59 protein-coding genes, 1 tRNA gene and 1 riboswitch (2 of these 61 only partly in view) are annotated in these 54,436 nt (G+C 71.5%); of the genes, 32 read left to right on the top strand and 28 right to left on the bottom strand.

Going from position 1 to position 54,436, the window contains the following annotated elements:
- Nucleotides 1–30 carry the 5' end (the start) of an ATP-binding protein gene (locus tag QSK26_RS24335; RefSeq protein WP_285777555.1) on the bottom strand. The gene continues 441 nt to the left of window position 1, outside the view, so only the first 30 of its 471 coding nucleotides appear in the window; it begins with the start codon at nucleotides 28–30; the stop codon falls past the left edge of the window.
- Nucleotides 31–165: 135 nt separating this feature from the next.
- Nucleotides 166–2,049, bottom strand: coding sequence for a PAS domain S-box protein (locus QSK26_RS24330; protein WP_285777554.1), 1,884 nt, complete (start codon nucleotides 2,047–2,049; stop codon nucleotides 166–168).
- A 176-nt stretch (nucleotides 2,050–2,225) separates the two neighbouring features.
- Here QSK26_RS24330 and QSK26_RS24325 point away from each other — a divergent pair, with 176 nt between their 5' ends.
- Nucleotides 2,226–2,783: a methylated-DNA--[protein]-cysteine S-methyltransferase gene (locus tag QSK26_RS24325; protein WP_285777553.1), complete on the top strand. Its 558-nt coding sequence runs from the start codon at nucleotides 2,226–2,228 to the stop codon at nucleotides 2,781–2,783.
- Here the strand turns inward: QSK26_RS24325 and QSK26_RS24320 are convergent.
- The gene (locus QSK26_RS24320) at nucleotides 2,780–4,141 is read right to left on the bottom strand and encodes a purine-cytosine permease family protein (RefSeq protein WP_285777552.1); all 1,362 of its coding nucleotides are present in this window, start codon (nucleotides 4,139–4,141) and stop codon (nucleotides 2,780–2,782) included. The two genes, QSK26_RS24325 and QSK26_RS24320, sit on opposite strands and share 4 nt — an antisense overlap.
- Nucleotides 4,134–4,246, bottom strand: a riboswitch (TPP riboswitch). (Overlaps the previous gene by 8 nt.)
- Nucleotides 4,247–4,365: 119 nt before the next feature.
- Entirely contained in the window at nucleotides 4,366–4,689 is a 324-nt protein-coding gene (locus tag QSK26_RS24315; protein ID WP_285777551.1) for a rhodanese-like domain-containing protein, read from the bottom strand.
- A 96-nt stretch (nucleotides 4,690–4,785) separates the two neighbouring features.
- Between QSK26_RS24315 and QSK26_RS24310 the strand changes: the two genes are divergently transcribed.
- From QSK26_RS24310 to QSK26_RS24280, 7 genes are all read left to right on the top strand, one after another.
- Nucleotides 4,786–5,343, top strand: coding sequence for a winged helix-turn-helix domain-containing protein (locus QSK26_RS24310; RefSeq protein WP_285777550.1), 558 nt, complete (start codon nucleotides 4,786–4,788; stop codon nucleotides 5,341–5,343).
- Nucleotides 5,336–6,175, top strand: a complete 840-nt coding sequence (locus QSK26_RS24305) for an SRPBCC family protein (RefSeq protein WP_285777549.1) — start codon at nucleotides 5,336–5,338, stop codon at nucleotides 6,173–6,175. The genes QSK26_RS24310 and QSK26_RS24305 overlap by 8 nt, the downstream gene beginning before the upstream one ends.
- A gap of 91 nt (nucleotides 6,176–6,266) precedes the next feature.
- Nucleotides 6,267–7,172 (top strand): ABC transporter ATP-binding protein, encoded by a 906-nt coding sequence (locus tag QSK26_RS24300; protein ID WP_285777548.1) that lies wholly within the window; start codon nucleotides 6,267–6,269, stop codon nucleotides 7,170–7,172.
- Nucleotide 7,173: 1 nt separating this feature from the next.
- Nucleotides 7,174–7,914 carry an ABC transporter permease gene (locus QSK26_RS24295; RefSeq protein ID WP_285777547.1) on the top strand — a complete coding sequence of 247 codons (741 nt, stop codon included), beginning with the start codon at nucleotides 7,174–7,176 and terminating at the stop codon, nucleotides 7,912–7,914.
- A gap of 20 nt (nucleotides 7,915–7,934) precedes the next feature.
- Complete coding sequence (locus QSK26_RS24290) at nucleotides 7,935–9,221, top strand: sensor histidine kinase (RefSeq protein WP_285777546.1); 1,287 nt, start codon at nucleotides 7,935–7,937, stop codon at nucleotides 9,219–9,221.
- Nucleotides 9,214–9,846 carry a response regulator gene (locus QSK26_RS24285; protein WP_285777545.1) on the top strand — a complete coding sequence of 211 codons (633 nt, stop codon included), beginning with the start codon at nucleotides 9,214–9,216 and terminating at the stop codon, nucleotides 9,844–9,846. Before QSK26_RS24290 ends, QSK26_RS24285 begins: the two co-directional genes overlap by 8 nt.
- A 32-nt stretch (nucleotides 9,847–9,878) precedes the next feature.
- Complete coding sequence (locus tag QSK26_RS24280; protein WP_285777544.1) at nucleotides 9,879–10,352, top strand: TIGR00725 family protein; 474 nt, start codon at nucleotides 9,879–9,881, stop codon at nucleotides 10,350–10,352.
- A 39-nt stretch (nucleotides 10,353–10,391) separates the two neighbouring features.
- On the opposite strand, the gene QSK26_RS24275 is transcribed toward QSK26_RS24280, so the two are convergent.
- From QSK26_RS24275 to QSK26_RS24255, 5 genes are read right to left on the bottom strand one after another with little or no spacing between them, the layout of a single operon-like run.
- Nucleotides 10,392–11,348 (bottom strand): RNA polymerase subunit sigma-70, encoded by a 957-nt coding sequence (locus QSK26_RS24275; protein WP_285777543.1) that lies wholly within the window; start codon nucleotides 11,346–11,348, stop codon nucleotides 10,392–10,394.
- Between the two features lie 43 nt (nucleotides 11,349–11,391).
- The gene (locus tag QSK26_RS24270; RefSeq protein WP_285777542.1) at nucleotides 11,392–12,135 is read right to left on the bottom strand and encodes an SDR family NAD(P)-dependent oxidoreductase; all 744 of its coding nucleotides are present in this window, start codon (nucleotides 12,133–12,135) and stop codon (nucleotides 11,392–11,394) included.
- A gap of 59 nt (nucleotides 12,136–12,194) precedes the next feature.
- Complete coding sequence (locus QSK26_RS24265; RefSeq protein WP_285777541.1) at nucleotides 12,195–13,073, bottom strand: Fpg/Nei family DNA glycosylase; 879 nt, start codon at nucleotides 13,071–13,073, stop codon at nucleotides 12,195–12,197.
- 40 nt (nucleotides 13,074–13,113) lie between these two features.
- The gene (locus QSK26_RS24260; protein ID WP_285777540.1) at nucleotides 13,114–13,719 is read right to left on the bottom strand and encodes a TenA family protein; all 606 of its coding nucleotides are present in this window, start codon (nucleotides 13,717–13,719) and stop codon (nucleotides 13,114–13,116) included.
- 24 nt (nucleotides 13,720–13,743) lie between these two features.
- The gene (locus QSK26_RS24255; protein ID WP_285777539.1) at nucleotides 13,744–14,289 is read right to left on the bottom strand and encodes a DM13 domain-containing protein; all 546 of its coding nucleotides are present in this window, start codon (nucleotides 14,287–14,289) and stop codon (nucleotides 13,744–13,746) included.
- A gap of 120 nt (nucleotides 14,290–14,409) precedes the next feature.
- On the opposite strand from QSK26_RS24255, the gene QSK26_RS24250 reads away from it, so the two are divergent.
- Nucleotides 14,410–15,057 (top strand): GOLPH3/VPS74 family protein, encoded by a 648-nt coding sequence (locus tag QSK26_RS24250; RefSeq protein ID WP_285777538.1) that lies wholly within the window; start codon nucleotides 14,410–14,412, stop codon nucleotides 15,055–15,057.
- 46 nt (nucleotides 15,058–15,103) lie between these two features.
- Here the strand turns inward: QSK26_RS24250 and QSK26_RS24245 are convergent, their stop codons facing one another.
- Nucleotides 15,104–16,390 (bottom strand): LCP family protein, encoded by a 1,287-nt coding sequence (locus QSK26_RS24245; RefSeq protein WP_285777537.1) that lies wholly within the window; start codon nucleotides 16,388–16,390, stop codon nucleotides 15,104–15,106.
- A 345-nt stretch (nucleotides 16,391–16,735) separates the two neighbouring features.
- Between QSK26_RS24245 and QSK26_RS24240 the strand changes: the two genes are divergently transcribed.
- Together QSK26_RS24240 and QSK26_RS24235 are read left to right on the top strand one after the other, a co-directional pair.
- Nucleotides 16,736–18,088: a hemolysin family protein gene (locus tag QSK26_RS24240; RefSeq protein ID WP_285777536.1), complete on the top strand. Its 1,353-nt coding sequence runs from the start codon at nucleotides 16,736–16,738 to the stop codon at nucleotides 18,086–18,088.
- Nucleotides 18,085–19,119 carry a hemolysin family protein gene (locus QSK26_RS24235; RefSeq protein WP_285777535.1) on the top strand — a complete coding sequence of 345 codons (1,035 nt, stop codon included), beginning with the start codon at nucleotides 18,085–18,087 and terminating at the stop codon, nucleotides 19,117–19,119. The genes QSK26_RS24240 and QSK26_RS24235 overlap by 4 nt, the downstream gene beginning before the upstream one ends.
- 497 nt (nucleotides 19,120–19,616) lie before the next feature.
- On the opposite strand, the gene QSK26_RS24230 is transcribed toward QSK26_RS24235, so the two are convergent.
- A tRNA-Leu gene (locus QSK26_RS24230) sits at nucleotides 19,617–19,699 on the bottom strand.
- Nucleotides 19,700–19,790: 91 nt separating this feature from the next.
- On the opposite strand from QSK26_RS24230, the gene QSK26_RS24225 reads away from it, so the two are divergent.
- From QSK26_RS24225 to pknB, 7 genes are all read left to right on the top strand, one after another.
- Nucleotides 19,791–20,531, top strand: a complete 741-nt coding sequence (locus QSK26_RS24225) for an FHA domain-containing protein (RefSeq protein ID WP_285777534.1) — start codon at nucleotides 19,791–19,793, stop codon at nucleotides 20,529–20,531.
- Nucleotides 20,532–20,548: 17 nt separating this feature from the next.
- Nucleotides 20,549–21,013 carry an FHA domain-containing protein FhaB/FipA gene (locus QSK26_RS24220; protein ID WP_285777533.1) on the top strand — a complete coding sequence of 155 codons (465 nt, stop codon included), beginning with the start codon at nucleotides 20,549–20,551 and terminating at the stop codon, nucleotides 21,011–21,013.
- On the top strand, nucleotides 21,010–22,356 hold the full coding sequence (locus QSK26_RS24215) for a Stp1/IreP family PP2C-type Ser/Thr phosphatase (protein ID WP_285777532.1): 1,347 nt from the start codon (nucleotides 21,010–21,012) through the stop codon (nucleotides 22,354–22,356). The genes QSK26_RS24220 and QSK26_RS24215 overlap by 4 nt, the downstream gene beginning before the upstream one ends.
- A gap of 20 nt (nucleotides 22,357–22,376) precedes the next feature.
- Entirely contained in the window at nucleotides 22,377–23,756 is a 1,380-nt protein-coding gene (locus tag QSK26_RS24210; protein WP_285777531.1) for an FtsW/RodA/SpoVE family cell cycle protein, read from the top strand.
- On the top strand, nucleotides 23,753–25,210 hold the full coding sequence (locus QSK26_RS24205; protein WP_285777530.1) for a peptidoglycan D,D-transpeptidase FtsI family protein: 1,458 nt from the start codon (nucleotides 23,753–23,755) through the stop codon (nucleotides 25,208–25,210). The genes QSK26_RS24210 and QSK26_RS24205 overlap by 4 nt, the downstream gene beginning before the upstream one ends.
- Entirely contained in the window at nucleotides 25,207–26,793 is a 1,587-nt protein-coding gene (locus tag QSK26_RS24200) for a serine/threonine-protein kinase (RefSeq protein ID WP_285777529.1), read from the top strand. The genes QSK26_RS24205 and QSK26_RS24200 overlap by 4 nt, the downstream gene beginning before the upstream one ends.
- An 82-nt stretch (nucleotides 26,794–26,875) precedes the next feature.
- Entirely contained in the window at nucleotides 26,876–28,789 is a 1,914-nt protein-coding gene (gene pknB / locus QSK26_RS24195) for a Stk1 family PASTA domain-containing Ser/Thr kinase (protein ID WP_285777528.1), read from the top strand.
- Between the two features lie 216 nt (nucleotides 28,790–29,005).
- Here pknB and QSK26_RS24190 read toward each other — a convergent pair whose 3' ends face one another.
- A complete protein-coding gene (locus tag QSK26_RS24190; protein ID WP_285777527.1) occupies nucleotides 29,006–29,578 on the bottom strand; it encodes an anthranilate synthase component II in 573 nt (190 codons plus the stop codon).
- 218 nt (nucleotides 29,579–29,796) lie between these two features.
- Here QSK26_RS24190 and QSK26_RS24185 point away from each other — a divergent pair, with 218 nt between their 5' ends.
- A complete protein-coding gene (locus QSK26_RS24185; RefSeq protein ID WP_285777526.1) occupies nucleotides 29,797–30,042 on the top strand; it encodes a cell division protein CrgA in 246 nt (81 codons plus the stop codon).
- Between the two features lie 53 nt (nucleotides 30,043–30,095).
- On the opposite strand, the gene QSK26_RS24180 is transcribed toward QSK26_RS24185, so the two are convergent.
- Both QSK26_RS24180 and QSK26_RS24175 read right to left on the bottom strand, forming a co-directional pair.
- On the bottom strand, nucleotides 30,096–30,989 hold the full coding sequence (locus QSK26_RS24180) for a rhomboid family intramembrane serine protease (protein ID WP_285777525.1): 894 nt from the start codon (nucleotides 30,987–30,989) through the stop codon (nucleotides 30,096–30,098).
- A gap of 295 nt (nucleotides 30,990–31,284) precedes the next feature.
- Nucleotides 31,285–31,821: a peptidylprolyl isomerase gene (locus QSK26_RS24175; RefSeq protein ID WP_285777524.1), complete on the bottom strand. Its 537-nt coding sequence runs from the start codon at nucleotides 31,819–31,821 to the stop codon at nucleotides 31,285–31,287.
- A 232-nt stretch (nucleotides 31,822–32,053) separates the two neighbouring features.
- Between QSK26_RS24175 and QSK26_RS24170 the strand changes: the two genes are divergently transcribed.
- Nucleotides 32,054–32,488: a hypothetical protein gene (locus QSK26_RS24170; protein WP_285777523.1), complete on the top strand. Its 435-nt coding sequence runs from the start codon at nucleotides 32,054–32,056 to the stop codon at nucleotides 32,486–32,488.
- Between the two features lie 96 nt (nucleotides 32,489–32,584).
- Here the strand turns inward: QSK26_RS24170 and QSK26_RS24165 are convergent, their stop codons facing one another.
- Nucleotides 32,585–33,532 (bottom strand): CU044_5270 family protein, encoded by a 948-nt coding sequence (locus QSK26_RS24165; protein ID WP_285777522.1) that lies wholly within the window; start codon nucleotides 33,530–33,532, stop codon nucleotides 32,585–32,587.
- On the bottom strand, nucleotides 33,529–34,104 hold the full coding sequence (locus tag QSK26_RS24160; RefSeq protein ID WP_285777521.1) for an RNA polymerase sigma factor: 576 nt from the start codon (nucleotides 34,102–34,104) through the stop codon (nucleotides 33,529–33,531). The genes QSK26_RS24165 and QSK26_RS24160 overlap by 4 nt, the downstream gene beginning before the upstream one ends.
- A gap of 449 nt (nucleotides 34,105–34,553) precedes the next feature.
- On the opposite strand from QSK26_RS24160, the gene QSK26_RS24155 reads away from it, so the two are divergent.
- Nucleotides 34,554–34,910 carry a pentapeptide repeat-containing protein gene (locus QSK26_RS24155; RefSeq protein ID WP_285777520.1) on the top strand — a complete coding sequence of 119 codons (357 nt, stop codon included), beginning with the start codon at nucleotides 34,554–34,556 and terminating at the stop codon, nucleotides 34,908–34,910.
- Here the strand turns inward: QSK26_RS24155 and QSK26_RS24150 are convergent.
- Nucleotides 34,907–36,148: a hypothetical protein gene (locus QSK26_RS24150; RefSeq protein ID WP_285777519.1), complete on the bottom strand. Its 1,242-nt coding sequence runs from the start codon at nucleotides 36,146–36,148 to the stop codon at nucleotides 34,907–34,909. The genes QSK26_RS24155 and QSK26_RS24150 overlap by 4 nt on opposite strands.
- Entirely contained in the window at nucleotides 36,145–36,675 is a 531-nt protein-coding gene (locus QSK26_RS24145) for a SigE family RNA polymerase sigma factor (RefSeq protein WP_285777518.1), read from the bottom strand. Before QSK26_RS24145 ends, QSK26_RS24150 begins: the two co-directional genes overlap by 4 nt.
- Nucleotides 36,676–36,804: 129 nt before the next feature.
- On the opposite strand from QSK26_RS24145, the gene QSK26_RS24140 reads away from it, so the two are divergent.
- The 3 genes from QSK26_RS24140 (at nucleotide 36,805) to QSK26_RS24130 (ending at nucleotide 39,331) form a co-directional block, all read left to right on the top strand.
- A complete protein-coding gene (locus QSK26_RS24140) occupies nucleotides 36,805–37,212 on the top strand; it encodes a hypothetical protein (RefSeq protein ID WP_285777517.1) in 408 nt (135 codons plus the stop codon).
- The gene (locus QSK26_RS24135; protein WP_285777516.1) at nucleotides 37,209–37,595 is read left to right on the top strand and encodes a hypothetical protein; all 387 of its coding nucleotides are present in this window, start codon (nucleotides 37,209–37,211) and stop codon (nucleotides 37,593–37,595) included. Before QSK26_RS24140 ends, QSK26_RS24135 begins: the two co-directional genes overlap by 4 nt.
- A 155-nt stretch (nucleotides 37,596–37,750) precedes the next feature.
- Nucleotides 37,751–39,331, top strand: coding sequence for a TIGR03086 family metal-binding protein (locus QSK26_RS24130; protein WP_285777515.1), 1,581 nt, complete (start codon nucleotides 37,751–37,753; stop codon nucleotides 39,329–39,331).
- Between the two features lie 25 nt (nucleotides 39,332–39,356).
- Here the strand turns inward: QSK26_RS24130 and QSK26_RS24125 are convergent, their stop codons facing one another.
- Nucleotides 39,357–40,955: an ATP-binding cassette domain-containing protein gene (locus tag QSK26_RS24125; protein ID WP_285777514.1), complete on the bottom strand. Its 1,599-nt coding sequence runs from the start codon at nucleotides 40,953–40,955 to the stop codon at nucleotides 39,357–39,359.
- Between the two features lie 77 nt (nucleotides 40,956–41,032).
- On the opposite strand from QSK26_RS24125, the gene QSK26_RS24120 reads away from it, so the two are divergent.
- The gene (locus QSK26_RS24120; RefSeq protein ID WP_285777513.1) at nucleotides 41,033–41,701 is read left to right on the top strand and encodes a TetR/AcrR family transcriptional regulator; all 669 of its coding nucleotides are present in this window, start codon (nucleotides 41,033–41,035) and stop codon (nucleotides 41,699–41,701) included.
- Here QSK26_RS24120 and QSK26_RS24115 read toward each other — a convergent pair.
- The 3 genes from QSK26_RS24115 to QSK26_RS42130 all read right to left on the bottom strand — a co-directional run bounded on the left by QSK26_RS24115 (nucleotide 41,662) and on the right by QSK26_RS42130 (nucleotide 43,132).
- On the bottom strand, nucleotides 41,662–42,276 hold the full coding sequence (locus QSK26_RS24115; protein WP_285777512.1) for a hypothetical protein: 615 nt from the start codon (nucleotides 42,274–42,276) through the stop codon (nucleotides 41,662–41,664). The two genes, QSK26_RS24120 and QSK26_RS24115, sit on opposite strands and share 40 nt — an antisense overlap.
- 89 nt (nucleotides 42,277–42,365) lie before the next feature.
- Complete coding sequence (locus tag QSK26_RS24110) at nucleotides 42,366–42,791, bottom strand: hypothetical protein (protein WP_285777511.1); 426 nt, start codon at nucleotides 42,789–42,791, stop codon at nucleotides 42,366–42,368.
- Nucleotides 42,788–43,132 (bottom strand): sigma factor, encoded by a 345-nt coding sequence (locus tag QSK26_RS42130; protein WP_502888740.1) that lies wholly within the window; start codon nucleotides 43,130–43,132, stop codon nucleotides 42,788–42,790. Before QSK26_RS42130 ends, QSK26_RS24110 begins: the two co-directional genes overlap by 4 nt.
- A 149-nt stretch (nucleotides 43,133–43,281) precedes the next feature.
- Here QSK26_RS42130 and QSK26_RS24100 point away from each other — a divergent pair, with 149 nt between their 5' ends.
- Nucleotides 43,282–43,518 (top strand): cell division protein SepF, encoded by a 237-nt coding sequence (locus QSK26_RS24100; protein ID WP_285777510.1) that lies wholly within the window; start codon nucleotides 43,282–43,284, stop codon nucleotides 43,516–43,518.
- Between the two features lie 3 nt (nucleotides 43,519–43,521).
- On the opposite strand, the gene dapA is transcribed toward QSK26_RS24100, so the two are convergent.
- Entirely contained in the window at nucleotides 43,522–44,409 is an 888-nt protein-coding gene (dapA, locus tag QSK26_RS24095; protein WP_285777509.1) for a 4-hydroxy-tetrahydrodipicolinate synthase, read from the bottom strand.
- A 71-nt stretch (nucleotides 44,410–44,480) separates the two neighbouring features.
- Between dapA and QSK26_RS24090 the strand changes: the two genes are divergently transcribed.
- Complete coding sequence (locus QSK26_RS24090) at nucleotides 44,481–45,386, top strand: LysR family transcriptional regulator (protein ID WP_285777508.1); 906 nt, start codon at nucleotides 44,481–44,483, stop codon at nucleotides 45,384–45,386.
- A 9-nt stretch (nucleotides 45,387–45,395) separates the two neighbouring features.
- On the opposite strand, the gene QSK26_RS24085 is transcribed toward QSK26_RS24090, so the two are convergent.
- The 5 genes from QSK26_RS24085 to QSK26_RS24065 form a co-directional block, all read right to left on the bottom strand.
- The gene (locus tag QSK26_RS24085; RefSeq protein WP_285777507.1) at nucleotides 45,396–46,037 is read right to left on the bottom strand and encodes a hypothetical protein; all 642 of its coding nucleotides are present in this window, start codon (nucleotides 46,035–46,037) and stop codon (nucleotides 45,396–45,398) included.
- A gap of 153 nt (nucleotides 46,038–46,190) precedes the next feature.
- Complete coding sequence (locus QSK26_RS24080) at nucleotides 46,191–46,424, bottom strand: hypothetical protein (RefSeq protein ID WP_285777506.1); 234 nt, start codon at nucleotides 46,422–46,424, stop codon at nucleotides 46,191–46,193.
- Nucleotides 46,421–46,624 (bottom strand): hypothetical protein, encoded by a 204-nt coding sequence (locus QSK26_RS24075; RefSeq protein WP_285777505.1) that lies wholly within the window; start codon nucleotides 46,622–46,624, stop codon nucleotides 46,421–46,423. The genes QSK26_RS24080 and QSK26_RS24075 overlap by 4 nt, the downstream gene beginning before the upstream one ends.
- A 510-nt stretch (nucleotides 46,625–47,134) precedes the next feature.
- The gene (locus QSK26_RS24070) at nucleotides 47,135–47,257 is read right to left on the bottom strand and encodes a hypothetical protein (protein WP_285777504.1); all 123 of its coding nucleotides are present in this window, start codon (nucleotides 47,255–47,257) and stop codon (nucleotides 47,135–47,137) included.
- A 160-nt stretch (nucleotides 47,258–47,417) separates the two neighbouring features.
- Nucleotides 47,418–48,803: an MFS transporter gene (locus QSK26_RS24065; RefSeq protein WP_285777503.1), complete on the bottom strand. Its 1,386-nt coding sequence runs from the start codon at nucleotides 48,801–48,803 to the stop codon at nucleotides 47,418–47,420.
- Between the two features lie 98 nt (nucleotides 48,804–48,901).
- Here QSK26_RS24065 and QSK26_RS24060 point away from each other — a divergent pair, with 98 nt between their 5' ends.
- The 5 genes from QSK26_RS24060 to QSK26_RS24040 all read left to right on the top strand — a co-directional run.
- Nucleotides 48,902–49,753, top strand: coding sequence for a helix-turn-helix transcriptional regulator (locus QSK26_RS24060; protein WP_285777502.1), 852 nt, complete (start codon nucleotides 48,902–48,904; stop codon nucleotides 49,751–49,753).
- A gap of 104 nt (nucleotides 49,754–49,857) precedes the next feature.
- On the top strand, nucleotides 49,858–50,394 hold the full coding sequence (locus QSK26_RS24055) for a hypothetical protein (RefSeq protein WP_285777501.1): 537 nt from the start codon (nucleotides 49,858–49,860) through the stop codon (nucleotides 50,392–50,394).
- A gap of 329 nt (nucleotides 50,395–50,723) precedes the next feature.
- On the top strand, nucleotides 50,724–51,206 hold the full coding sequence (locus QSK26_RS24050) for a MarR family winged helix-turn-helix transcriptional regulator (protein WP_285777500.1): 483 nt from the start codon (nucleotides 50,724–50,726) through the stop codon (nucleotides 51,204–51,206).
- A complete protein-coding gene (locus QSK26_RS24045) occupies nucleotides 51,203–53,725 on the top strand; it encodes an MFS transporter (RefSeq protein WP_285777499.1) in 2,523 nt (840 codons plus the stop codon). The genes QSK26_RS24050 and QSK26_RS24045 overlap by 4 nt, the downstream gene beginning before the upstream one ends.
- 95 nt (nucleotides 53,726–53,820) lie before the next feature.
- A protein-coding gene (locus QSK26_RS24040; RefSeq protein ID WP_285777498.1) for a YceI family protein crosses the window boundary here: on the top strand, nucleotides 53,821–54,436 show its 5' portion. Its footprint extends 245 nt past the window's final position; only the first 616 of its 861 coding nucleotides appear in the window; its start codon is at nucleotides 53,821–53,823; the stop codon falls past the right edge of the window.

Raw genomic sequence — 54,436 nt, 5'->3', positions numbered from 1 at the left:
AGGCAGCAGCACGGCGCTCGTCGCACTCACCTCCCCCTAACTCCTGGCCCCCTGAGGAGCAACCCCAGTACGACCGAAATGCCCCGTTCGGCGGTCAAGGAAACCGCGCCACGATTACGGCTTGTGCACATTCGACAATAGATCAGCTTTTCTGTTACTGCTTCGTTACTGCGCCGGTGTGTCGCATCCGGTAGGAGAACACGCCACTCCGAGCACCAGTCGCATCCGCGTCCCGCCGCCCGGACGGGGGTGCGCGCTGACCTCTCCACCCTGTGCCCTGGCCAGGTTCCGCACGATGTAGAGCCCGAGTCCCACACCGCCGAACCGGCGCCGATCGCCGCTGTCCACCTGGATGAACCGCTCGAAGACCCGGTCGCGGTCGGACGCGGCGATGCCCACGCCTTCGTCGTCGACGACCACGACCACCTCGTCGCCTTCTCGCCACACCTCGACCCGGATCAGACCTCCGTCCGGGGAGTACTTGAACGCGTTCTCCAGCAACTGCCCGAGCATGATGTCGGTCGCGAGCGCGTCGCCCATCACCGGGGGCAGGTCGTCGGGCACGAGCACCTCGATGCGGTGCCGGTCGGAGAACACCGGCAGGCCGAGGGTCGCCCCGCGGACGAGGGCCGCGAGGTCGAACGGCTCGGCGCGCACGGGGATCTCCTCCGCCCCCGCCCGCGCGCCGAGCAGCAGGTGGTCCATGAGCGCGCCGAGCGAGCGGGCCCGCTCCGCGATCGTGTGCACGGCAGACCGGCGCTCCACGTCGCTGAGCTTGTCCCACCGCGAGTCCAGCGTGCCGGCGAACCCGCGCACCACCGTGATGGGCGTGCGCAGCTCGTGGCTGGTGGTGGCGAGGAAGAGGTCCTTGGCCTCCTCCAGTTCCTTGGCCCGGGTCACGTCGCGGAAGTCGACCACGATCTCGCCGGTCTCCGGGATCGCCGCGCTGACCACGTCCAGCCAGGCGCCGGAGTCGAGCTGGAAGGTCAGCTTCTCCCCCGGGGCGGGCAGCGGGAACGGCGGCGGCTCGCCGATCACCTCGTCCGCGTGGAATCCGGTCAGCTCCCCCGCCGCCGGGTTCCACTGGATGACCCGGCCCCGCCCGTCGAGCACCGCGATGCCGTCGGCGCTCGCGTCGAAGACCGCCCGCTCGTGCGCCCGCTGCCGCACCGCGTCCTGGTACGCCATGGCGTTGCCGACCGCGATCCCGGCATGCCCGGCGAGCAGTTCCAGCAGCTCCAGCTCCACATGCCCGGCCCGCCGCTTGGCGAAAAGCGCATAAAGCGCCCCGTACGGCCGGCCGCCCGCGGTGGCCAGGCCGAGCGCGATGGAGTGCAGGCCGGGCAGTTCAGACCAGATCAGGTCGTCCAGCTCGCTGGTCTCCAGCATCACGGTCTTGCCGGTGCGCATCAGCTTCCCCACCAGGCTGGTGCGCAGGTCGGCGGTGGCGCCGCGGATCGAGGTGGGCAACTGGTGGGCGCTCACCAGGCGCAGCCGGTCGCCCTCGATGAGCACGAAGCCGCCCGCGTCGGCGCCGGTCAGCTCGGTGAGGCTGGCCGCGATCCGGTCGAGCACGGCGGGCAGCTCCAGCTCGGCGTTGATGTCGCCGACCACGTCGGTGAGCCTGCGGACCAGCCGGGCGCGGTGCTCGCCGCGGTCCCTGGCGTCCTCGTCGTCCTGCGGGAGGTGGTGCACGCAGATGTAGCCGATGACCGCGCCGCCGCCGTCCGTGCCGCAGCGCAGGGCGCTGGTGTCCACCCGGACGTCCACCAGGCTGCCGTCCCTGCGGAACCGCCTGGTCCGCAGCGACACCTGGCCGCCGGTGCGCACCCGCTCCAGCACCGCGTTGTGCTCGGCCGTCAGCTCGTCGGGCACGATCGGGGAACGCCGGCCGACCATCAGCTCCGCCGGCCAGCCGAAGAGCTTCTCGGCCGCGGGGTTCCACATGAGCACGGTCTGGTCGCGGTCCAGGGCGACGATGGCGTTGGGTGAACCGGCCAGCACGGCGAGGGCGATCCCCTCGTCACTCTCGGCCCTCTCGTCACCCACCCTCCCATAGTGCCCGTTTCAACAGCCCGATCTTGGCACTTTCGTCCGCGCTGTAGTCACGCCTTTGCAACCGTGCGGACACGCGCGCCTCGCCGGGGAACGCCGCACCACCGCGATGTTCCGATCCGTCCGATACGCTGCGGTCAGCGCAATCTTGCATGTGAAAGGGTGAGCCCATGTCCGGCGACATCGACGCCCTGCTGAGGGTGACGTCGCCCACCTACCGCGGGGACGGGCCACCGGACATCGCCTTCGGCATCACCGAGAGCCCGATCGGCCCGCTGGTGGTCGCCGTCACCGGCCGCGGGGTGCTGTCGTGCAGCTTCGACGACGAGCACGCCGTCTTCGAGCGGATCTCCCGTAACGTCGGCACCTACATCGGCCCCGACCCGCGCCGGCTCGACCCGGTCCGGCGGGAGATCGACGCGTATTTCGCCGGGCGGCTGCGCGCCTTCACCACGCCGGTGGACCTGCAACTGGCCACCCCGTTCGCGCGCACGGTGCTCCAGATGCTGACCGCCGTGCCGTACCGGACGACCACGACCCATGGCGAGATCGCCGAGCGGATCGGCCGGCCGCGGGCGTTGCGCGCGGTAGGGAACGCGCTGGTGGTCAACCCGGTGTGCGTGATCGTGCCCTGTCACCGGGCGGTCGAGGGGGCGGAGGCACTCGGCGGCTACGCGGGGGGCGTCGCCGCCAAGGAGTACCTGCTGCGGCTGGAGGGCGTCGGCTAGCGGTCCCGCACCGGGCGCCTGAGCCGGCCGAGCAGCAGCGTGACCAGGCCGGACACGAGGAAGGCGCCGAGGGCCGCGCTCATCCACGGGGCCGGGGCGAAGCCGATCGCCTCCCGTGCGCCGTTCCAGATCGCCGCCCACCACGACACGCTGGACGGCGCCGCCAGCAGCCACCAGGCCGCGAAGCCCAGCACCCACGGCAGGATCATCGACCAGCGGGACGGCGCGTCCTGCGCGGTGTTCCACCTGGCCCGGCCGCCGAGCAGGAAGTAGTCCACCACCAGCACGCCGAACATCGGCACGAAGACGGCGCCGATCAGGCCGAGGAACGCGGCGTAGGAGTTCACGTCGATGCCGAGCGCGATCACGATGGTCAGCACGCCGATGCCGGAGGAGATGATCCGGCGGTCCACCCTGGGCATCAGGTTCTGCAGCGACATCGTGGTGGAGTAGACGTTCGCGAACGACTGGTCGGTCTCCCTGATCACCAGGATGCCGAAGAACAGCGCGCCGAGCGGTGCCGCCACGAACGCGCTCCACACCTGGTTCACGTCGTTGCCGACCAGGGAGAGCGCGACGATGCCGAGTCCCAGGCAGGCCACCTGGGCGATCGTGTAACCGCCGACGACGCCGCCGAAGGCCGCCCGGCTGGATCGGGAGTGCCGGGCGAAGTCGGCCGCCATCGGCACCCACGACACCGACAGCGCGATGACGTAGTCCACCGCGGGCGCGAACGCCTGCCACGACCCCTCCGCCAGCGGCGGCCCCATCCGGATCAGCGCCACCGTCAGCCAGATCATGGAGATGACCACGCCGACCGTGACGAAACGGCGGATCACCCGCACCGCGCCGAGCGGCCAGATCGCCAGCACCACCGTGACCAGCCCCGCCGCGACCACCCAGACCGCGTACGGCACGCCGTCGCCGAAGATGGCCTGGGCGCCGGTGGCGATCACCCACAGCTCGAAGGCGCCCCAGCCGAGCATCTGGACGATGTTCAGCACGGTCGGCACGTAGGACAGCCGGGCGCCGAACAGGCCGCGCAGCAGCACCATCGCCGGGGCGCCGGTCTGCGCGCCGGGCACGGCCGCGAGGCCGACCATCGCGGTGCCGATCAGGCTGCCCACGACGGCCGCGGTCAGCGCGGCCACCACGCTGAGCGGCCGGTCGCCGAGCGGGTTGAGCAGGGTGATCGCGCCGGAGAAGCCCAGCAGGCTGACCCCGAGGTTGGCCCAGAACGCCCCCTGGTCGAGCACGCCGAGGGTCTTGGGCGGCGCCTGGTCGAGGGTGAGCGGAGCTTCGCCCGGGGCACCCGGGGAATCGCCGAGGTCTTTCGGGGGGACGATCGCCGACGACATCGCACACGCTCCCTACGCCCGCATTATCGGGACAGGTTCAGGCGGTCGGCAGCGATCGCAGCTGCCCTCTCAGCCCGGTTACTCCGAGCTCCCGCGGGGGTCATTCAGTTGGTGCCCTCATCTTGCCTCATCGAGGGCCGTCTGACCACAGGTGATCCCGATCAATCCGGGCGCCCCCGGCCGCATGACGGGCAGGGGCGGCACGGTGAACGTGTTCGCGACGCTCAGGCGACGAAGGGGTCGCCCGGGCCGTCGCCGACCATGTCCAGCCCGGAGGCGGCCCAGGACTGCATGCCGCCCTCGACGTTGAACGCCTCCCAGCCGACGTGGTTCAGCCACCTCGTGGCCTGCGCGGAACGGCCGCCGGCCCGGCACACCACGTAAACCGGCCCGTCCTTGGGCACCTCGTCCACCCTCTGCTGCAACTGGCCGAGCGGGATGTGCGTCGCACCGGGCGCCCGCCCGGCCTGCCACTCGTCGTCCTCCCGCACGTCCAGCAGAAACGCCCCTTCGGGCACCGCCCGCACGCCAACCTCAGGAATGTTCATCTCCCCATACTCCCAGCCGCCCCGGGCCCCGGCCACCCGATCCCCCGGGACCACCCATTGACAAAATTGCATTTTATGTACACGATTGTTTTTGCTATGAAAGAAGTCCTGTACCTGGAGCAGATCGAGCAGGCCGAGGCACTGCTCAAACCGCAGCGCATAGAGGTGCTGCGGCACCTGGCCGAGCCGCGCACCTGCACCGAGGTGGCGGCACTGCTCGGCCAGACCCCGCAACGTGTCTATTACCACGTCAAACGCCTGGTCGAGGCGGGTTTGGTGCAGCAGGTGTCCGAGCGCAAGGTCCGCGGGATCCACGAGGGGATCTACCAGGCCGGCGCGCGCTCCTACTGGCTCTCGCCCCGGCTGGTCGGCCGCATCGGGCTGCACCGGGCGCAGGACGAGCTGAACCTCGGCTACCTGCTGGACCTGGTCGAAGAGGTCCAGGCCGACATCGCGGCACTCGACAGGACCGCCCCCGAACTGCCCTCGATCGGCGTGTCCGGCGAGATCCACGTCCCGCCGGAGCGGCGCCAGGAGTTCCTGAGCGACCTGCAGACCACGTTGCAGAACCTGTTCACTCGTTACGGCGGCACGGAAGGTGACGCCTTCAAGCTCGCCGTGGCTTGTTACCCCAAGGGAGACGACCGTGACTGAGCCGATGATCCTCCGAGCCAGGGCGCAGGCGCCGCTCAAGGAGGTCCATCACGCTCTGACCGACGCAGAGTCGATGCGCCGGTGGCTGACCGAGCACGCCGAGGTCGACCTGCCGGACCGCTACGCGTTCTGGGGCCGCCACACGCCCGAGGGCGACGCCCCGCACCAGCGCCTGCTGCACGCCGACGACCGCTCGCTGAGCTTCGCCTGGCTGCTGGACGGCGTGGAGACCACCACAGAGATCGGCCTCGACGAGGAAGCCGGGGGCGCCACCGTCATCACGCTCTCCCAGTCGCACTTCGACTACAACGACGTCATCACCGGGGCCAGCATCCGGGGCGTGCTGCAGACCTTCTGGTCGCTGGCCATCGCCAACCTGGTCGACCACCTCGAAGGCCGCGAGCCGACCCCCATGGCCGACTTCACCTCGGGAGAGCTGCGCAACGAGGTGACGATCGAGGCCCCGGCGAGCGAGGTGTTCGACTCGCTGGCCGACGGTGAGAAGGTGAGCCGCTGGTTCGGCTACCCGATCGCGATCGAGCCGCACGTCGGCGGCCGGTACGCCATGGGCGGCCTGGACAACCCCGACCCCGCCAAGATCATCGACATCACGCCGGGCCGCACGATGTCGGTCGACTGGGGATCCTCCGGCGTCACCACCTGGGAGCTGGCCGAGTCCGGCGGCCGGACGCGGCTCGCCTTCTCGCAGAGCGGCTTCGACGGGTCGCGCCCGCCGTACGCGGCCTGGGCGGGGTGGCTGAGCGGCATCGCCGAGCTGCGCAGGTTCCACGAGGTCGCGGACTGGCGGCCGATCTGGGTCGACGCGTCCTAGCGGAACGGACCCGGCATCATCCGATCGGATGATGCCGGGTCGAGCGCGATGGGCGATGCCCGGCCGGGCTCCCGGCGGGGATCCTCGACGTATGCCGATCATCGAAGTCAGCGGACTGCGCAAGTCCTACGGAGGCCGTCCCGTGGTGGACGGGGTCTCCTTCACCGTCGAGGAGGGCGAGATCTTCGGCTTGCTCGGCCCGAACGGCGCCGGCAAGACGACCACGGCCGAGTGCCTCGAAGGGCTGCGCGTCCCGGACGCCGGTGAGGTGCGGGTGGCCGGGCTCGACCCGATCGCCGACCGCGAGGAGGTCACCCGGATCCTCGGCGTCCAGCTCCAGGAGAGCGAGCTCCAGCCCAAGCTGACCGTACGCGAGGCGCTGGAACTGTACAGCGCCTTCTATCCGGCCCCCGCCGGCTGGCGCCCGCTCGCCGCGATGCTCGGCCTGACCGACCGGCTGGACATCCGCTTCGGCAGGCTCTCCGGCGGCCAGAAGCAGCGCCTGTTCATCGCGCTCGCCCTCATCGGCGGCCCCAGGGTCGTCGTGCTCGACGAGCTGACCACCGGGCTCGACCCGCGCGCCCGGCGGGACACCTGGGAGCTCATCGAAGGCGTCCGCGCCACCGGCGTGACCATCCTCCTCGTCACGCACTTCATGGAGGAGGCCCAGCGCCTGTGCGACCGCATCGCCGTGATCGACGCGGGCAGGGTGGTCGCGCTGGACACCCCGGACGGGCTGATCGGCCACACGGCCGGCTCCACGGTCATCACCTTCCTGCCCTCGCACCCGATCGACGCCGCCGACCTGGCCGGGCTGCCCGCGGTCGCCTCGATCACGCACGCGGGCAACGGCGAGACGACGATCGCCGGCACCGACCAGACCGTCGAGGCCCTGGTCTCCCTGCTCGCGCGGCGGCAGATCACCGCGCACCGGCTGCGCGTCACCAGCGGCACCCTGAACGACGCCTTCCTCCGCCTCACCGATCGGGAGTCGTGACATGTCCGCATCGATCGCCGTCCTGCGGGCCGAAGCCCGGCTCCTCACCCGCGAGTCCGGCAGCATCTTCTGGATCGTGGCCTTCCCGACCCTGCTGGTCACGGGGCTCGGCCTGGTCCCGAGCTTCCGGGCGCCGGACCCGGACCTCGGCGGGCTGCGCCTGGTCGACCTCTACGTGCCGGTGGCCGCGCTCCTCGCCGTGATGATGGCCGGCTCGCAGGCCATGCCGCCGGTCCTCGCGAGCTACCGGGAACACGGCATCCTGCGCCGCATGTCCACCACGCCGGTGCGCCCGCTGACCCTGCTGGCGGCGCAGATCCTGCTGCACAGCGCCGCCGCGCTCGGCTCGTCCATCCTGGTGATCGCCGTCGGCCGCCTCTTCTTCGGCGTCTCGCTGCCCGGGCACCTGCCCGGCTACGCGGTGGCCCTGGTCCTCGCGACGCTCGCCGCGATGGCGCTCGGCGCGACCGTCGCCGCGCTCGCCCCGAACACCAAGGTGTGCACCACGGTGGACACGATCATCTTCTTCCCGATGATGATCTCGGCGGGCGTCTGGGGGCCGGTCCAGGTGCTGCCCGAACTGGCCAGGCGGGTCGTCGAGTTCACCCCGTTCGGGGCCGCCGCGCAGGCGCTCGACCAGGCGATGCGCGGCGGCTGGCCGGACTGGTCGCTGCTGGGCGTCACGGTGGCGTGGGCCGCGGTCCTGATCGGCGCCGCCGCCCGCTGGTTCCGCTGGCAGTGACCGAGACGGAGACTGTGCCCATGGCGACGCCCACCACGACGCCCACGGCGACGTCCACGGCGACGTCCACCGCGACGGAGAACCGCCTGGAGCACTTCTACCGCTGGGCCCCCTACGTGCTGCTGGTCCTCGCCTCGCTGATCTCGGCGGTCACCGCCGACCTGCTGCTGATGACCGCGGGCGAACGGCTCGCGGCCACGGCGCTGGCGGCTGCCGCGCTCGCCCTCCAGGTGTGGTGGAGCGGGGCGTCCGCCCACCGGCCCGCACGCGGTACGGCGAGCCAGGCGTTCTACGTCCTCCGTTACGCCCTCGCCTTCGCGCTCACCTGGCTGAACCCGTTCTTCGCCCTGTACGCGCTCACCGGGTACTTCGACGCCGACCGGTGGCTGCCGCGCAGCAGGGTGCGCGCCGGGCTGCTCGCCACGGCCGTGGTCATGGCGGGCTCGGAGGTCGGCGGTTTCCCGCTGAACGATCTGGTGCACTGGCTGGGCTTCGCCACGCTCTTCGGCGTCAACGGCTCGTTCGTCCTGCTCTTCGACCACTTCTCGGCCAAGGAGGCGGAGAACGCCCGGGTCAGGGCGGAGACCATCGCCGAGCTGCGGCGTACCAACGCCCGGCTGGAACAGGCGCTCCAGGAGAACGCCGGACTGCACGCCCAGCTCCTCGTCCAGGCGAGGGAGGCCGGCGTGCACGACGAGCGCCGCCGGCTGGCCGCCGAGATCCACGACACCATCGCCCAGGGGCTCGCCGGCATCGTCACCCAGTTGGCGGCGGCGGCCGACAGCTCGGAGCCGGCCACCGCCCGCGACCACATCGGCCGGGCCGCCGTCCTCGCCCGGCAGAGCCTCGGCGAGGCCCGCCGCTCGGTGCAGGACCTCGGCCCGGGGCCGCTGGAGTACGACGCCCTGCCCAAGGCGCTTGCGAAGATCGCGACGGCGTGGTCGGACTCGACCGGCGTACGGGCCGAGTTCACCGTCACCGGGGTCGTCGAACCGCTGCACGACGAGATCGAGGCCGCCGTGCTCAGGATCGCCCAGGAGGCGCTGGCCAACGCCGGCCGGCACGCCCGCGCGTCCCGGGTCGGCGTCACCCTGTCCTACATGGACGACGAGGTCAGCCTGGACGTGCGCGACGACGGCCGGGGCTTCGACCCGCTCGCCCTGCCGCCGCGCGACCGCACCGGCGGGTTCGGCCTCGACGGCATGCGGGCCCGCGCGGAACGCGTCGCGGGCGTCGTCGACGTCGAGTCGGGACCGGGGCTCGGCACCGCCGTCTCCGCCCGCGTACCGTTGGTGCGCCATGACTGAGACGCCCGTCACCCTCGTGATCGCCGACGATCATCCGGTCGTCCGGCACGGCCTGCACGGCATCTTCGCCTCGGCCCGCGGTTTCACCGTCCTCGGCGAGGCCGCCGACGGGGTGGAGGCGGTCGAGCTGGCCGAGCGGTTCGACCCGGACGTGGTGCTGATGGACCTGCGGATGCCCGGCGGCGGCGGGGTGGAGGCCATCAGGGAGCTGTCCCGCCGCGGCCTGCGCTGCAAGGTGCTCGTGCTCACCACCTACGACACCGACTCCGACACGCTGCCCGCGATCGAGGCGGGCGCCACCGGCTACCTGCTCAAGGACGCCCCGCGGGAGGACCTGTTCACCGCCGTACGCGCCGCCGCCGAGGGCCGGACCGTGCTGTCCCCCGCGATCGCCTCCCGCCTGGTCTCCCGGGTGCGCGGCCCCGGCAACACCGCCCTCAGCGGTCGCGAGCGCGACGTCCTCCGCCTGGTCGCCAAGGGCACCCCGAACCGCGAGATCGCCGCCGTGCTGTTCATCAGCGAGGCGACGGTCAAGAGCCATCTCACCCACATCTACGGCAAACTCGGCGTCAAGGACCGCGCCGCCGCCGTGGCCGTCGCCTACGACCGGGGCATCCTCGGCTGAGCGCACGCGCACCGGGGGAGAGAGGGGCTGCCGTGGCGATCCAGGTGGCGGTCTGCGGGCCACGTGAGTGCACCGGGGCGGACGAGAGCAACGCCCGCGAGGTCGGCAGGCTGCTGGCCGAACGCGGAGCCGTGGTGATCTGCGGCGGCTACACCGGGGTGATGGCCGCCGTCGCGGCCGGGGCCCGCGCCGCCGGCGGCACGGTGGTCGGCATCCTTCCCAGGGCCGACCGGGAGCACGCCAACCCCGACCTCACGATCGTGATCCCGACCGGCGTCGGGGAGGCCCGCAACAGCATCATCGTCAACTCGGGCGACGCCGTGATCGTCGTCGGCGGCTCCTGGGGCACGCTGTCCGAGCTGGCCCTCGCGATGCGCCGCGGCCGCTCCCCCGTCGTCCAGCTCGGCGGCTGGCGGATCCAGGACGCCGACGGCACCCCCCTCCCCGGCGTACGGCACGCCGCCACCCCCGCCGAGGCGCTGTGCCTGACCGGCCTGTGGGACTGACCCGTCACGGCACCGCCCCCGGCGGGGCCACGTCCCCGGTCAGCTCCCCGCGAGCACCTCGGGCATGCCGAAGGCCGCGAAGAACCGGGCGTCGAACGTGGTCACCTCCCGGATCAGGCCGTCGGCCACCCGGATGACGTCGATCTTCGACGCCCGGAACTCCGTGTCCCCGGGGCGGCGCAGATAGCTGAGGGCGGCGGGCCGGCGGTTCGCGCCGGAGGGCAGCAGCCGCCATTCGCCCATCGCGCGTGCCCGCTCCAGGAGCGGCGTTATCGCGCCGCGGCCGTCGTAGCACAGGGGGAGCGGGGGCATGGTGATCCGGATGTCCTCGTGCATGAGGGCGACGGCCGCGGCGAAGTCGCCGCTCTGGTGCGAGTCGATGAACCCGTTGAGCAGCCGGCGCTCCACCTCGGTCGGCTCCCAGGCGGCGCTGGCCTCGTCCCGCCGGGGCGCGTTCTCCTTCAGCGTGGCGCGGGCCCGCTGCAACGCGCTGTTCGCGGAGGCGACGGTCATGCCGAGCTGGTCCGCGACCTGCGCCGCCGGCCAGCCCAGCACGTCACGCAGCAGCAGTACGGCCCGCTGCCGGGGCGGCAGCAACTGGATCACCGCGATGTAGGCCAGCTCGACCGTCTCCCTGGCCACCACGGCCGCGTCGGGCTCGTCCGGGGAGATCTCGCCGAGCAGCCGGTCCGGGTACGGCTGGAGCCAGGGCACCTCCGCGAAGGAGCCGTAGGAGGTGAGACGCCTGGACGAACCGCGCAGCACGTCCAGGCAGGCGTTCGTGGCGATCCGGTAGAGCCAGGCGCGCAGGTTGGCCGAGGGGGCGGCCCGGTCGAAGCCGGCACGGCCCCGCCAGGCGCGCAGCAGCGTCTCCTGGACGAGATCCTCGGCCTCCTCGAAGTTGCCGAGCATCCGGTAGCAGTGGACGTGCAACTCCCTGCGGTGCCGCCCGGCCGCCTCCGCGAAGGCGTCCTCGTCGTCGAAGATCTCGTCCATCTCGTTCGTCCCGTTCCGTTCGTCCCGTTCCGTTCGTCCGTGGTCAGGCGCACACGCCGCTGCTGGCGTTGAAGATCGTGGCCGTCGTGCCGCTCGCCCGGTCGGAGGCGAGGAAGGCGGCGGCGTCGGCTATCTGGTCCAGGGTCGGTCCCCGGCCCAGCAGGGACAGCGGGGCCATCATCTCGGGATAGGGGATCCCGGCGGTCCACAGGCCGAGCACCCGGACGCCGCGCGGCCCGGCCTCGGCCGCCAGGTAGCGCATGAACGACTCGACGGCCGCGTCGGCCGGGCCGGTCCCGCCCATGCGGAAGTCCGGCGACGGCTTGGGCACGGCGCCCGAGCCGCTCGTGAGCATCATGATGACGCCGGACCCCTGGGCCGTCATCCGCCGGGCCGCGGCCCTCGCGGTGATGAAGTTCGCCCGCGCGCCGGTACCGATCGGCGCCATGAAGTCGTCCACCGCCATGTCCAGCAGCGGGACGCCCTGCACGTCGCCGCGGGTGACCAGGTTGATCGACACGTCCACGCCGCCGGCCTGCTCGGCGACCTGCCGGACGTGGTCGCCCACCGCCTGCTCGTCGAGGGCGTCGAGGACGGTCACGTGCGCCGTGCCGCCTTCGGCCTCGACCACCCCGGCGGTCTCCTCCAGGGTCCTACGGGTGCGCCCGGCGAGGAAGAGCGCCGCGCCCTCCCGGGCGAAGGCGCGGGCGATCGCGCCGCCGATCCTGCCGCCGGCGCCGTAGATGATGGCGTTCTTGCCGCTGAGAAGCGTGTTCGTGTTGTTCATGCCCGGTAGAACGAGAGGTGCGCGGGAAACTCATCGGTCCTGCGATGAGTTTCTCCGGCTCACTTGAGCAGGCGGGAGAGCCGGCGGTCGGCCAGCGGTTTGCCGCCGGTCTGACAGGTGGGGCAGTACTGCAGGGAGGAGTCGGCGAAGGACACCTCGCGGATGGTGTCGCCGCACACGTCGCAGGTCTGGCCGGTCCTGCCGTGCACCCGCAGGCCGGACTTCTTCTCGGTCTTGAGGTCCTTGGCGGCCAGGCCGCGGGACCGGTCCACCGCGTCGCGCAGGGTGATGACGATCGCCTCGTGCAGGTCGGCGATCTGCTCGCCGGTGAGGCTCGAAGCGATCTTGAACGGGGACATCCTGGCCGCGTGCAGCACCTCGTCGGAGTAGGCGTTGCCGATGCCGGCGATCACCTTCTGGTCCCGGAGCAGCCCCTTGATCTGGGTACGGCTGCCGCCCACCAGGCGTTTGAGCGACTCGGGGGTGAAGTCGGGCGCGAGCGGATCGGGCCCGAGGCCGGCGATCCCCGGCACTTCGTCCGGATTTTTCACGATATAGACGGCCAAACGTTTCTGGGTGCCCGCCTCGGTCAGCTCGAAGCCCGGCTCCCGGCCGTCCTCATCCGCCGCCAGCCGTACCCGCACCGCTAGCGGCCCCTTGCCCGGCCGCACCGGCTTGGCCCCGGACAGGTCGGCCCGCCAGCGCAGCCAGCCGCCGCGGGCGAGATGGGTGATGAAGTGCACGCCGTCGCAGTCCAGGTCGAGGAACTTGCCGTGCCGGCGCACGCCGGTCACCGTGACCCCGCCGAGCGAACTCACCGGCGGGGCGACGGTCTTCAGGGCCTGGAAGGCGACCACGTCCACCGACGCGACGGTGCGGCCAACGGCGTGCTCGCGTAGGAACTCGGCGAGCGACTCCACTTCCGGCAACTCAGGCATACGACCACAGTAAACGGAGACACCCACCCGCACGCGCAGGTCAGGGCACGTCCCAGAAGGCCAGCTCGTGGGCCATGCCCTCGCGGAACAGCGCCACGGCCCGCTCCCGGTCCGGCGCCGCCTCGTCGATCATCTCCCCGATCCTCCCGGCCAGCGCGGCGAATCCGGGGTCGGCGTAGGTCCGCACCCAGGCGCGGTAGCGGGGCTCATCCGGCGGGCTCTGCTGGAGCAACCCGCCAAGCGTGGAGTACCCCCACATACAGGGATAGAGCGCCGCCAGCCCTTCCCCGTAGCTCGCGGCCGACGCCAGCAGGAAGTCCGTGTACGCCTGGCACGCGGGCCCCTTCTTCGCCCCGGTCAGGTCCGCGCCGAACTCCTCCGACAACGACCGATGCAGATTCAGCTCCTCGTGCCAGGTCGCGTGCGCGAGGTCGACCAGGTCGCCCAGGTGCCCGTCCGGCGCCTGCCAGGCCAGCCGGCTGAAGACCCGCACGTAGTCGAGGAGGAACAGGTAGTCCTGTTCCAGCCAGGAGCGGAACACCTCATCCGGCAGGTCGCCGCGGCCGATGCCGGCGACCGTGGGATGGGCGAGCTGGGCATCGAGCAGCGGGCGGCCGATGGCGTGCAGTTCCTCCGATAGACGCATGGTGCCAAGCGTCCCAGAAGCGGTCTAGGCGAGCGTCGCGGCGCCGAAGGAGACGCTGAACCGGCGGCACCAGATGACCACGCTGGTCAGCGAGTCGAGGTCGGCCGAAGCGGGGATCGCGTAGTTCGCGTTGCCCTTGTTGCCCTTCAGCTCGCCGAGCTCCACCACCTTGCCGTCGTCGAGGTTGAACCACCCGTCGGTGCCCTCCCTGACCGGCTGGTCGCTCAGCCAGACCCGCAGGTCCGGGCCGTCGGAGGTGTGGAAGTCCTCGATCCGCAGCACCCGTTCGCCGCCTTCGAGCTCCAGCACCTTGGCCACGCCCGAGGTCTCGTGCTCGTGCGAGATGAAATCGCCCTCCGCCAGCGTCTTCGGCGCCGCCACGGGCTCCACCGGCTCGGCGGCCTCCCTCGACACCGGCTGACGCGGCGCGGCGGCCCCCGGCACCGCCTCGTTCACCTCGACCGTGGTGAACACCCGCCAGGGCTGGAACAGGTACAGCAGGACCGCGCACACGATGGCACCGAGGGCGACGACGACCCAGGTGGCCGGGTGGCGGAGTAAGGCCCCCATTTTCACGATGTCCTCCAGAAAAAGTGCGTACCCCAAGGACAGCACCCCGGCGGCCCCTCCGCCCGCCGAACGCCGGTTACGTATTCCTTACGACGCCGGCCCTCGGCGTAGAGTCGCGATGTGGATCTCAATATCGCCGAAGAGCTGTTGCTGCTCGCGCACACCGAGTCCGACGGCAGACGACTGATCGACGTCACCCGGCTCGACCTGGCCCTGGGCGGCGCCCTTCTGGCGGAGCTGGCCGTGCGGGGCCGCGTCGAGCTGGCGGGCAAACAGGTGGCCGTCCTGGACCGGTCGCCGCTGGGCGACGAAGAGCTCGACGCCGCGCTGACGATGATCGCCGAGCGGGGCAGGGCCCAGAAGCCCGAATGGTGGGTCAACAAGCTGAAGTCCGCGAAGCTCCGCGAGCGCCTGCTCGGCCGCCTCGCCGCGCAGGGCGTCCTCGGCGAGGAGCACGTCAAGGTCCTCGGCCTCTTCCCCGCCGTCCGCTACCCCGAGCGCGACGGCGGCTACGAGCGGGAGGTCAGGCAGCGCGTGCAGAGTGCGCTGGACGGCTCCGACCCCGACGCCAGGATCTCCGTGCTGATCGCGATCATGCACGCCTGCTCCCTGGACCGCAAGGCGTTCCCCGGCGCAGACAAGAAGCGCGTGAAGGAGATCAGCCAGGGCGAGTGGGCCGGCCAGGCCGTCGCGAAGATCATCTCCGCGGTCAACGCCGCCGTGATCGCCGCCATGGCCGGCGCCGCGGTCGCCGGCGCCTCCGGCTGAGCGCGATCCGGCCGGTGCCCCGCAGGGAGCACCGGCCGGGAGGCGATCACTTCAGGAGGTCCTGGGGGACGGGCTTGTCCTGTGCGAGGGCGCCGAAGAGGCGCAGCGCGTTCGCCCTGTCCCACTGGATCACCGAGCCGACGCCGGGGAGGGTCGGGGTGGAGCCGACGGGGACGCTGGTGGTGACGGGGCCGTCGCTCATGGCCAGGCCGAGGGAGAGCAGGGAGAAGGTGCCGGTGCCGTCGTCCACGCTGACCGAGTCGGTCGCCGCGGAGGCGAGCGGGAGGGACGTGAAGGGGTTGAACAGCACGCCGGGGCTGGCCGCCTTCTTCACCACGGCGCCGAAGAACTGCCGCTGCCGCTCGGTCCGGTCCAGGTCGGGCAGGGCGCCGGTGGCACGGGTGCGCACGTAGCCGAGCGCGGTCCCGCCGTCCATGTCCTGGCAGCCCTTCTTGAGGTTGATGCCGGCCTTGCGGTCCTTGATGTTCTGCTTGACGCAGATGTTGACCCCGCCCACCGCGTCGACGATGCCCACGAAGCCGGCGAAGCCGATCTCCATGTAGTTGTCGATGCGGATGTCCGTGACGGTCTCGACCGTCCGGACGAGGAGCTTGGGGCCGCCGAAGGCGTAGGCGGCGTTGAGCTTGTTGCGCCCCTTGCCGGGGATCGAGACGTAGGAGTCGCGGGGCAGGCTGACCAGGGTGGGCTGGTCGCCGCCGTCGGGGATGTGCAGCAGCATCATGGTGTCGGTGCGCTGGCCCGCGGCGTTGCCGGTGGCGAGCCGCTTGCGCTCGGCGCCGGTCAGGCCCTTGCGGCTGTCGGAGCCGACGAGCAGCCAGTTCTGACCGGGGGTGTCGGCCGGCCTGCCCTCGTAGTCGTCCAACACGCCCGGGATCGTGACCAGCCGCGAGTCGACCCAGAAGTACGTCACGACGACGCCGACGAGCAGCAGCGCCACCAGCGCGGCGACGACCCGCAGGATGATCCGCCCGCGCCCCCGCCTGCCCGGCGCGGGAGCCGACCTGCGGATTCCGCCGCCTCCCCCGCCGTGGCCGCCGCCACCCCGGCCGGGGCCGGGGGGCGCCGGGCGGGCGGCCTCGTTCAGCGGGCGAACCGGGGCCGAGCCCGACCGCGGCTTGCCGTACACCCGGGAGCTCGCCTGGGGGCCGTCGGCGGGCCCGCCACGCGACGGCTGGGCTTGGCGGCGCCCGCCGTCGGCCGGCGCGCCCTGTGCCGGGTAGACCGGCTGACCCCCGCGAGGCTCCGGCGAGCGCAAAACCCTGGTGCGCTCTTCGTCATCGGACCGTCGCCCGGTCCCCGGCCAGTCAGCCACGTCTTTCCTGCCCTGCTCTCTCGTCTGTCGCGGCGATTCCGCTCTTCGAAGCTACGCCGTCGGCAGCCCTGGACGCTCGCCTCTCACCAAGGTTTTCTAGGTAAAAGTACGCAATGGGTCACCATATGGCTGACCGAGAGTCATCGGTCGGTCTGTCGACACGGGAATTTCCCCACGGGTGGGAAACAACCACGGCCTTCACGCTCGTTACCTTTGGCAAGGGAACCGACCCGACGAGACGATCTCAAGTGAAAGGACACTAGTGTCCACTCCGGACCCGTGGAGTATCTGCCCGTGCGTAGGCACGGGACCCACTGAATCCGACCGCCCCGCGAGGCACCACCGGTGACCATCGCGCTCGGCCTGACCGCCCTCATACTGCTCACCGTCGCCACCGGATACTTCGTCGCCCAGGAGTTCGCGTTCGTCGCGGCCGACCGGGGCCTCCTGCGTGAGCAGGCCGAAGCGGGCGACCCCGCCGCCGCCAGAGCCCTGAAGGTCACCGAGAGGCTGTCCTTCATGCTGTCCGGCGCCCAGCTCGGCATCACCGTCACCGCGTTGCTCGTCAGCTTCATCGCCGAGCCCGCGGTGGCCGACGCCGTCCGTCCCGCGCTGGAGGCGTGGGGCCTGCCCGCCACCGCCGTGACCGGCGTGGCCCTGGCCATCGGCATCGTGGTGGCCACCGCCGTTCAGATGGTGCTCGGCGAGCTGGCCCCGAAGAACCTCGGCATCGCCCGGCCTGAGCCGGTGGCGAAGTTCCTGGCCCGTTCCACCATGGTCTACCTCATGGTGGCCGGTCCGGTGATCAAGTTGTTCGACTCCGCGGCGACCCGGCTGCTGCGCCGGGTCGGGGTCGAGCCGGTGGAGGAGGTCGAGCACGGCGCCACCCCGGAGGAGCTCTCCCGGATCATCGCCGACTCCGGCCGCTCCGGCGAGCTGCCGCCGCGGCTGTCCGACCTGCTGGAGCGGGCGCTGGAGTTCGGCGACCTCACCGCCGAGGACGCCATGGTGCCCCGCCCTCGGGTCGTGCTGCTGCGCGCCGACCGGTCGCTGTCCGACCTGCTCGACGCGATGCGCACGGCCGGCCACTCGCGCTACCCGGTGCTCCGCGACGACGACGTGGTGGGCGTGACGGGGGTGCGTGAGTTCGTCGCCGCGTCCGGCGCGACCACGATCGCCGAGATCACCCGCCCGGCGCTGCTCGTCCCCGAGTCGCTGCCGCTGCCCGCGGTGCTCGACCGCATGCGGACGGCGCGCGACGACATGGCGTGCGTGATCGACGAGTACGGCGGGCTGGCCGGCGTGGTCACCGTCGAGGACCTCGCCGAGGAGCTGGTCGGCGAGCTGGTCGACGAGACGGATCCCGAGCCGCTCGGCGTGGTGGTCCAGTCCGACGGTTCCTGGCACGTCCCCGGCACGCTCCGGGTGGACGAGGTGGAGCGGGCGACCGGCCTTTCCCTGCCGGAGAGCGACGACTACGAGACGGTCGCCGGGCTGGTGCTCGCCCTGCTGGGCCGGCTCCCCGAGCCCGGTGACACGCTGGCCGTCACGCTCACGCCCGACTTCGACCCGCTGGAGGACGACGGCGACGGGGAACTGCGGGCCGAACTGACCGTCCTGTCGGTTCAACGCCGCGTCCCCGAGTGGGTGCGGCTGTCGACCGCCGTGCCCGCGAACAGCGTGGGAGGCCGGCGGTGAACGTCCTTCTCGCGAGTCTGATCGGCGTGGCGCTGCTGGTCGGCAACGCGTTCTTCGTGGCCGCGGAGTTCGCCTTCGTCTCGACCCGCAGGCACCGCCTGGAGGAGGTCGCGGGCGGCGGCGGGCGGCTGACCCGCGCGTCGGCCAGGGCGGCCGTGCGCGGCGGCAGGCAGCTCTCGCTCATGCTGGCCGCGGCCCAGCTCGGCATCACGCTGTGCACGCTGGGCCTGGGCATGGTGACCGAGCCGGCGATCGAGCACGCGCTCGAACCGCTCTTCGCCGCCCTCGGCCTGCCCGAGTCGCTGCACCTGCCGATCTCCCTGACGATCGCGCTGGCCCTGGTGACGTTCCTGCACATGGTGGTGGGGGAGATGGCGCCCAAGTCGTGGGCGCTCACCCACCCCGAACAGGCGGTGCTGCTGCTCGCGCTGCCCTTCCGGGCCTTCACGGCGGTCACGGGCCCGCTGATCGGCCTGCTCAACGGCGCCACCAACGCGCTGCTGCGGGCCTTCGGCGTACGGCCGCGCGACGAGCTGGCCACCACCCGCACGCCGCACCAGCTCGCCATGCTGGTGGGCGAGTCGGGCCGGATGGGCCTGCTCGACCGGGACGAGCACGACCTGCTCACCCGTGCCCTCCGCGTCCAGCAGCAGCCGGTCGGCCGGTTGATGCTGCCGATCGGCGAGGCCACCGCGGTGCCCGCGGGGGCGGACGACGCGCAGGTGCGCGAGGTCGCCAGGCGGAGCGGCCACCTGCGGCTGCTGGTGAACACCGGCACCCCGCAGGACGTGCTCGGCGTGCTGCACGTCAGGGACACGCTCACCCAGCCGGACCGCGGCCCGGCGGTCCTGGCCCGGCCGGTCCCCCGGCTGCAGCCGTGGGTCACGGTGCCCGAGGCGGTGACCGCGTTGCAGGACGCCCGCGCCCATGTCGGCCTGGTGACCGACGCCACCGGGGTGGTGGTGGGCATGGTCAGCCTCACCGACCTGCTGGGCGAGCTCCTGGACACCTCTGCCGCCACCGGACATTGACGACAGGATCCTGAAGATCGCCACATCAAGATCATAACGCCTGAGGCGCCCCACGTGCCGCGAAGTGCCTGACAACCGAAGATCGACGACAGTTCACTCTGAGCGTAACGAGGCAGACAGACGGTCCGAATTGCAAGCAAACCGTAAGCCTGCCTCAAGTGATCTCGGTTACACAGGCCATCGAAGGCATGAATCGCGGAACCGGCCCCGGACCTCCAAGGTCCGGGGCCTTCGATCCCAGGAGAACGCCCCCACCTTGATCCGAGTCCAGCCGCCCCGGCTCCCCCGGAAGCCGGCCACCGTCAACCGTCCACAACCGGCCACCCGAAACCGCATATGCCCACAAAACAACAAAACCCCGCAGGGCCGAGTAAGCGGCGCAAGCGGGGTGCGTGGGGGGCGAAGCCCCGCACACCGGGGGTTCCAGGGGGTCGTCCCCCTGGACAGACACAAGGAGACCGGGAAGGAGACAAAGTCTCCGACTACGACTAGTCGAGTGGGCGAGGAGGGATTTGAACCCTCACGTCCTTTCGGACACACGGACCTGAACCGTGCGCGTCTGCCGTTCCGCCACCCGCCCTCTTGGGTGCTGAGAAACAGTAGCACGGAACCGCCTGAGGTGCGGAACCCGGATACGATCCCTCTAGACGATGGAGGAAGGGAGGTACCCGGTGGGAGTCCTTCAGCGCTTCGAGCGCCGACTCGAAGGCTTGGTTGAGGGGGCGTTTGCGCGGGCGTTCAAATCTGACCTTCAGCCGGTCGAGGTAGCCAGCGCGGTTCAGCGGGAGATGGACGAGCGGGCCGCGATCGTCGCACAAGGCCGCACCCTTGTGCCGAACGACTTCGTGGTGGAGCTCTCCACGACCGACAACGAGCGCCTGGAGGTCTATGCGGACAGCATCAGCCACGAGCTGGCCAACCTCGCCAGGGAGTACGCGAAGGAGCAGGGCTACTCCTTCGTGGGTCCGGTCCGGGTGCGATTCGAGAAGGCCGAGGACCTCGCGGTCGGCCTGTTCCGGATCCGGTCCGGGGTCATCCGCGGCGCGACCGTCGAGCAGGACGAGATCCGCCAGCCGGTGAGCGACCTGCCGGCCGCCCGTTCCCACGCCTTCGACGGCCGCCCGCGACTGCTGGTCTCCACCCAGGACGACCCGCAGGGCCAGCGCTCCTTCGAGCTCACCACTCCGGTGACCTTGCTCGGCAGGGGCACCGACTGCGATCTTCGTCTCGTCGATCCGGGAGTCTCGCGGCACCATGCGGAGCTGCGGGTCGAGGGGCAACTGGTCGCCCTCGTCGATCTCGGTTCCACGAACGGCACCTTCGTCAATGGCCAGCCGGTTCGCCGGGTCGAGCTCCAGAACGGCACGCGTGTGACGTTGGGGCGTACGACTCTGGTGTTCCGGCGCGATTAGGGGTAGACAAACGGTCCATGTCCGAGCTCATGCTGCTGCTGATCCGGCTCGCGTTCCTCGCGTTGCTGTGGCTTTTCGTGGTCTTCGCGGTCGGCGTGATCCGGACAGATACGTTCGGACCGCGCACCGCTACCGCTCCGGCGCGCAAAGCGCCCAAACCTGCCAGACCGGCCGCTAAACCCAAGAAGGGGGAGCCACGGCAGATGGTGGTCACCGGTGGCCCCTTGCAGGGCACCACAATCAATCTCACGGAGACGCCCATCACCATCGGCCGGGCGAATGACGCCACGCTGGTCCTCAGCGACGACTACGCTTCCAGCCGGCACGCCCGGCTCTTCCCTCAGGACGGTCAGTGGATCGTGGAAGATCTTGGTTCAACCAACGGCACATACCTCGACCGCTCAAAAGTCACCCGCCCGACCCCGGTGCCACTCGGTGTTCCGATCCGCATCGGCAAGACCGTCATTGAATTGCGCAAATGACCATCGCACTCCGTTACGCCGCCCGCTCCGACGTCGGCCTCCTCCGCGAAGGTAACGAGGACTCGGCGTACGCCAGCGGCCGCCTGCTCGCCGTCGCCGACGGCATGGGCGGGCATGCTCACGGCGAGGTGGCCAGCTCGGTCGCCATCGCCGCAATGGCCTCTCTCGAAGAGGGCACCCACGGGGGTGATCTGCTCAGCGCCATCGAGTCGGCGGTTCGCGACGCCAATCGCAAGCTGCACCAGATGGTCGGGCAGGATCCGAGCCTCAAGGGCATGGGCACCACGCTCACCGCCATGCTCTGGAACGGCACCCAGGTCGCGCTGGTGCACGTCGGCGACTCGCGCGCCTACCTGCTGCGCCGCGGCGAGCTCTACCAGATCACCCACGACCACACACTCGTGCAGTCGCTGGTGGACGACGGCCGGATCACACCGGAGGAGGCGACGACCCATCCCCAGCGGTCGATCCTGCTCCGGGCGCTGGACGGCAGCGGCGAGGTCGATCCCGACCTCACGCTCCGCGAGGCGCAGGTGGACGACCGCTACCTGCTGTGCTCCGACGGCCTGTCCGGGGTGGTGAGCGCCGAGACGCTGCACAACACCCTGACGACGCTGGACGAGCCGGAAGAGGTGGTGAGAGCGCTCATCGACCTGGCCAACCGGGGCGGCGGGCCGGACAACATCACCTGTGTGGTCGCCGACGTCATCGAGGTCGAGGACGGCTCCGCCGTACCGGCCGACGCCGCCGTCGTGGGAGCGGCCGGCAGCAACCGGCTGCGGCCGGCGCCGGACACTCCGGCGGGCCGGGCCACCATCACGGCGCCCCAGCCGATCATCACCGACGAGGGGCGACCGGCTCCGTACGCGGAGGCGGGGGCGGTCAGACGCCGCCGGATGTGGCCGATACTGGCGGTCACGTTCGGGCTCACCGCCGCCGTCGTGGCCGGTGGAGGTTACTTCGCCTACCAGTGGACGCAGGACCAGTTCTTCGTCGGCGCCCGCGGGGACGAGATCGTCGTCTTCCGCGGCGTCGACGCCGAGGTGGGGCCGGTGCGGTTCTTCAAGGTGGAGCGCGGCACCGGCCAGAAGATCTCGGGCCTCAGCGCTCTCCAGCAGGGCCAGATCCGCGACGGGAACATCATGGCGACCAGCCTCGCCGAAGCCCTGAAGAAGATCGAGTCCCTGCGGGGCCCCACCGAGCCGGACGCGACGCCCACCGAAGAGCCTCAGACAGAGACCCAGACAGAGGCCCGGACAGAGACCACTCAAGCGGAGCAGAGCCAGCCGAAGCCGACCAGGCGGTCGAGCACCCCCGATCCGCAGACGACGAGGACCCCCTAGGTGACGTCGGGACACAGAGTATGAGCGCTGTCGAGTCCAGCCCGGTTCAGATGCCGGCCAAACGGCGTATGGCACAACTGGGCATGCTCGCCTTCGCGGTCGTCATCGTCATGGCCGCCTACGCCAACGTCGGGCTGGCCCTGACCAACCAGGTGCCCGCGGGGATGCTCGGCTACGGCCTCGGCCTGGGCGGGCTCATCCTGGCCGCCTACCTCGTGCTCGCGAAGTTCGCCCCCTGGGCCGATCCGCTGATCCTGCCGCTGGTGACGCTGGTCAACGGCATCGGGCTGGTCATGATCTACCGCATCCAGGAGGGCAAGGGCGGCGCCGGAGCGTCGGTCAACACCCAGCTCCTGTGGACCGCGGTCGGGATCGTCATGTTCTCGGTCACGCTGATCGTGCTGCGCGACCATCGCGCGCTGCAGCGGCTGACCTACACCGCCGGTTTCGTGGGCCTGGCCCTGCTGGTCGCCCCGCTCGTCCCCGGTATCGGCGAGGAGATCAACGGCGCCCAGATCTGGATCGACCTCGGCTTCGCCACACTCCAGCCCGCGGAGTTCGTGAAGCTCGCCCTGGTCGTCTTCTTCGCCGGATACCTGGTGGCCAAGAGGGACGTGCTGGCCCTGGCCGGGCGCCGTCTGCTCTTCATCGACCTGCCGCGTGCTCGCGACCTCGGCCCGGTGCTCATCACCTGGGCGGTCAGCCTCGGCGTGCTGGTCCTGCAGAAGGACCTCGGCTCCTCGCTGCTGCTCTTCGGCACATTCATCGCGATGCTCTACATCGCCACGCAGCGCACCTCGTGGGTGCTGATCGGCGTCCTGCTCTTCGTCGGCGGGGCCATCCTCGCCGGCCAGGTCTTCGGCCACGTGCAGGACCGCCTTGAGGTCTACCTCAACCCGCAGGACCCGGCGCTGTTCGACAAGGTGGGCGGCAGCGCCCAGCTCATGCAGGGGCTGTGGGCTCTCGCCTCCGGCGGCATCCTCGGCACCGGCCTCGGCCAGGGCCGCCCTGGGGAGATCCCGCTGTCGTTCTCCGACTTCATCTTTCCGGCCACCGGCGAAGAACTCGGCCTGACCGGCCTGATGGCCCTGCTCATGGTCTACGCGCTGATCGTGCAGCGCGGCCTGCGCACCGCGCTCGCCGCTCGCGACCCGTTCTCCAAGCTACTGGCGGGCGGGCTGTCGTTCATCGTCGCCTGGCAGGTGTTCATCATCGTCGGCGGCGTGACCAACCTGATCCCGCTGACCGGCCTGGTCACGCCGTTCATGTCACAGGGCGGCTCGGCCCTGCTGGCTAACTGGATTCTTATCGCCCTGCTGGTACGCATGTCGGACGCGGCCAGACGGCCGGCCCCCCAGGCCATCCAGGACGAAGGACTCACGCAGGTGTTTCAGCGATGAACAGTCCCATCAAGCGAACCGCCCTCGCCTGCCTGCTGATGTTCGGGCTCCTGATGGTCAACATCAACATCCTGCAGGGCGTCCGGGCCGAGGGCCTGCGTTCGGACGCGCGCAACATCCGCAACTACTACGAGCGCTACGCGATCGACCGAGGCCGGATCACCGCCGGCAACCAGGTGCTCGCCGAGTCGGTGGACACCGGCAGAACCTCGGAGTTCAGGTTCCAGCGCAAATACCCCAAGGGTCCGATCTACGCACCGGTGACCGGTTACTTCTCCCCGGAGAGCGAGTCGGCCATCGAGAGCTCCGAGGACTCGCTGCTCGACGGCAGCAGTCCCTCGCTGCTGCTGCGCCGGGGGATCGACCTGTTCACCAACAAGGCGACCAAGGGCGCCAGCGTCGAGGTGACGATCCTGCCCGAGGCGCAGGAGGCCGCGTACAACGCGCTGCGGTCCAGTGGCAAGCGCGGCGCGGTGGTGGCGCTCGACCCGACGACCGGGGCGATCCTCGCCATGGTGTCGCTGCCGACCTTCGACCCCAACAAGGTGTCCGTGCCGAACAAGGGCGACGCGTTCGGCGAGGCCGCCAAGCTGGAGAAGGACGAGAACCAGCCGCTGCTCAACCGGGCGCTCAACCAGACCTATCCCCCCGGCTCGACCTTCAAGGTCGTCACCGCCGCCGCGTTCCTGGAGGACGACAGCAGCAGGGACGGGCAGACCGTCGTCGACGCACCCCAGCGGCTCGACCTGCCCAACACCACCGACGACCTGCCCAACTCCGGCGGCGCGGCATGCGGCACCGGCCGGGTGCCGCTGGTGTACGCGCTGGAGCGGTCCTGCAACACGCCGTTCGGCAAGATCGGCATGGATCTCGGCTACGACAAGATGCAGGAACAGGCCGCGAAGTTCGGCGTCGGCGGGGATCCGCTCCAGGTGCCGATGAGCGTGGCCCAGAGCAACTTCGGCGAGCAGGAGGACCAGGCGGCCCTCGCCCAGGCGTCGATCGGCCAGCGCAGCAACCGCACCACGCCGCTCCAGATGGCGATGATCGCCGCCGGGATCGCGAACAACGGCGTGGTGATGAAGCCCTACCTGGTCAACAAGATCGTAGACTCTGAGAACGGGCAGATCGAGACCGCCGATCCGGAGGAGCTGTCCGAGGCGATCAGTGAGGACACCTCCCGGAAGCTGCGAGACATGATGGTCAGCGTCGTGCAGAACGGCACCGCCACCGCCGCGCAGATCAGCGGCATCGACGTCGGAGGCAAGACCGGCACCGCCGAGACGGCCGACGGCCGTCCCCCGCACGCGTGGTTCATCTCCTTCGCCCCCGCCGAAGCGCCCAAGATCGCGGTCGCGGTCATCGTCGAGTCCGGCAGCGCGGGCACCGACGCCTCCGGCGGCCACACCGCCGCGCCGATCGCGAAGGCCGTCATGGAGGCGGTGCTGAGATGACCTCCGGTCCCCTGCTCGGCAACCGCTACCACCTGGTCGCGCGCATCGCGACCGGGGGGATGGGCGAGGTCTGGCGAGCCAGGGACGGACTGCTCGGCCGTGAGGTGGCGGTCAAGCTGCTGCGGCAGCACGTGGCCGCCGACCCGGCCTTCCGCGAGCGGTTCAGGACCGAGGCGAGGATCGCGGCCGGCCTGGCCGATCCGGGCATCGCCCAGGTGTACGACTACGGCGAGCACGACAACGTCGCCTATCTCGTCATGGAGCTGGTGCCGGGCGAGCCGCTGTCGGCGATCCTGGCCCGCAATCCGCGGCTGAGCCCGGAGGTCGCCCTCGACGTGTTGCACCAGGCCGCCGCCGGTCTGCACGTCGCGCACGCCTCGGGGATCATCCACCGGGACATCAAGCCGGGCAACCTGCTGGTCACCCAGGCCGGTGTGATCAAGATCACCGACTTCGGCATCGCGCGGGCGCTGGAGGCGGCCCGGGTCACCGCGACCGGCACCGTGCTCGGCACCGCGCAGTACGTCAGCCCCGAGCAGGCGTCCGGCTACCCGCTGACGCCCGCCACCGACATCTACTCCCTCGGCGTCGTCGCCTACGAGTGCATCGCCGGGCAGCCGCCGTTCACCGCCGACAACCAGGTGACGCTGGCGCTCCAGCATCTCAACGAGCCGCCCCCGCCGCTGCCCGAGGGCGTCCCCGCGCCGGTGCGCGCGCTGGTGATGGCCACGCTGGCCAAGGACCCCGGCAGCCGGCCGGGCAGCGCCCGCGAGCTCGCCGACCGGGCCTACGTGCTGCGCGAGGCGCTCGCCACCGCGGGCGCGGTGGACCTGAGCAACCTGACCGACCCGTCGGGCCGGCACATCATCCCCGCCCCCGGCCCGGCCACCCCGGCGCCCCGCCCCGCGCCCGAGCGGCACGACGCCCCGGGACACGACCCGGGGTACGACGCCCCGGGACACGACCCGGGGTACGACGCCCGGGGACACGACTCGGGACGCGACTCGGGGTACGACCCGGCGTACGACTCCGGGCACGGCCCGGCGGCCGATCCCGAGGTGACGCGGCTCGTGGGCCGTCCCCGGGGACGGCCGGGCGAGCCCGGACTCTACGACCCGGCCCGGATCCCCGGCCTGCCCGCCGACCAGCTCCCCCGGGGCCGGCACGGCCGCCCGCGCGGGCGCGGCAGGGCCGGCGCGCTGGTGGCGGCGGCGGGCTGCGCCGCCGTCTTCGGGCTGGGCGCCCTGGCGTTCTCCACGGCCAAGATGCCGGAGGAGCCGGCCGGCGGCGGCGTCCAGGAGCCCACCCAGCAACGTGTCAGCAGGCCGGCCCAGCCGCGCCCGCCCAAAGCCAAGCCGAGCAAGACCCGCACGACCGTTCCACCCGTCAAGTCGACGCGACCGTCCCCGTCGCGTTCGGCTACGGTAAGCAGGTCGGTTTCCACGCCCACCCGGAAGCCGGCGCCACCGCCGACCCCCACCCCGACCTTGACCCCGACCCCAACGCCCACCCCCACGCCGACCATGACACCAGGCCACACTCCTGACCCAGGTGTAACAAACCCGCCGATTGGGGAGACGTGATGCGGCGCGGGGTTGATGATGGACACCGGTGGCCCAAGCGTTCGCCGGCACCCAAGATGAACGGTAAGGGACAGTGCAGGAAATGACTCAGCCTCGGCTACTCGGTGGTCGCTATGAGCTCGACGGGGTCGTCGGGCGCGGTGGCATGGCCGAGGTGTATCGCGCCAGGGACATCCGACTGGACCGCATAGTCGCGATCAAGACCCTTCGCTCCGACCTTGCCAGGGATCACACCTTCCAGGCGCGGTTCCGCCGGGAGGCGCAGTCCGCTGCGTCCCTGAACCATCCGTCGATCATCGCCGTGTACGACACCGGCGAGGACACGATGGACAACACGCCGGTCCCGTACATCGTGATGGAGTACGTGGACGGGCGGACGCTTCGCGACATCCTGCGGGCCGACCACCGGTTGCTGCCCGAGCGCGCGGCGGAGCTGGTCGACGGCATCCTGCGGGCGCTGGACTACAGCCACCGCGGCGGCATCGTGCACCGCGACATCAAACCGGCCAACGTCATGCTCACCCTGGCCGGCGACGTCAAGGTCATGGACTTCGGCATCGCCCGCGCCATGGCCGACTCCGCGGCCACGATGACGCAGACGGCCCAGGTCATCGGCACCGCCCAGTACCTCTCGCCGGAGCAGGCGAGGGGCGAGCGGGTCGACGCGCGCAGCGACATCTACTCCACCGGCTGCGTGCTGTACGAGTTGCTCACCGGGCAGCCGCCGTTCACCGGCGACTCCCCGGTGGCGATCGCCTACCAGCACGTCCGCGAGGACCCGATCCCGCCGTCCCAGATCGACCGCGAGATCCCGCAGTGGGCCGACGCGGTCGTGCTCAAGGCGATGGCCAAGGACCCGGCCCACCGGTACCAGAGCGCCGCCGAGATGCGCGCCGACATCCAGCGCGCCATGTCCGGCATGCCGGTCGACGCCCAGACGATGGCGGCGAGCAACCAGTACGGCAACGCCACCCGCACCATGGTCCACCCCGGTGGCCAGGGCGGGCCGATGACGCAGCGCTCCGGCGCGATCCAGGACTACGAGTACGGCCCGGACGACACCGGCGGCGGCCCCAGGACCGGCGGCGGGCGGCGGCGCGCCGCCTCCGGCGGCTCCAGCGCGGCCAAGACCGCGGCGTGGATCCTGGTCCCGCTGCTGATCATCGGCGCGTTCATCGGCGTGGGCTACGGCTTCCTCTCCTCCGGCGACACCCCGGCCGAGCAGCAGGTCGCCGTCCCGTCGCTGGCCTCCCAGGAGGAGGAGGCGGCCACCAAGGCGCTCACCGACCTGGGGTTGCAGGTGGTGCGCGTCCAGGAGTACAGCGACGAGTACGACAAGGGCACGGTGATCGACACCGACCCGCCCGCCGGCACCCAGGTCGACAAGCAGACCAAGGTCACGCTGAAGGTCTCCCGGGGTGTGGAGCAGGTCGAGGTGCCGAGCGTCGTCGGGCAGTCCGCCGAAGACGCCACCTCGGCGCTGAAGGAGGCCGGGTTCGAGGTGTCGCTGATGACCCGCCCGGTCGGCCGCACCCCGGACCAGGTCTACCAGACCGACCCGAAGGCCGGTGAGAAGGCTCCCAAGGGCTCCACGGTCCGCATCTTCGTCCCGGCGGAGCGCGCCGCCCTGCCGGAGGTCGCCGGCTTGACGAGCAGCGACGCGGAGGCGGCCCTGAAGGACGCGGGCTTCAAGGTCAGGCGGGACAGCCAAGCCAGCGACAGCGTGCCCGCGGACACCGTGATCACCATGAGCCCGGCGGCGGGCACCAGGCTCAGCCCCGGCACCACGGTCACCATCGTCGTGTCCACCGGCCCGGACACCAGCCAGCCGACCGACCAGCCGACCGACTACCCGACCGACCAGCCGACGGACGGTTTCCCGAACGAGGAGCAGCCGCCCTTCGGCAACGACGGCGGCGGCGGCGACAACGAAGACGGCGACTTCGGCCTGGGCGGCGGTGGCGTGGACACCCCGCCGGGCGACGGCTTCGAGTAACGATCGGCGAACGAACGGCGACCGGCCCCCTCCACCGGGGGCCGGTCGCCGTCGTTCGTGGCGCGATCATCCGGGGTGGTGTGCGGAAAGCCCATCGTCCGGGGCGGGGCCGGGAAAGCCGATCAACCGGGCGGGGCGGCAAATAGTGAGGGCCCCCGCCGCTCGGGGGCAACGGCGGGGGCCCTCACTCGGTAGTCGTTCGGACCGGCCCGTGTGTTACAGAATTTTTGCGAGCCAGTTTCCGAAGAGCCGATGGCCGTGCTCGGACAGGACGGATTCGGGGTGGAACTGCACGCCCTCGATGTCCGCCGCCCGGTGCCGCAGGCCCATGATCTCGCCGTCCGCCGAGGTCGCGGTGACCTCCAGCACGTCCGGCAACGTCCCGGCGCGCACGGCGAGCGAGTGGTAACGCGTCATGGTGACCGGCGAGGGCAACTCCGCGAAGACGCCCTTGCCGTCGTGCGCGATCGCGCTCGTCCGGCCGTGCATGAGCTCGGCGGCCCGGCCCACGGTGGCGCCGTAGGCGACGGCGATGGCCTGGTGGCCGAGGCAGACGCCGAGCAGCGGCACCCGCGCCCGCTCGCACTCCAGCACCACCGGCACGCTCACCCCGGCGTCCTCCGGCGTACCGGGACCGGGGCTGACCAGCACTCCGTCGGCACGCGCGGCGTCGCCGACGGTCACCTGGTCGCGGGACCGCACGTCGCAGTCGGCCCCCAGCATGCGCAGGTAGTGCACGATGGTGTGGACGAAGCTGTCGTGGTTGTCGATGACCAGCACTCGGGTCATGGGCTCACTCCGGGAGGGACGACATCTCAGGATAAGAGGCCGCCGGCAGTGGAACCGACCCGCCCGGTGACCATGCCCGGGGATCACGCCTCTGTGCCTGACCGTCGTGACCACGCTACGCTGACTGGTAACTTCGGTCCTCGCTCACCGGCGACTACGCTAATGACAGAGCCTCGGGGGCGATCCGGATCCCTCAGGCGTTCACCAGGAGTCACCCCGTGCCCAAGTCCAAAGTTCGCAAGAAGGCGGTTTACACCCCGCCGCAGAAGACCCAGCAGGTCAAGGTCAGCCCGCGCTGGCTCGCGCCGACGATGGTCGTGTCCTGGATCATCGGCATCCTGTGGATCGCGATCTACTACGTCGCGCCCGAGGCACCCTTCATCGGCTCCCTGACCAACTGGAACCTGCTGATCGGGTTCGTTTTCATCATCTTCGGTGTGGTGTTGTCCACCCGCTGGCGTTAGAAGTTTCCACAGGAATATCCACACCCTGGGGAAGCCCTGACCGAGCGGTCCGATCAGAAGATCCCGTTGGCCGCGTAGACCGCGAACGGCGGGAAGAACAGCACCGTCAGCAGGAGCACGGCGAGGATCACCGTGGCGGCGGTCGCCTGGAAGACGACCCGGTTCTTCACCGGTGCGTAGGCGAACGCCGCTGCCACAATGCCGCCCACGACGAGCCCGCCGAGGTGCGCCTGCCAGCTGATGCCCGGCACGACGAACGTGATGACCACGTTGATGCCGATCAGCCACAGCACGCCGCGCGGGTCGTAGCCCAGCCGCCTGCTCACCACGAAGAGCGCCCCGAAGAGGCCGTAGATGGCCCCGGAGGCTCCGACGCCGCCGAAGGCGAGCAGGTACACCGCCACGGACCCGCCGAGCGCGGAGAGCAGGTACAGCGCCGTGAAGCGGACATGCCCGAGCCGGCGCTCCAGCTCAGGGCCGACGGCGAAGAGCGCCCACATGTTGAACAGGATGTGGGTGACCCCGAAGCTGCCGTCGCTGGGCGGCGCGTGCAGGAACGCGCCGGTGATCAGCCGCCAGTACTGGCCGAACTCGCCGACCGCCAGCGAGTGCATCCCGAAGTTGCCGACGACGTAGTTGGGATTGAGGATCTCGCCGACGTAGGCGAGCACGTTGAGCACGAGCAGGGTCCAGGTGACCCTCGGGGCGGTGACCGCCCGGCCGCCGAAGACGGCCTGCGCCTGCCGTACGGTCCTGCTGCCGTCGCGGACGCACTCGACGCACTGGTGGCCGACGGCGGCCTCGCGCATGCAGTCGGGGCAGATCGGGCGCTCGCACCGCTGGCAGCGGACGTAGGTCTCGCGCTCCGGGTGGCGGTAGCACGTGGGCACCGCCCCGGCGCCGGGCTCGCCGGGCCGCGTGGGGGGGATGGGTGGCTGAGTGCTCATCGCGTGCTCGTGGCCCTTTCGACCGTGCGCTTGGACGCAGACGCTGCCAGCCTATTCAGGTTCGCGCGTGTCCGTGGCGCCGGCGGCGCGGCGACTCACGGCGCGGGAGGGCTCGCGGCGGCGCTTCCCTCTGTGTTTCACCTTGGGTGCTTCGGCGGCGGGTGTTTCACCTCGGGTGCTTCGGCGGCGGGTGCTTCGCCTCGGGTGCTTCGGCGGCGGGTGCTTCGCCTCGGGTGCTTCGGCGGTGGGGGGCGGTGGCCCGTGGGGGGCGGGCCGCCGCTCCACCGGCGGGTGATCAGGCCGGGACGTTCTCGACGGTCACCTCTTCGATCACCACGTCCTGGACGGGCCGGTCCGACCGGCCGGTCTGCACCTTGCTGATCGTGTCGACGACCTCGGTGCCCTCGACGACCTCACCGAAGATGGTGTGCTTGCCGTTGAGGTGCGGCGTCGGGTTGACCGTGATGAAGAACTGCGAGCCGTTGGTCCCCCGGCCGTTGCGGACGCCGGCGTTCGCCATGGCCAGCAGGTAGGGGCGGTTGAAGTACAGGTCGACGCTGATCTCGTCGTCGAACTGGTAGCCGGGGCCGCCGATGCCCTCGCCCAGCGGGTCGCCACCCTGGATCATGAAGCCGGAGATGACCCGGTGGAAGATCGTGCCGTCGTACAGCTTTGCGGTGGTCTTCTCACCCGTGCGCGGGTCCACCCACTCGCGGGCTCCCTGGGCCAGCTCGACGAAGTTGCGCACGGTCTTCGGCGCCTGGTTGGGGAAGAGCTGCACCTTGATGGTGCCGTGGTTGGTGCGCAGTGTGGCGATCAGTTTGTCAGCCATGGAACGGCTGCCCCTTCGCGAAGTCGAGGCCCAGCAAGGACCTGTTTGAGTGTTCTTGTCTTTTCTGCGGCCTTACGGCCTGTCCAGCATCCTCCCACGGCGCGTCGTGATTGAGCCGCCTTCGAGCGGGAAGGGGACGTCTCGGGCCCCAACGACAGGGGAGGTTGTCGTGTCCCTAAAGAATAGAAGGCGCCGCGTCGAGGTCGTTATTCCTCGCACGCGGCTGAACCAGATGAAGGTCCAACTGGCGCGCGCCGCCGAGCGGGTCGGCCCCATGGCCGACAACGCCCGCGACGTGGCGGCGACCAGGATCGTCGACGCCAGAACCTGGGCGGCTCCCAGGCTGGACCGGGCGGCCCACACGGTGGAGGACCAACTCGCGCCGAGGGTCAGCATGATGCTCAGCGAAGCCGCCAAGAAGGTCGATCCCGCACCCGTCAAACGCCGCAGGTGGCCGATGCTGGTCTTCCTGAGCGGGCTGATGGTGGGTGCCGCAGGTTACATGATGTATCGCAAGAACGCCCAGCAGTGGACGGACACCATGAAGGACAGCGCCGTCGACGCTTCACAGTGGGCCGGCGCCAAGTCCGAGCGAACCGGTGAAACGGTCTCCGACAAGGTCGACACCGACCACCAGGGCGAGGACGCCTCCAAGAGACCGTCCTGATCCCCCCAACCGACCGTACGGCTTGCGCCCCTCCTCCACGAGGGGCGCAAGCCTTATCCCTCGTCCCCGTCGGCCCGCCGTCCGGTGAGCGCGGGCTCAGACGCACTCCGTCGGCTTCAGGGACTTGGACCAGGCCGGGAGTACGTCGGTGATCTGCGGACGGGTTATGGACCAGAGTTCACGACCTCGCCCCGGCACGAGTTCCTGGCCGCCCAGGAGGACGTAGGAGGTCTTGTCGAAGATGAGGGATTCGCGGGAGATGGCGCCCCCGGGGCCTCGGTTGTCCACCCGGGTCACGGCGATGCCCGATTTGCCGGTGGCGTCCTTGAGCTCTTCTATCTCGATGCCCGGCAGGGTCGCGGCGATCTCGAAGATGGCCGCCTGCTGCTTGGGCGGGACCGGACTGCCGAGGACGCCTACGACGCCGCCCCAGATCTGGGTCGCGACATCCTTGTTGAGCAGCGACTGGTTACCGCGTTCGGCAAGTTTGCGCCGGAGCTGCTCCTGGTCGGTCGGCCATCCACGGAGGTCGGCGTAGGCGAGGCGCCCGGAGCCAGGTCCGCTGGGACACCGGGGCAGGAGTTCCTTGGACTCGTTGCCCCGGGGGATGGACTTCGCCGGCTTGTGCCACCACAGTTCTGGGCGGGAGCCGTCGACGGACTCCCAGACCTCGCCCGTGATGTGGCGCGGAACGACGTTGGGAACCCCGTTCTCGCTGCGCGACTCCGCGATCCGCTCGTAGTGGAGGTACTGGTCGTCGCGGGGTTCCGGCCACGGGGCGGCGCTCGCGGCCTCGGCCGCGAGCCTCAGGACCTCGGCGCCGCTCGCGGGCGCGGCAGAGTTGAACGTCTGAACGACGATCACCCCTGTGGTCATCGCCGCGACCAGGCCGCCTGCCAGCACCAGACGCCGCAGGCCGGCCGCCCGGGGCCGCCGCTTCGCGCGGGCTTCGGCCAGGAGCGCGGTACGGGCGGAGGCGAGACGGTCCGCCGTGGGGTGCGCCTTCTCGGCGAACAGGTCGCGGAGTTCGGTCAGGTCGTTCATGAGATCTCCGTCATGGGGTCGGTGCTGCCGAGGGCGTCGCGGACCACGGCCCGCGCGCGGTTGAGGCGGGAACGAACTGTTCCGATCGGGATCGACAGGGCGTCGGCGACCCCCTCGTAGGTGAGGTCGGCCCAGGCCACGAGCAGGAGGACGTCACGGTCGCGGGCCTTCAGCGAGGCGAGCGCCTGGGCGAGAGGGCGGCGTACGGCATGCGCGCTCGCCCGCTCAACAGCCTGTTCCGCGGCGTCGACGGCGTCCGGAAGCACGCCCACTTTCGAGTACGCCTTATAGCGGTGTACCTCGGCGCGCTGATGCCGGCGGATGAAGTTGGTCGCGAAGCCGTACAACCAGGGGAGGGCCTCCGGACGCGCGATGTCGTAGTCGCGGCGCTGCCTGAACGCGGCGAGGAACGTCTCGGAGACGACGTCGTCGGCCGTGTCGTCGCCGAGCCTGCGGGCCACATAGCGGTGGATGTGTCCTGCGTGCCTGTCGAACAGCAAGGCGAAATCCTCGGGATCTCGCCACGACCGTTCGATCAGGGCGGCGTCAGACAGGGTCGTACTGAGCGGCATGTGGTTGGGCCTTTTCAAGGAAGCAGTGTCGCCCCTCTTTCACACGAGCGGCGAAACGAGTTCACGGGACGCCACCGACCGCCCGCCAGGCTCGGCTGAAGACCATGAGCACCACCGCCGCGGCCAGTCGTTGGAGGACGTCGCGCCGGAGACCGTCCACTGGGCGCCGACGGTCGCCGGCCGATGATCGGGAGGAGTGCCGCCGCCGCCGAGACACCGTTCTGGCTGGGCGTGGGGCCACTGGTGGAGCCCCGGTACCTCCACCGCCGTCACCCTGGTCAGGAGGGGTGTCGGCCGACTCACCCAAGGGTCGCATAACCCCCGGGCAGGGAGAACGAGTAGCGCTCACGTGGGGGTGGACGAAGGGCGAAAGGCGGGCAACGTCTCCAACGCGCACGGTGAAGCCCTGGACGCGCAACTTGGCCAGGGCGGCGTCCATGTAGCGGGCGTTGAACAGGACGGCGGCGCGAGGGCGGCGGAGTGCGGAGCCGCCTGGTCCAGGACTTCTCCTACGCGGGGCGCATCTGCGCGAGGCGCATCTGCGTGGGGTGCACCTGCGTGGGGTGCACCTGTGTGGGGCGCACCTGCGTGGGGCGCCCCTGCGTGGGGCGCCCCTGCGTGGAGTGCGTCACCTCACCCGAGGTAATCCCCGAGGCGCCGCGTCGGCGAGACGGGGTACGGCGGTGCCCGTCGTTGGGCTCTCGGGGGCTGGCGTGAATAGCCGCCCCGGGGAGGAGGGGCCGGGGCGGGGTGTGTCGGCGTGGGGGTGGGTGGGGTGCGTGGGTGAGGTGGGTGGGGTGGGTTAGCGGGGGGTGATGAGGGGGGTCCAGGAGCCTGGGGCTTGGCTGTTGGGGCGGTAGCCGGTTAGGGGGGTGAGGGTTGTGCCGTCGGTGGTGATGAGGACCAGGCGGTTGCGGAACTCGCTGACGGCGCAGCCGTCGGTGCCTTCCAGTTCGCAGGCCCAGGCGATCAGGAGGTCGGGGCCGGCCCAGGCTTCGAGTTGTTCGATCCACTGGCCGGCGACCGGCGCCAGGGACGTGATCCGGCCGGTGGCGACGTCCTTCACGCCGGTGACGATCCCGCCGGTGCCGTCCACCGCCAGGAGGCGGCCGTCCGGGGAGAGGCCGGCGTGCTGGTAGGTGTCCGCCTCGTGCGGCGGGGCGGCGGACGGGCGGCCCTCAAGGTCGAAGTACTTCTTTCCCGGGGCTTCGGCCACGGGTGCCCACACGAGCGTGCCGTCGTGGCTCCAGACGAGGTCGGCCCGGGTGCCTATCTGCTCGGAATCCGCCGGCAGCGAAACGAAGCGGGGGGCGACGGGACTGCCGGGCTCGGCGATCAGGTAGCCGGTACGCGTCCCGGGCAGCATCATCACGGTGCCGTTCACCGGGATGGCCTGCTCGTCGGGGTCGGACCGGTAGGCGGTGAGAAGCAGCCGGGAGCCGTCCGGCGACCAGGCGACGGACGCCACCTGGTGGTCCAGGTCGAGCCAGTCGACCTGGCCGGTGGACCGTCGCAGCACCCCGACCCGGCGTGCCGGGAACTTCTCCAGCACCGCCACCCGCTCCCCGCCGGGAGCCACGTCGAGCTGTGCCCACGGGGTCTTCTCGTAGGTCCGCGTCCCGTCGTCGTAGAGGTACCAGGTGAGCCTGCTGACCTGGCGCTCGTCGGAGATCTTGACGTAGTCCCAGACGTTGTAGGCGTAGACGGCGACGTCCCCGGCCGCGATCAGCTTCTTCGGCGGTGAGGACTCCGGGTCGGTGATCGGCTCCGCGAGCGCGGGCGGCCGGGACGGCTGCTGCGTCGGCTCGCCGCTCTCCTCCGTCGTCACGGTCGCCGCGCGGCCGGGGTCCTTCCCGAGCAGCGGCGGCACGACGTACCTGGGCAGCACGGAGATCACCAGGATCGCGATCGCCCCCGCGAGCACCGCCCCCCGGGTCCGCCGCCACCGGCGCCGCCTGAGCGCCCTGGCGGCCAGGTCGGGCGGGACCCTGGCCTCGTCCGCCCAGTCGCGCATCGTCTCCTCCAGCAATCTGTCGATGCTCACGCCGTCGCCTTCCCGAAGATCGTGCCGGGCTCGCGCAGCGCTTCCAGTTCCGGCGCCACGGTGCGAAGCCGGGCGAGTGAGCGGTGGGCGGTGCTGCGCACGGTGCCGACCGAGCACCCCAGCACGGCCGCCACCTCCGCCTCCGGCAGGTCTTCGAAATATCTGAGCACGAGTACGGCACGCTGCCTGGGCGTGAGCTTCCGCAGCGCGCGGCGGACCACGATCTTCAGGTCGGTCCGCTGACTCTCGTCCGGTCCCGCCTGGTCGGGAGGCTGGGCCACGGCCGTCTCGTACCTCCGCCTGGCGAGCCGCCACCAGGAGATCTGCTGGCGGTACATCACCTGCCTGACGTACGCCTCGGCGGACTCCACCGTCCGCCATCTCGCCGCCGTCTGGGCCAGCGCGGTCTGCAGGAGGTCCTCCGCCGCGTGCTGGTCGCCACCGGTCAGCAGATAGGCCAGGCGCATCAAAGCCGGCGAGCGCGCCGACACGAACTCGCGGAACCGTCGCTCGTCTGCGGCGTCCACGATCACCTCCACACTGCGGTTACCGCCTGGAGACGTCACAGGCCCCGCGCCGCTATGCCTCCGCGGGACGACCATCCCAGATCCAGCAAACGGCTATCGCGTGCGCGTTTCCCGGTCTACCGTCGGAACGTGGCTCATCCCCTGCCGAACACGAATGGCGACGGGCGGCCGGACGACCGCGACCACGACGGTCCCGCGTCCGAGCCGGCTCCGGTGCCGTTGTTCCAGCGGCTGGCCGAGGTGGGCCGCGGGCAGGGGTCGCGTTCCGGCACCCAGATCACCGTCAGCCTGGACGAGGCCGAGTACGAGGCGCTGATCCGGAAGGCCCGTGCCGAAGGGGTGCGGCTGGGCGACGTCGTCCGGACCGCCGTGCAGCGGGAGATCGGCAACAGGTCCCAGGTGATCGCGCTGATCCTGCGGTGGAACCTCAACCGCGAAGACCTCGACCACGCCGCGGAGACGCTCGGCGTGGACCGCATCTCCGACCTGGAGTGGGAGCAGGTGGGCGTTCCGACCCGGCGGAGGAGCCGGCCATGATTCCGGGGCGCGTGCTCGACGTGAGCGCGCTGGTCGACATCGCGGTCGGGAAGACCTCCTACTCCCGCAGCGTCACCACGCTCTGCCTGCTGCGCGGGGGCGGCATCGTCATCCCCTCGACCGCGCTCGCCGAGGTCTTCTCCATCGCGCCGCTGGACACCCAGGTGGAGCTGGACCAACTGGCCACCACGGAGGGCGTCAGGGTGGACGACTTCACGGCCGGCAAGGTGAGCGTCATCGGGGAGATCCTCGACGGGTCCAGGGACGTCACGGCCGCGCACGTGATCTGGTGCGCCCGGAGCACCGGCTGGCCGATCCTGACCGACCGGGGTGACGAGATCGCCCGGTACGACCCGCACGTCGAGATCGACCCGGTGCCCTGACCGGACTGCCGCCTTCCGGGCTTCGAAGCCGGTCCCGGCATGTCCTCTCTCAGCTCTACCGCGCCGCGAAGGAGCCTTCGCACCGCGGCGGCCGTCGCGCCGGGCGGCCCGCCCGGGTTGACTCTCCCACTGTGGGAGACCGGAAGCTTGGTCGCGTGCATGGCGACGACACCGCGCTGTTGAGCATCGGCGAGCTGGCCAGGAGGACCGGGTTGTCGGTGAAGCTGATCCGGCACTGGTCCGACATCGGCGTGGTGCCGCCGGCCGGCCGTACCGAAGCCGGTTACCGGCTCTACGAGCCCGAGGCCGTGGCCCGGCTTGAGCTGGCCCGTACGTTGCGGGAGCTCGGGCTGGGCATGACCGCGATCCGGGACGTCGTCGATCGCGGGCGCGGCCTGGCGGAGGTGGCGGCGATCCATGCCGATGCCCTGGAGGGGCAGATCCGCCTGCTGCGGACGCGGCAGGCGGTGCTGCGGGCGATCTCCGCCCGCGGGTCCACCACCGAGGAGCTTTCCCTGATGACGAGACTGGCACGACTGTCCGCCGCCGAACGCAAAGCGATCATCCACGAGCTGGTCGACGAGACGGTGGACGGCCTGAACGTCCCGACCTACCGCGACCAGTTGCTCGCGGCCACCCCCGACCTGCCCGATGAGCCCACCCGGGAGCAGCTCGACGCCTGGATCGAGCTGCACGAGCTGGTACGCGACCCGGGCCTGCGCGCGGCCATGCGGCGGATGGCGGAGTACGCCGACGAGCACGCCCCCGGCCCGCACGACGAGAAGGACGTCGGCTCGGTGCGCGAGGTCACCGACCTGTGGACGGCGAAGGTCGCCGCCGCGATGACCGAGGGGATCGCCGCGGACTCGGCGACCGCCGACCAGGTGGTGGCGGATGTCGTCGCCGCCTGGCTGCCCACCCAGCCGGACGCCGGGCGGCCCGGCGGCGACGGCGCGGAGGCCAGGCGGCTGCTGCTGGAACAGCTGGAGATGGCCGCCGACACCCGGGTGGAGCGGTACTGGCAGCTCACCTGTGTGATCAACGGGATGCCGGTGCCGCCGAGCCTCGCGGCGGAGGGGCGGTGGCTGATCACCGCGCTGCGCGCCAACCCGGAGCCGGGGATGCGCACCGCCCGGGTGGCCGAGATGCTCCGCGAGCGGGCCGGCGACGAGCAGGCCCGGCTGCCGGACTCCTGCGCCCGGGTGCTGGCCGAGGTGGAGGCCCTGATGACCGCGGTCACGCCGGACATGATGGCCGATCCCACCCCGTGTGCCGGCTGGGACGTGCGCACCCTGCTCAACCACCTGGTGTGGGAGAACCTGATGTGGACCGGCCTGGCCGCGGGGGCCCCGCGCACCGACGTCTTCACCGACGACCATCTCGGCGACGACCACGTGGCGGCGTTCCGCTCGGCGGCGGAGGCGACGATGGCCGTCTTCCGCGAGCCCGGCATGCTCGACCGGGAGTACGGCCCGGCGCCGGGCTGGCGGCTGGTCGAGCAGGTCGTGATCGAGATGCTGGTGCACGGCTGGGACCTCGCCAGGGCGATCGGCCGCCCCACGGATCTCGCCCCCGACGTGGCCGAGGCGATCCTGCCCTCGGTCCGCGAGATCTACGGCGACGTCCCGCGCACCCCGGGCGGCTCGTTCGCCCCCGAACACGAGGTACCCGCCACCGCCACCCCCGCCGACCGCCTCGCCGCCTTCCTGGGCAGAGACCCGGCCTGGCGTCCGTAGCCGCTCGGCCTCGTCCTCGCCGGGTTCAGCCCGCGCGCCACAGCGGTTCGGGGGTCTCCCGGATGTGGCCGTCGGCGCCGAAGTAGAGGAAGCGGTCGAAGTCGGCGGCGAACCAGCGGTCGTGGGTGACCGCCAGGACGGTGCCCTCGAAGCCCTCCAGGCCGTCCTGGAGGGCCTGGGCACTGGCCAGGTCGAGGTTGTCGGTGGGCTCGTCGAGCAGCAGCAGGGTGCAGCCGGAGAGTTCCAGCAGCAGGATCTGCAACCTGGCCTGCTGCCCGCCGGACAGCGTCTCGAAGGGCTGCCGTCCGGCGGGGGCCAGCTCGTAGCGGGCCAGCGCGCGCATCGCGTCGTTGAGGGTGAGCGCGTGCCCGGCGGTCACGATGTCGGCGGGCGTCCGGCCGTGCAGGTCGGGGCGGGTGTGCGTCTGGACGAACCGGCCGGGGACGACGCGGGCGCCGAGCCTGGCCGTCCCGCGGTGCGGTACGGCGGGGCCGGGGGAAGCGGGGGCGGGCGGCTCGGCGAGGAGTTGGAGGAAGCGGGACTTGCCCGAGCCGTTGGGACCGAGGACCGCGACCCGCTCGCCGTACCAGACCTCCAGGTCGAACGGGCGGGTCAGGCCGGTCAGCTCCAGCCCCGCGCAGATCAGGGCCCGCTTGCCGGTGCGCCCGCCGCGCAGCCGCATCCGGACGTTCTGCTCCCTGGGCGCCTCCGGCGGCGGGCCGGCCTCCTCGAACCTGGCCAGCCTGGTCCGGGCCGCCGCGTACGCCGAGGAGACGGCGTCGTTGCCCGCGGCCCGCTGCCGCAGGGTGTGCACGAGCCGTCTCAGCCGGGCGTGTTCCTCGTCCCAGCGGCGGCGCAGCTCGTCGAGGCGGGCCGTACGGTCGCGCCGGCCCTGGGCGTAGGTGGCGAAGCCGCCGCCGTGCACCCACACGCCGCGGTCCTCGACGGTGACGATCCGGTCGGCGGCGTCGGCGAGCAGCCGCCGGTCGTGCGAGACGAGCAGGACGGTCTTGGCGGTGGCGCGCAGCCGCTCCGCCAGCCACTCCTTGCCCGGCACGTCCAGGTAGTTGTCCGGCTCGTCCAGCAGCAGCACCTCGTCCGGGCCGCGCAGCAGCGCCTCCAGCATCAGCCGCTTCTGCTCGCCTCCGGACAGCGTGCCCGCCCTCCGCTCCCGCACGGCGTCGTACGGCAGGCCGAGCGCCTCGGTGGCGCACGCGTCCCACACCACCTCCAGGTCGTAGCCGCCCGCGTCGGTGTAGTCGGTGATCGCCTGCGCGTAGCCGAGCTGGCTCGCCTCGTCCGCCCCCAGCCCGGCCTCCGCGCGGGCCAGCGCGCTCGCCGCCGCGCGGACCCGGCCGGGCGCGACCGCCATGAGCAGCTCCCCCACCGTCCGGTCGCCGGCCACGAACTGCCGCATCACCCCCAGCCCGCCCGACCCGGACACCGTGCCCTCCGCCGGGCGCAGGTCGCCGGCGATCAGCCGGAGCAGCGTGGTCTTGCCCGCGCCGTTGGGCCCGACGAGGGCGGCCTTGACGCCGTCGCCCACCCGGAACGACACGTCGTTGAGGAGCAGCCGCCCGTCCGGCAGCACATAGGTGAGCCCGCGCACGTCCACATGTCCCACGGCCGCCTCCACTCGAACGCCGATCCGGCTACCGGACCAACGATCCGGTACTCGTCCAACGTACTAGACTTGGCGGCATGGGCGAGAGCGTGTGGTTCAGACAGGCGCGGGCACGGCGGGAGGATCCGCCGATGAGCAGGGAGCGCATCGTCGCCGAGGCGGTCGCGCTGCTCGACGAGGAGGGCCTGGCCAGGCTGACCATGCGGCGGCTGGCCGAGCGCCTGGGGACCGGGTCCACCACCCTCTACTGGCACGTCGAGACCAAGGACGACGTGCTCGACCTGGCGCTCGACGCGGTGTTCGGCGAGGCGCGGCTACCGGGTGAGCCGTCCGGCGACTGGCGGGCCGACGCGCGGGCGCTGATGGGCGAGTGGCACGCGGCGATGCTCCGCCACCCGTGGACCGGGGCTCTGCTCGGCCGCCCGCTCATGGGCCCCAACGCGCTGGCCCGCACCGAGTTCCTGCACGCGGTGCTGGTCCGGGCCGGTCTCACCGGCGCGCACCTCACCGCCGCCACCTACGGCCTGTCGCACTACGTCATCGGGTCGGCGATGATGCAGGCCGCCTGGCGCGGACACGACGAGACGGCGGCCCGGCGGGCCGCCGACGAGCACCTGCGCGCGCACCGCGACCGCTATCCCAGCCTCGCCGAGCACGGCCACCTCAGCGGCGAGGACTGGGACGCCACGTTCGCGCACGGCCTGGACTACCTGCTCGACGGGATCGCCGCCCGGCTCGGCCGGTAGGCCGCCGCCGCGGGCACGAAGGCCAGCCAGAAGCACGCCGCGCCCAGCGGCAGCCGGTCCAGGTCGGTGGCCGCCAGCACGGTGCCGACCACCATCATGACCGGGCTCCACACCGGCAGCAGGCGCGGCGACCCGGCGGCGAGCACGCCGCCGAGCACGATCGGCCCGGCGAAGAGCAGCGCCGGCCCGACCGTGTAGACCGCGAGCATCACACCCGGGTAGCTCTGCACCTGGTCGAAGATCTCGCCCATGCCGGCCCGGTCGGCGGCGGCGAGACCGGCGTAGACGTCCACGGCGGCCTGGACGGCGGTGGCCAGCGCGCCCAGCAGGCCGGCCGCCAGGCCGAGGTCCGCGGCGATCCCGCGCAGCCCCGCGCGGGGTCCCGCCAGCCGGCGCAGCCCCACGCACGCTGCTCCCAGCAGCAGCGCGCCGATCAGGAAGGCGACGTGCCCCGCCGTCCAGGCCAGGCCCGGACCGCGGGTACCGTCGAGGCCGTCGAGCAGCCGGATGATCCCGTAGGCCATCAGGAGAGCGGGTCCGGCCGTGTAGGAGAGCCGGGTGAGCGTCGTGTCCATATGTCGATGGTCCGGCTCCGCCGCCCACGCCGACATGGGGGAAGCCCCTTCCCCCACCCCTGCCTCCCCCTGACCCGCGCCAGGGGGTTTCAGCCGATCCGGGTCATCGTGGAGGGGGGGCCGCCCCCTCCCGGATGGACCCAGGCGCCGGTCACGGTGGTGCCGTCCGCGTCGAAGACGCCCCGGTAACAAGCCGGGGAGCCCTTCTCCCCGCCCCAGACGGTGAGGGTGTCGCCCTCGATCTCGTAGACGTAGCCGAAGGTGCTGCCCTCGCTGCCGTAGAAGCGGGATGTGAGGTCCGCGCTCGGCTCGGCGGCGCCGAACACCCGCTCCCCGCCGATGACCTCGATGCCCTTGATCGACCGGCCGTCCTGTTCGAGGTCGATGTCCTGGACGAGGAAGAACCCGCCCTCCAGCCAGCGGTAGGTGACCTGCCCGGCGGCGCCGCCGGCGACCTTCCAGGTGCCGGTCAGCCGGTCCAGCCTCTTCAGTTCGGCGTCCTCGTGGTGCGTCATGACCGTTCCCGCCTTCGCTCGGTTCGTCTGCCGTTCGTGTGACGGGCGGGCGCGGGCTGCCGGTTCGCGGCGGTGGGCAGGGCGCGCCACTCGCCCCACGCGTCCGGGCCGGACAGCACCGGCGCCCACATCGCGAGGATCGCCGCGCGCCCGTCGAACAGCGCGGGGACCGGCGGCATCGTCTGCCGGGCGTCCGCCCGCAGCAGCGTCTCCTGCACCACGTCCTCGGCGTCGGCGAACGACCCGAGCATCCGGTAGCAGTGCACCCGCAGCTCGTGCCGGTACCGCTCGGCCGGCCCGGCGAACGTCGTCTCGTCGCCCGCCCGGACCGCCTCCGTCACCGCCCGCTCCTCGGCCCCGCCCGGAACGCCTTCCCGCCCGCCCATGACGACCCTCCGCTGCCCGGATTCCGTGCCGCCATGGTGCCGCCCTTTTCGATCTTCTGGCGGGCCGCACTTGACGGGCGTGGCAGGCAAGGGAGACTGAGTCGGTGATCAAGACTCTGTGCCCCCGGGACTACAGCGAAGCGCTGTACGTCGGTCACTTCTTCCGCACCGGCGTCCCGGTGGTGATGGACCTCACCGGGCTGCCGGACGCCGAGGCCAGGCAGTTCGTCGACTTCGCGGCCGGGCTGGTGTGCGGGCGGGGCGGGGACATGGACCGGCTCTCGCCCAAGGTCTTCCTGCTGATGCCGCGCGGGATGGCGGCCGGGGCGGAGGAGGGTTAGGGGTCAGTCCGGGTGGCTGAGCCGTAGGGCCGCCCGGGTCGCCGCCGGGGTGGCCGGGAGCAGCGGCAGCCGTACCATCGGGGTGGGGATCGCGCCCTCGGCGTGCAGGACCGCCTTGACGACAGCCGGGTTGGGCTCGGCGAACAGCGTCGCGGACAGCGGGGCCAGCCGGTGCCCGAGGGCGCGGGCGCGGCCGAGGTCGCCCGTCCGCCAGGCGGCGACCATCTCGGCGAACCGGTCGGTGCGCAGGTGGGCGGAGGCGAGGATCGCGCCCGGCGCGCCGAGCGCGAGGAGCGGCGCGGCGAAGAGGTCGTCCCCGGCGAGCACCGCGAACCCGGGCGGCGGGTCGGCCAGCAGCCGCACGGTGTCCTCGTCGACGCCGCCGACGGCGTGCTTGGTCCCGGCCACCCGGGGGTGCGCGCCGAGCCGGCGCAGGGCGTCCAGGCCCAGGGTACGGCCGGTGCGGTAGGGGATGTTGTAGACGATCAACGGCACCGGGCTCCCGTCTGCCAGTGCGGTGAAGTGCGCGAGCACCCCCTCCTCCGAGGGACGGGTGAAGTACGGCACGACGACCAGCGCCGCCGCCACCTCCGGCCGCTTCCCGAGTTCCTCCAGGGCGGCCAGGGAGCTCCGGGTGTCGTTCGAGCCGGCTCCGGCGATCAGTGTGGCCGAGCGTTCCCGGCACACCCGGGCGCAGACGTCCAGGACGAGACGCCGCTCGTCCGGGTCGAGCGCGGCGGGCTCGGCGGTCGTGCCCAGGGCCACCACCCCCGCCGCGCCGCCGTCGAGCACCCGGTGGGCGAGGGCTTCCAGGGCGCCGGCCGCGACCGACCCGTCGGCGGCGAACGGGGTGACGAGCGGGACGTACAGTCCGGTGGGCGAGAAGTCCATGGGTCCAGGCTGGTACGGCCGGCCTGTGCAGGTCCAGTTCACATTTCTGACGTGACACGTAAGCTGAACTGATGCTCGACGTGCGCAAGCTGCGCCTGCTCCGCGAACTCGCGCACCGCGGCACCATCGCCGCGGTCGCCGACGCCCTCGCCTACACGCCGTCCGCCGTCTCCCAGCAACTCGCCGCGCTGGAACGGGAGACCGGCGTGCGGCTGCTGGAGCGCAGCGGCAGGCGGGTGGTCCTCACCCCCGCGGGGACACTGCTCGCCGAGCACGCCGAAACCGTGCTGGCCGTGCTGGAACGGGCCTCCGCCGCGCTCGCCGCCACCCGGAGCGGCCTGGCCGGGCCGCTGCGCATCGGCGCCTTCCCCTCCGCCGTGCGCACGATCCTGCCGCCCGCGCTGGTCGCCCTCGGCCGCGACCACCCCGGCCTGGAGCTGATGGTCACCGAGCTGGACCCGGCCGCCGCGCCCGCCGCCCTGCGCGACGGGACGCTCGACGTCGCCCTCGTGCACGACTACGACTACGTCCCGATCGAGCCGGACCCGGCGCTGGACACCGAGCCCCTGATCGAGGAGACGATCTACCTCGCCTCCTCCGCGGGGACGCCCGGGGCGGCGGTGGACCCGCTGACCGGCCCGATCGGCGGCCACCGGGAGACGTCGTGGATCGTCGGCAGCCCGGACACGTTGTGCCACCTGATGACCGTGCGGGCCTGCCAGGCCGCCGGTTTCACGCCGCGCGTCCGGCACCGGGCCGACGACTTCGCCGCGGTGCTCGCGCTGGTCGCCGCGGGTCAGGGGGTCGCACTGGTGCCCCGGCTCGGCGCGGTGGACCCGCCGCCCAACGTGGTCCTCACCGCGCTGCCGACGCGCCGCCGTACCCGCCTCGCCTACCGGCGCGGCAGACGCGACCACCCCGCGGTGACCGCCTGGATCACCGCACTACGCACGTCGGCCGCCGCCTACGCCTCCTGAACCCGCCGCCTACGCCTCCCGAACCGGGGCGGCCGGCGCGTGCGCCTCGTGAACCGGGGCGGCCGGCGCCTGCGCCTCGTGATCCTGTACGGCGGCCGGCGCGGGGGCGGCGATCGAGGAGAAGCCGAGCCAGGCGTAGGTGACACAGCCGGCCAGCAGCGTCATCCCGGACAGCGTGCCGCTGACGAAGGGCACCCAGTCGATGGCCGGCGTCACCGACATGACGAACCCGGCGAGGGCGAGCACGGTGAGGATCGCACCCGGCACGATGACCCCGACCTGCTTCCAGATCGGCCCGAGCGCGACGAAGTGCACGCCGGCCACGAGCGCCACCCAGGCGACGTCGACCTGCTCGGGCGCCCGCACGGCACTCAGGGCGGCGAGCCCGCCGAACAACGCGATGGCCTCCCCCGCGACGACCACGACATAACCCCCGCCGAACCTCCTCCCGGCACCGAGGGCGGCGGCGACCAGCTCCGCACCGGCATGACCGAGCCGCCTGCCCGCGTGGTACCACATGGCGGCGACACCGGCGAGGGCGAGGACCGCGAGCACGCGGAACAGGATCCCGATCACCAGGCTCAACGGGGCGGACGAATTGACCATCACGAACACCGCCCCGAAAACGGCGCCGACCAACATGCCGGTCATACGTTGCATGCCCCAGGACGTTACCGTTCAGCCAGGAAACCGTTGGTCCTCCAACCGATCCTTGTCCCGGGACCGGCGATGCCCTACTGTGCCCCGCCATCCGGGCGCGGGGATCTTTGCGGCTGCTCCGTGCACACCGGAAACTTTCCGTCCTCAGACGAAGACGCCACGCCGGGCGGACAGGATGCCCTGCTGCTGGGCGAGGGCCGAGACGAGGGCGTGCGGATGGTCGCGGCGGATCTGCGCGTGGATCCCTTCAGCCTTTTCCTTGTCGGTGGGCGGGTCCACTTTGGTGGCCCACCAGCTGTCGTCGAGTACGGTGAACCGCCAGGCGGGGAAGGTCTGGTTGAGGGCGTTCAGGTGCAGCGCCTCCTCGTCCGGGGTCATTGGAGGGCCCTTGTGGAGGTAAGGACGTACTTGATACTTACGGCGACCATGTGCCGGTTGCCTACCGGGGCGATGGGGTCGCCCCACGACCACCAGTACTGCCACTTGCCGCCGGCGTCTATGGCCACGGTGATGGACTCGCTCAACTGGGGTGCGCGCGGGTTGGTCACGATCAGTTTCGGCTCGTCGCCATCTTCCACGGGGTGTCCAGCGAGAGGCTGCCGAGCACGTCGGCGAGACGGTTGAGATGAGAGACCGGCGTCACCGACGGGCCGCTCATCGCGCGTCCTGGAGAACGCGCGGACGCGGGACCACCGGGGTCATCGCCCGCATCTGCGCGGCGAGGTCCTCGGCGGTACGAGCCCACAGAGTCACCGGCTCGGACGTCGGCCACAAGGCGATGGCGTAGAACTGCCTGCGGGCAGCGGGGTGGGGTGGTCAGCAAATACACAGAAGGCCAGGGAGATCAACTAGGGACGCTGGGGTTCATCACCAACGTCTGCATCCTGGAATACCGTCTACACGGCTCGCGCGCTGGACGAAATCCGCGCCGAAGGAAAGGAGATAGCCGCCGACATCGCTCGATTGTCCAGATAAGAACGTCCTGGGCCGCTACAACTTCGCTCTGCCGGAGATCATCCAGGACGGCGCCTTGCGCCCGCTGCGCACGCCCCCGCCCGGCCAGTAACCCCTTCTGGGCCGCACCCGCTTCACCCCGGCGTGGTGGGCTGCGCCTCGGGCGGCACGAGCATCCGGCGGACCTGCTCATGGGAGACCCTGGCGTGCTTGCCGATCCGGCGCAGCCCCCACCCCTCGCCGCGGGCATCCGCCATCGCCTAGTACTGGGAGGCCCATCTCCGCCCCCTTGTACTACGCCCTGCTCAATACTGGGGAACCCCTCGACGATGCCGCCGCGGACCCGCGCCGCGGCGGGCGCGTTGGCGGCCGCGCGTGCCGAATGGATGCAGCTCAAGCTGTCCGCCGGCCGCCGCCTCAAGTGCGGCCGACCCGGACCCAGCGGGCGGTCACCGACGAGCTGCAGATCAGCGCGGCCGCCGCGATCGCCAGTGACAGCCGCAGCCCGGGGTAGAAGTCTGCGGCGACCAAGGTGCCGAACAGGGCGACACCGACCGCTCCGCCGATCTGCCGGGCCGTGTTCAGTCCCGCGGAGGCAACCCCGGCGTACTCGGGCTCGACCGTCTCCAGCACCGCGCTGGTCATGGCAGGGACCGCGAGTCCTCCGCCGATGCCGACGGGCACCGTGGCCAGCCAGATCGCCCAGTTCGGCGCGGTGGGCCCGGCGGCCAGCAGCCCCAGCAGGCCGAGGGCGAACAGGAGTTGGCCGCCCATCATCGGCAGCCGGGGCCCGATCCATCCGGTCAGCCGGCCGCCGAGCAGGTTGGCGGCCATCGCGGCGATGCTCATAGGCAGGAAGATCAGGCCGGTGGCCAGCGCCGAGTCACCTCGCTCGTTCTGGAGCAACAAACTGAGCAGGAAGACGATGCCGTAGTAGGCGAAGTTCTGGACGAAGCCGGCCACGCCCGCGGAGGAGAACGCCGGGTGGGTAAAGAGCCGCATCGGCAGCATCGGCTCCGGCGCCCGCCGTTGCCACCACACGAAGAACGCACCGCCGGCCACGGCCACGACCAGCGCCATGACTACCGGCGTCGTCGTCCAGCCCAGCGTGCCGCCCTCGATCAAGGCAAACGTCAGCCCGGACAGGGTCAGTACCACGACCACCTGGCCCGGCAGGTCGAGACGACGCCCCCCGCCGGCCCGCGTGGCGTGCGACCGGGCGGTCGCCAGCAAACCGATCACCCCGATCGCCAGGTTCACCAAGAACAGCGACCGCCACCCCAGCCAGCCGAGGAGCAGTCCGCCCAGCACCGGGCCGGCCGCCACCGCCGCGCCGCCGACCGCCGCCCACACGCCGACCGCCCTGGTCCGCGCGGCGGCGTCCGGGTAGGCGTGCCGGACCATCGCCAGCGACGCCGGCAACTGCACAGCCGCGCCGATGCCCTGGGCGAACCGCGCCGCAATGAGCATCCCCGGAGAGGTAGCCAAACCACAGATCAGCGAACTGAGCACGAACAGAACGAGGCCAACGGCGAACGCCCGCCGCGCGCCCATTCGGTCACTCAAAGACCCGCCGATGAGCTGCAACGCGGCGAACGTGAGCGTGTAGCCGTCCACCACCCACTGCAGGTGCGTCAGCCCCGCTCCGAGCTCTCGGCCCAGGGTGGGCAGCGCGACGTTCACGATCGTGGCGTCCAAGCTGACCATCAGGAACCCGAACGAGGCGGCGAACAGGGTCCACCGCGCCCATGACGGGGTCGCGGCGGCGGGGGCAGTGCGATCAGCGGTGGGTTCGGTATTCACCGGACCAGATTGGTGCGTACCGTGAAGGGTGGGCAATCGGCGAGGGTGCACCTATCAGGGTCACTCTGACCAGCAAGAACAACGCGCAAGGGGGCGGTTTGGCCAGGCAGAGCATGAGGGCGCACGAGCTGGGGGCGTTCCTGCGGTCGCGGCGGACACTGCTCGCGCCGGACGAGGTGGGGCTGCCGGGGGAAGGTGTGCGCCGTACCTCCGGGCTGCGCCGGGAGGAGCTCGCCCGGCTGGCCGGTGTCAGCACGGGCTACTACGTCCGCCTTGAGCAGGGTCGTGCACCGCACCCGTCGGCGAGCGTGCTGGGCGCCCTGGCCAGGGCGTTGCGACTGTCCCACGACGAGCGCGAGCACCTCTTCGCGTTGACCGACCAGCTCCGTCCGGAACCCGAGCCGAGGAAGCTCGCCGACGGCACTCGCCGGTTGCTCGAACTGCTCGCCCCGCCCACCGCCGCCTATGTGATCAGCGGGCACAGCGACGTGCTGGCGTGGAACGACACCGCGTCCGCACTGTTCGGGCACCTCATCGACGGCCCCGTCCGCCCCAACAACGTGCGGTACGTGTTCACCGATCCGCAGGCCAGGCAGCTGTTCGTCGACTGGGAGGACATCGCGGCCGACTCCGTGGCCCATCTCCGAGCGGCAACCGGACACCGCCCCGACGACGCCGAACTGACCGAACTGGTCACCGAACTCGGCGAGCTCAGCCCCGAGTTCCGCCGGTTGTGGAACACCCGGGAGCTGCGTCACAAGGTCGACGGGCGCAAGGAACTGCACCACCCGCTGGTCGGCCGGATCACCCTGGACTATGTGGTGGTGGCCGCTCCTAAGACCCCCGGGCAGCGGCTGGTCGCCTACAGCGCCGTCCCCGGCTCCGACTCGCACACCGCGCTGGTCCGACTGCGGCGGACGAGGCAGCATCGCGAGCCCACCTGGTCTTAGAGAGGGCGTTTGTTCGCCGGGATCTGCGCCAGGAACTCGTCGATGCCGAGCCTGCCGCGCGGGCGAGTTCGCCGGCGTAGCCGTGCGGGTCGCCCCAGTTCTGGGTGCGGGGCGGGCCGGGGCTCAATGGTCATCGCCCGTACGCCGATGATCGGGTCGACGATCTGATCGCGCGGCGTGACACGCTGCGCCGGCTCGCCACTGGCGACCGGGCCCTGGTGCCCGACCGCGTTCTCGCGACCCCGGACAGAGTGGCCGCCGATTTCGGCTTCACCCCGGACGACGTGACGATGGCCCGGGAGGGGCTGGTGCTGGTCAGGGCATTGGTGCCGGAGGGCTTCGACGACTATTGCTCCCGGGTCGAGCACGCCCTCGACGATCCTCGGTACGTCTCCTTGATCAAGCGTATGTGGCGTGCCACCGCGTGGGAGCCGGACGACCCCCGGGTCGACGAACTCGCCACAGCCCTGGCCGACTACTATCTCGCCCATCCCGCCCTGCTGCCCATCCCGGGCGGACTCCAGGCTCGCACGGCCGGCCCGAAGATCTGGCCGGACGCGGCGAGCTTCGCTTCGACCGCTGAGCGGACGAGGCTCATCGCGGCGTCGCGGTCCGCGGCGGTCGTCGATACCTGCACGTAGTCCGTCATGGCGAACAGTAGATCACCGGGGATGACGCGTCGCCAGGCTGCCGGAGGCGCCGTGCCGGTCCGCGTACCACGCGTGGTCCGGGGTAGCGGCTTCGCCGCCGGATGCCGGTCGGCGAAATAAAACTGTCCGTCTGAGCGCTCTGGACACTCGACGTACATTTCGCCCGGTTCGACGGCGGGCTCCTCGGGAGACTCCTCGGTCGTCAGCCTGTGGCGGCGGGCAACCAGCACAGCGGGGTTGGACATACAACCCCATACCCCCCAGAAGGTTGCCTGAGGCAATAATATATATTTGCCCAAGGCAACCAGATGGAGGTGCCCATGCCATCGGACGACACCTGCGGGGAACTCCTCGTCCGGCTGAGCGACATGCAGGCGGTGATCAAGTCCTTCCGGCAGGACGTCCCGGTCACCGGCTCCCGGGCCGGTCTCATGTGCCTCGTCGCGCTGCGGAGGTGCGGCGAGCTGCGCATCGGCCGGCTCGCCGAACTGCTGGAGGTCGACCAGTCCGTGGCCAGCAGGCATGTGGCCGACCTGGAGGTGCACGGCATGGTCGTGCGCATCCCCAATCCCAGCGACGGCCGTTCCTGGTACGTACGGCTGACCCCGGACGGCGACCGCGCGGCCGGGGACGCGCTCGCCCACATCCGCCGGCGTCTCGCCGAAACCCTCGGCGAATGGACCGATGAGGAGATCACCGAGCTGTCGGCGCTCCTCGCGAGGCTCCGCGTGAGCTTCGACGCGCACCGTGCCCGCGTTCCGCATCCCTCCCGCACGGCACAGACAGTGAAAGGAAACCGATGACAACCGCAGTACCGGCCGATTCGCGGGAGGCAGCACCGGACTCGGCCGCGCCGATGACGCATCGGCAGATCATGGAAGCGCTGTCGGGCCTGCTGCTCGGCCTGTTCGTGGCGATCCTGTCCTCGACCGTCGTGTCGAACGCGCTGCCCACGATCATCTCCGACCTGCACGCCGGCGAGACCACCTACACCTGGGTCATCACCGCCACCCTGCTCGCCCTCACCATCTCCACGCCCATCTGGGGCAAGCTCGCCGACCTGGTGAGCAAGAAACTGCTGGTCCAGATCGGCCTGATCATCTACGTCGCCGGCTCGGCGTTCGCCGGACTCGCCCAGAACCCGGGGATGCTCATCGGCGCCCGGGTCGTCCAGGGCCTCGGCGTCGGCGGCCTCACCGCCCTCGTCCAGGTGATCATGGCCGCGATGATCTCCCCCAGGGAACGCGGCCGCTACTCCGGCTACCTCGGCGCCGTCTTCGCCCTGGCCACCGTCGCCGGCCCGCTGATCGGCGGCGTCATCGTGGACACCTCCTGGCTCGGCTGGCGCTGGTGCTTCTACGTCGGCGTGCCGTTCGCCGTGATCGCGCTGATCGTGCTGCAGAAGACGCTGCGCCTCCCGGTGGCCAGGCGCAAGGTCAAGGTGGACTGGAGCGGAGCCTTCCTCATCTCCGCCGCCGCCTCGCTGCTCCTCGTCTGGGTCTCCTTCGCCGGCAGCAAGTACGACTGGCTCTCCTGGCAGACCGGCGCCATGGTCGGCGGCGCCGTCGTACTGGCGCTGATCTTCGTGTTCGTGGAGATGAGGGCCGCCGAGCCCATCGTCCCGCTGCGCCTGTTCGGCAACCGGGCCATCAGCCTCGCCGTGGTGGCCAGCCTCCTCGTCGGCGTCGGCATGTACGGCGTCACGACCTTCCTCAGCCAGTACTTCCAGCTCGCCCGCGGTGAGACGCCCACCATGGCCGGCGTCATGACCCTGCCGATGATCGTCGGGCTGGCGCTGTCGTCCGCCGTCGTCGGGCAGATCATCACCCGTACCGGCCGGTGGAAGATCTTCCTGATCATCGGCGGCATCGCGATGACCGCCGGGTTCGCGCTCACCGGCCTGCTGCGCTACGACACCGACTACTGGCTCGCCGCGATCTACATGTTCCTCATCGGCGCGGGCGTCGGCATGACCATGCAGAACCTCGTCCTGTCCGTGCAGAACCAGGTCAAGCCCCAGGAACTCGGCGCCGCCAGCTCGGTCGTCGTGTTCTTCCGCACTCTCGGCGGCACCGCCGGCGTCGCCGCGCTCGGCGCCGTGCTCGCCAACCGGGTCGCGCAGTACACCGCGGACGGCCTCGCCGGGCTCGGCATCCAGGGCGGCGCGACGAGCGACGGCTCCATCCCCAAGCTCGACGCCCTCCCCGGCCCGGTGCGCCTGGTCGTCCAGGAGGCGTTCGGCCACGGCGTCGGCGACGTCTTCCTGTACGCCTCGCCGCTGGCGCTCCTCGCGCTGATCGTCATGCTGTTCATCAAGGAGGTCCCGCTGCGCGGCTCCACCGGCGCGGAGCAGCCGCCCGCGGTCGCCGCCGACGCCCCCGTCCCCGCCGTCAACGGCTCGGCACCGGGCAGGCACGCCCAGCGCGACACCCAGGAGCTGGTCACCGTGGGCGCCGACAGCCCCGCCGTACGCAACGGCCTGGCCACCACGCCGATGGCCGTGCCGGGCGCCGCCACCGGCGCCGTCTTCGCCTCGGCGGGCGGCAGCGCGCCGCAGCACGCGGCCGGCGGCGGCATCCGCGGCTTCATCCGCGGCGCCGACGGCGGCCCGGTCGGCCACGCCACCCTCACCCTCATCGACGTCAAGGGCCACCAGCTCGGCCGTACGGTCACCCAGCCCGACGGCTTCTACGACATGTGGACCCCCGGCAGCGGCACGTACGTGCTGATCGCCTCGGCCGGCGAGCACGACCCGCAGGTGGCGACCCTGGTCGTCGGCGAGCGGCCGCTCGACTTCGACCTGACCCTCACCGGCTCCGGCCGGCTGAACGGCACCGTGCGCGACGCGTCCGGCAAGCCGGTCGGCCAGGCGATGGTCATCGTCACCGACGTCCGCGGCGAGGTCGTCGTCACCGGCGTGACCGGCGACGACGGCACGTACGGCTTCGCCGGGGTCGTCGCCGGGACGTACACCCTCGCGGTCAGCGCCGGCACGTACCGGCCGGTGGCGATGCCGATCGAGGTCGGCACCGGGCAGACCACGCGGGACGTCGAACTGCTGCCCGGCGCCCGGGTCCGCGGCACGGTCCGGGTCAAGGGCGCGGGCGGCCCGCTCGCCGACGCCCGGGTCACGCTGCTCGACGCGGCGGGCAACGTCGTCGGCACGGCGACCACCGGCGAGGACGGCGAGTACGCCTTCGCCGACCTCACCAGCGGCCAGTACACCGTCATCGCCACCGGCTACCCGCCGGTCGCCGACGCCCTCACCCTCAACGGCCAGGGCGACGACGGGCACGACCTCTGGCTCGGCCACTCGGAGTGAGCCCGGGGCACGCCGGGCCGCCTCCCCCCACGAGGGACCGGCCCGGCCGGGCCACGAACACCAGACCGGCGAGCGAGCGAAAGCGGGATTCCACCATGTACACCAGCCCCCAGGCCCGGGAGAACGCACCCTCGGGGCGGCGCGGCCTGCACGCGACGGTACGGACGAAGGACGGCTGGGCGGTGCAGCACGCGGTCGTCACCGTGACCGACATGTCCGGCCACCAGGTCGTCAGGGCCGAGGCGGACGCCGACGGCGCGGTGCGGACCGCGCCGCTGGCCCCCGGCGTCTACACCGTCGTCGTCACCGCGGTCGGCTACACGCCGGTCGCCTCGACGGCCATCGCCACCGCCTCCGGCACCGCCGAGCTGGGCACGCTCACGCTGGCCCGGCAGGGCGGCGTGGACCTGCCGCCGCCCGGCGTGTGGACCGTCGACCCGGCCCACTCCAAGGTGGCCGCGACCGCGCAGCACCTCGGACTGTCCAGCGTGCAGGGCCGGTTCTCCGAGTTCGCCGGCCGGATCGACGTCGCCGCGACCGCCGAGGCGTCCGGCGTCGTCGCCGAGATCGCCGCCGCGTCCATCGACACCGGCAACGGCATGCGGGACGACCACCTGCGCTCGGCCGACTTCCTGGACGTCGAGCGGCACCCGGCGATCACCTTCCGGAGCACCGGGCTGACCGCCACCGGGCCGGACCGCTGGAAACTGC

The sequence above is a fragment of the Microtetraspora sp. NBRC 13810 genome (assembly GCF_030268685.1).
In the GTDB taxonomy this organism is placed as follows: domain Bacteria; phylum Actinomycetota; class Actinomycetes; order Streptosporangiales; family Streptosporangiaceae; genus BSRQ01.
Note: the sequence above shows the minus strand (reverse complement) of the source record. Positions and strands in the feature narration are given on the sequence as shown.

What these genes read in the sequence shown, in the direction of transcription:
- QSK26_RS24325 (WP_285777553.1), top strand. Translation starts at nt 2,226, where the DNA reads ATGTCCGGCGACATCGACGCCCTGCTGAGGGTGACGTCGCCCACCTAC.
- QSK26_RS24320 (WP_285777552.1), bottom strand. Translation starts at nt 4,141, where the DNA reads ATGTCGTCGGCGATCGTCCCCCCGAAAGACCTCGGCGATTCCCCGGGT.
- QSK26_RS24315 (WP_285777551.1), bottom strand. Translation starts at nt 4,689, where the DNA reads ATGAACATTCCTGAGGTTGGCGTGCGGGCGGTGCCCGAAGGGGCGTTT.
- QSK26_RS24310 (WP_285777550.1), top strand. Translation starts at nt 4,786, where the DNA reads ATGAAAGAAGTCCTGTACCTGGAGCAGATCGAGCAGGCCGAGGCACTG.
- QSK26_RS24300 (WP_285777548.1), top strand. Translation starts at nt 6,267, where the DNA reads ATGCCGATCATCGAAGTCAGCGGACTGCGCAAGTCCTACGGAGGCCGT.
- QSK26_RS24295 (WP_285777547.1), top strand. Translation starts at nt 7,174, where the DNA reads ATGTCCGCATCGATCGCCGTCCTGCGGGCCGAAGCCCGGCTCCTCACC.
- QSK26_RS24290 (WP_285777546.1), top strand. Translation starts at nt 7,935, where the DNA reads ATGGCGACGCCCACCACGACGCCCACGGCGACGTCCACGGCGACGTCC.
- QSK26_RS24285 (WP_285777545.1), top strand. Translation starts at nt 9,214, where the DNA reads ATGACTGAGACGCCCGTCACCCTCGTGATCGCCGACGATCATCCGGTC.
- QSK26_RS24275 (WP_285777543.1), bottom strand. Translation starts at nt 11,348, where the DNA reads ATGGACGAGATCTTCGACGACGAGGACGCCTTCGCGGAGGCGGCCGGG.
- QSK26_RS24270 (WP_285777542.1), bottom strand. Translation starts at nt 12,135, where the DNA reads ATGAACAACACGAACACGCTTCTCAGCGGCAAGAACGCCATCATCTAC.
- QSK26_RS24265 (WP_285777541.1), bottom strand. Translation starts at nt 13,073, where the DNA reads ATGCCTGAGTTGCCGGAAGTGGAGTCGCTCGCCGAGTTCCTACGCGAG.
- QSK26_RS24260 (WP_285777540.1), bottom strand. Translation starts at nt 13,719, where the DNA reads ATGCGTCTATCGGAGGAACTGCACGCCATCGGCCGCCCGCTGCTCGAT.
- QSK26_RS24255 (WP_285777539.1), bottom strand. Translation starts at nt 14,289, where the DNA reads ATGGGGGCCTTACTCCGCCACCCGGCCACCTGGGTCGTCGTCGCCCTC.
- QSK26_RS24220 (WP_285777533.1), top strand. Translation starts at nt 20,549, where the DNA reads ATGTCCGAGCTCATGCTGCTGCTGATCCGGCTCGCGTTCCTCGCGTTG.
- QSK26_RS24215 (WP_285777532.1), top strand. Translation starts at nt 21,010, where the DNA reads ATGACCATCGCACTCCGTTACGCCGCCCGCTCCGACGTCGGCCTCCTC.
- QSK26_RS24210 (WP_285777531.1), top strand. Translation starts at nt 22,377, where the DNA reads ATGAGCGCTGTCGAGTCCAGCCCGGTTCAGATGCCGGCCAAACGGCGT.
- QSK26_RS24205 (WP_285777530.1), top strand. Translation starts at nt 23,753, where the DNA reads ATGAACAGTCCCATCAAGCGAACCGCCCTCGCCTGCCTGCTGATGTTC.
- QSK26_RS24200 (WP_285777529.1), top strand. Translation starts at nt 25,207, where the DNA reads ATGACCTCCGGTCCCCTGCTCGGCAACCGCTACCACCTGGTCGCGCGC.
- pknB (WP_285777528.1), top strand. Translation starts at nt 26,876, where the DNA reads ATGACTCAGCCTCGGCTACTCGGTGGTCGCTATGAGCTCGACGGGGTC.
- QSK26_RS24190 (WP_285777527.1), bottom strand. Translation starts at nt 29,578, where the DNA reads ATGACCCGAGTGCTGGTCATCGACAACCACGACAGCTTCGTCCACACC.
- QSK26_RS24180 (WP_285777525.1), bottom strand. Translation starts at nt 30,989, where the DNA reads ATGAGCACTCAGCCACCCATCCCCCCCACGCGGCCCGGCGAGCCCGGC.
- QSK26_RS24175 (WP_285777524.1), bottom strand. Translation starts at nt 31,821, where the DNA reads ATGGCTGACAAACTGATCGCCACACTGCGCACCAACCACGGCACCATC.
- QSK26_RS24170 (WP_285777523.1), top strand. Translation starts at nt 32,054, where the DNA reads ATGAAGGTCCAACTGGCGCGCGCCGCCGAGCGGGTCGGCCCCATGGCC.
- QSK26_RS24165 (WP_285777522.1), bottom strand. Translation starts at nt 33,532, where the DNA reads ATGAACGACCTGACCGAACTCCGCGACCTGTTCGCCGAGAAGGCGCAC.
- QSK26_RS24160 (WP_285777521.1), bottom strand. Translation starts at nt 34,104, where the DNA reads ATGCCGCTCAGTACGACCCTGTCTGACGCCGCCCTGATCGAACGGTCG.
- QSK26_RS24135 (WP_285777516.1), top strand. Translation starts at nt 37,209, where the DNA reads ATGATTCCGGGGCGCGTGCTCGACGTGAGCGCGCTGGTCGACATCGCG.
- QSK26_RS24120 (WP_285777513.1), top strand. Translation starts at nt 41,033, where the DNA reads ATGGGCGAGAGCGTGTGGTTCAGACAGGCGCGGGCACGGCGGGAGGAT.
- QSK26_RS24115 (WP_285777512.1), bottom strand. Translation starts at nt 42,276, where the DNA reads ATGGACACGACGCTCACCCGGCTCTCCTACACGGCCGGACCCGCTCTC.
- QSK26_RS24110 (WP_285777511.1), bottom strand. Translation starts at nt 42,791, where the DNA reads ATGACGCACCACGAGGACGCCGAACTGAAGAGGCTGGACCGGCTGACC.
- dapA (WP_285777509.1), bottom strand. Translation starts at nt 44,409, where the DNA reads ATGGACTTCTCGCCCACCGGACTGTACGTCCCGCTCGTCACCCCGTTC.
- QSK26_RS24090 (WP_285777508.1), top strand. Translation starts at nt 44,481, where the DNA reads ATGCTCGACGTGCGCAAGCTGCGCCTGCTCCGCGAACTCGCGCACCGC.
- QSK26_RS24085 (WP_285777507.1), bottom strand. Translation starts at nt 46,037, where the DNA reads ATGACCGGCATGTTGGTCGGCGCCGTTTTCGGGGCGGTGTTCGTGATG.
- QSK26_RS24080 (WP_285777506.1), bottom strand. Translation starts at nt 46,424, where the DNA reads ATGACCCCGGACGAGGAGGCGCTGCACCTGAACGCCCTCAACCAGACC.
- QSK26_RS24070 (WP_285777504.1), bottom strand. Translation starts at nt 47,257, where the DNA reads ATGGCGGATGCCCGCGGCGAGGGGTGGGGGCTGCGCCGGATCGGCAAG.
- QSK26_RS24050 (WP_285777500.1), top strand. Translation starts at nt 50,724, where the DNA reads ATGCCATCGGACGACACCTGCGGGGAACTCCTCGTCCGGCTGAGCGAC.
- QSK26_RS24045 (WP_285777499.1), top strand. Translation starts at nt 51,203, where the DNA reads ATGACAACCGCAGTACCGGCCGATTCGCGGGAGGCAGCACCGGACTCG.